Source organism: Cryobacterium sinapicolor (assembly GCF_004403465.1).
In the GTDB taxonomy this organism is placed as follows: Bacteria; Actinomycetota; Actinomycetes; order Actinomycetales; family Microbacteriaceae; genus Cryobacterium; species Cryobacterium sinapicolor.
The window spans coordinates 1-42,497 of record NZ_SOGQ01000046.1 but is presented as its reverse complement, the minus strand read 5'-3'; the positions used below and the strand labels follow the sequence as shown (position 1 = coordinate 42,497).

Genomic DNA, 42,497 nt, shown 5'->3' with positions numbered 1-42,497 from the left:
GGCCGGCTTCGGTGCCGGAGCGGCGGGCTGCGGCGCGGCCGCCTTCGCCTGGGCCGCGGCCTGGGCTGCCGCGGCATCGGCCGCCGCCTGGGCCTCCGCGGCAGCCTGGACTGCAGCGGCAGCGGCAGCGGCAGCAGCCTGCTCCGCGGCGATGCGGTCGGCCTCGGCGGTCGACGCCTTCACCACCTCGGCTTCGGCGTTGACTTGCTCCACGAGATCGAAGACCCGCTCGGGGGTCAAACGCCTGTATTCGCTGAGCGAAGCGACGGTGCTCGAGAGCCCCGTCGCATCCGTCTTCCCCTGGGCCGCCATGATGACACCGTTGGCGCCGGCCAGGGTGGTCCGAGCGCTCGCGGAGGCATGGGCCGGGACCACTCCGGCCAGGCTGCCTGCCTGCTCGGGGTGTGGGCCGGTGGCTCTCGCCAGCACAGCGGTGACGGCGAGGCGCTCTTTTTCTTCGGCCGCGGCGGATTGCGAGGCGGATTGGGCGGAGAACCCGCTCACCACGACGGCGCCGACGGCGATGACGGAGCCGGCCATGAAAAGGCGGCTGCGGCCGCGCCGACGACGCGTTTCCTGATGGCGGGTGTAACCGATGTCGGTGCCGAGCGCGGTTGCCGCACCGCTGGGCGTGGTTTCTGAATCAGAGTGTGAACTGGAAAAGACGTCGGACAGAGGAGAGGACGAGTTTGAGTTGGTCATACCTTCACAGGGCGAATCGCTCGTGCGGCTGCGCTCACGATTCTTGTTCGACGTTCCACGGTCGGGGTCCCGACCGGGCGAAGTTGCCAGAATGCCCTTGTAATCTGGATAAATCCTCATTTATGGCTGGCAAAGTGCTGGCAACAAAGTGTGGCGGGATTGTCCAAATCACGATCTCGTGGATCTGATTCCCGGTGTTCGTGGTGCAATGGTCCGTGATGTCACAACGCACCGCACCCCCGCACCGTTTCGTCTATTCGACCGACGGGGTCAACCTGGCCACCTACGAATTCGGAGATTCGAGCGCTCCGACCGTGCTCGCGGTGCACGGCTTCGCCTCCAGCGCCGTCGCCAACTGGCACGTCACCGGCTGGACGCGCGATCTCATCCGCGCCGGCTTCCACGTGATCGCCATCGACCAGCGTGGGCACGGGCTCAGCGACAAGCCCAGCTCCCCCGCCGACTACACGATGGAGGCACTCGTCGACGACGTGCTGCAGGTGCTCGACGCCTACCTGCTCGACGAGGTCTGCTACGCGGGCTACTCCCTCGGCGCCCGCGTGGGCTGGCAGGCCGCCCGCGAATTAGAGGGCCGCATCTCGCGGGCGGTGCTCGGCGGTATCCCCGACGGCGACCCTCTCAAACGCTTCAAGGTCACGGATGCCCGCGCTCACCTCGAGCACGGCACCGAGGTCGACGACCGCCTCACCGGCGCCTACCTGACCATGGCCCGCGCGCTCCCCGGCAACGATCTCAAGGCCCTCGTGGCCCTCGTCGAGGGCATGCGCGGCGGTCCCCAGCCCGGTGCCGAGAACGCGCCGGCACAGCCCGTGCTCTTCGCCACCGGGAGTAAGGACAGCATCCTCGAGGCCTCGAAGACACTCGCCGCGGCCACTCCGTACGGGGGATTCTTCGAGATCCCCGGGCGCAATCACTTCAACGCGCCGACGTCCCGCGCTTTCCGGGAGGCGGCGATCGAATTCTTTCGCGGCGGGAGCGGGAGCGGCAACGGCACGACGGCCGAGGTGCCACTGCTCTGATAATGTGCGCTCGTGGGTGCAAAAACATTCGATCGCGGCGTCGGAGTCGTCATAGCGCTTCTCGCTGGGGGCGCAGCCGCCCTCCTGTTGTTCGTCGTTGCGGTCGGAGAACCGGCTGCCGGAGACACGCCGTCGCAGGGACTCCTCCTCGGCCTCTGGAGCGTGCTCTACGACTTGGCCGCGCCGACACCGCGAATTATTCTCGGTGCCGTCGCTCTGGCCTTCCTTTTCGCCGCAGGAATTACACTGCTCGAACGAAGAACGTCGAGTAAGGCCCGTCGGTCCTTGAACCCGCGCACGACTCCCCTCTCGGCCGGAATCGTGATGGCGAAAACGCGCGGTGTCTTTGCCGGACCGGTGACCGTGACCGTGCTGGTGCCGGCGTACAACGAAGAGGCATCGATCTCTGCGACCCTGACATCGCTGCTCGCCCAATCGCACCGCCCGGAACGCGTCGTGGTCGTGGCCGATAACTGTACCGATGGAACCGTGGACATCGCCCGGTCCCTGGGGGTGGAGGTCTTCGAGTCTCACGAAAACAGGTTCAAGAAAGCCGGGGCGCTCAATCAGATCTTGAAGATACTGCTCCCCGGCCAGGGCGACAACGACCTCGTCATGGTGCTGGATGCCGACACAACCCTCGACGACGGGTTCCTGGCCGCCGCCGTCCAGAGATTCACCAGCGATCGAGCGCTGATGGCAGTCGGTGGGTTGTTCTACGGCGAGGAAGGTGCCGGAGTGTTGGGCCAGTTCCAGCGCAATGAGTACATTCGCTACTCCCGTGACATCCGGCGGCGCCGGGGCCACGTGTTCGTACTCACCGGCACCGCTTCACTGTTCCGACCAGTCGCCTTGCGCACGGTGGCAGACAGCCGCGGCGACACGATCCCGGGCACCAGCGGGGACGTCTATGACACGGCTGCTCTCACGGAAGACAACGAGCTCACCATCGCCCTGAAATCGCTCGGCGCCCTCATCATCTCTCCCTCGGAATGCACGGTCGTCACCGAGGTAATGCCGACTCTGCGCGCTCTGTGGGTGCAACGTCTGCGTTGGCAGCGGGGTGCGCTGGAGAACATCGGCGCCTACGGCGTCTCACCGTCGACCTTTCGCTACTGGGCCCAGCAGCTGGGCCTGGGCTACAGCGTCATCGCGCTCAGCGCGTTCCTGTTGCTCGTGCTCGTCACGCTCCTGGCAATCGATTCCTGGGTCTGGTTTCCGTTCTGGTTGGGCCTCGGCATCGTTTTCATCGCTGAACGTGTCGTGTCGGTCTGGACAGGCGGGACACGGGCACGCCTGCTGGCGTTTTCGCTCATCCCCGAACTGCTCTTCGATGTCTTCCTCGACCTCGTCTACGTCAAGGGGATCGTCGACATCACCCTGGGCCGGCAGGCTCAATGGGGCGACATAATCCGCTCCTCGCCCAACGACGATCTGCAGAGAGCGGCCTGATCCATTATGAACCACCTGGTTCCGACCGGACTTCTCCTGCCTTCCTCGGTGCTGCAGTCGGACGAATTCGCCATCCTTGCGGCATTCGTCGCGATCAATACGGTCATGTTCGCCGCACTCGCGGTCGCGAAGATCCTCCCGAAGGTGCATCCGATGGATTGGCTAGTCGGGCGTAACCGCCGAGCTGAAACTCGGAGCATCCATCCGGACGGACGCATCTCGCGTCCCACGACTGCTCTCTCAGGCGGCCACAGCAGCGGGACTAGCGAGCACGGCCCGGCGGTCGAGGTGGACCCCGGCGAGCATGCAGCGCACTGAGCCACCGGCAAGCTCGATCGTGGGCACGTCGAGCGGCAGGATCGTGCAGCTCTGCTCGATGACCCGGCGCTGCTGGGCAGACAGGCTGGCGAGGGCGCGACGCGAGAGCGCAAGCACCCGTCCGTTCCGGCCGTGCAGTTCGATGGCGTTGCCGGCATAGTTGCGGATCTGGTCGCGGTCCAGGTCCAGAACCTGTCGATCCTGTGTAGCCAGGCGCTCCACGACGTGGCGGCGCCGGGCGGCCGACTCGATCAGGTCCAACCCGACCAAGGCGAAGTCCGTGGCGATGCACATCATGACGTTGGTGTGGTAGATCGGGGTGCCGTTCTCGTCTGAGGCGTCGAAGACGATGGGCTCGTAGCCGAAGTTGGTGCAGAACCGTTCCAGCGCGATCGGGTCGGCGCGCCTCGACCGTGCCACATAGGCGATGCGCGCCGCATGGTCGAGCACCATCGCGCCGGTTCCCTCGAGGAAGACGTCGTCGAGTTCGAGCCCGGAGTAGTCGACGACGTCCTGCACGCGGTAGCGCTGCTTGAGCATCTCGACGATGTCGCCGCGGCGCTCGGTGCGCCGGTTCGGTGCGTGCATCGGATAGAGCGCCACGTGGCCCCCGGCGTGGGTGGAGATCCAGTTGTTGGGGAACACGCTGTCGGGCCGGCCCGGTCCGTCGTCGTCGAACAGGTGCACCGCTATGCCGTGCGCCTCCAGGGCGCCGGCCACCGCAGTGACCTCGGCGTAGGCGGCCTCGGCCACCAGGGCGGCGTCGTGCCCGGCATCGCGCGACTGGAACGCGTTGTCGTGGGCCGTCTCCGGGTTCGGCGAGAAGAAGTGCGGCCGGATGAGCACCACGGCCGACGGGGCCTGCACGGTCACCAGGGTCAGACGAGAACGGGCGCGCCCGCGGTGACCAGACCGAAGAGGTCCTTCGGGTCATCGGGGTCGGCGACGAGGTCGATGTCGGTGTAGAACGAGGTCTGGTCGACGGCGTCCTGCAGGAAGCGGAGCGCCGAGAAGTCCTCGATGGCGAAGCCCACGGAGTCGAAGACCGTGATCTGCTCGGCCGAGGTGCGGCCGGTCGCCTCGCCCACGAGCACCTGCCAGATCTCGGTGACCGGGAATTCGGGGTGCATCTGCTGGATTTCACCTTCGATCCGGGTCTGCGCGGTGAATTCCACGAAGACGTCGGCGCGGTGCAGGATGCCCATGTCGAGTTCGGTCTTGCCGGGGCAATCGCCGCCGATGGCGTTGATGTGCACGCCGGGGGCGACCATGGCGTCGGTCAGCACGGTGGCATTCGCCTTGTCAGCGGTGCAGGTGGTGATGATGTCGGCGCCGGTGACGACATCCGTCGCCCCGGTGGCCACGACGATCTCGAAACCGAGTGGGGCCAGGTTGCGCACGAACTTGGCGATGGCGTCCGGATCGGTGTCCCAGACGCGCAGCCGGTTGATGCCGAGGAGCCCGCGGAAGGCAAGCGCCTGGAACTCGGACTGGGTTCCCGTGCCGATCATGGCCATGGTGTGGGCGTCGGGGCGGGCCAGCGCCCGGGCGACCATGGCCGAGGTCGCGGCGGTGCGGAAGGCCGTGAGCACGGTCATCTCGGACCAGAACGTGGGGTAGCCGCTCTGAACGTCGGCGAGCACGCCGAACGCGGTCACGGTCTGCAGGCCTCGCGACGGGTTCGACGGATGTCCGTTGACGTACTTGAAGCCGTAGGTGACGCCGTCGCTCGTGGGCATGAGCTCGATCACACCGAGCGGTGAGTGGCTGGCCACCCGCGGCGCCTTGTCGAAGGTGGGCCAGCGGCGGAAGTCCCGTTCGAGGTACTCGACCATGTCGGTAAGGATGCGTTCGACACCCGTCTCGGCGGCCCAGCGATTGATGTTTCCTACGTCTACAAAGCGCACCACGTGCGTCTCCCCTCGATCAGATCTTCAACCCTAGGCATGGGCGATGTGCAGCCGCTATTCGTTTATCGCCGCAATCTGCGCAAAGGTTCGCGCATAATGCTCACCTCGCATTCACACTGTGAGTAATGTATCCCCTCGATGAACTCGACCGCCGCCTACAGTCCGCCCTCCGCGTGAACGGCCGCGAGCCGGTGGCCAGCCTCACCCACGACCTCGGAGTCACGCAGTCCACGATCACCAGCCGGCTCAAGCGGCTGATCGATTCGGGCACCGTCGTGGGCTTCTGCGTGCGGATCCGGGAGGACCGCGACCCGAACTCCATTCGGGCGATCACCCTGATCGAGGTGGAGGGACGAGACGAGCCTGCTGCTCAGCTCGGTGTCGAGCGAGGAACTTCCGGGAACCCGAGGGCTGTCCCAGAACTGAGGATTCCCGCACCTCACCGCCTCACCCGCGCTACATTCATGCCAGCTTCTTGACGACGCGGCATGGGGAGAGTGCAGACAATGGACCCACAAGAGACAACCATCCTGGTCGGGTGGGGCCTGGTGCTGATCGACCTGGTCATCCGGATCACGGCGCTGATCATCATCCCCCGCGATCGCAAGCCGACGGCCGCCATGGCCTGGCTGTTGGCTATCTTCTTCATCCCCTTCGTGGGGATCTTCTTCTTCCTGCTGCTGGGCAGCCCGAAGCTGCCCCGGGCCCGTCGGGAGAAGCAGAGGGAGATCAACCGGATGATCTCCGAAGCAGCCACGGACACGGACCTGGTCTCCGACCGGGACTCCTGGCCGCCGTGGTTCGCCTCGGTGGTCGAGCTCAACCTCCACCTGGGCGCGGTTCCCATCGCGGGCGGCAACAACGCGACCCTGATCGGGGACTACAACGCCTCCATCGAGGCGATGGCCGCCGATATCCACACGGCAACGGAGTTCGTGCACGTGGAGTTCTACATCGTCTCGTTCGACAACACCACGAAGCACTTCTTCGCGGCCATGGAAGCGGCCGTGAAGCGGGGGGTGCGGGTGCGGGTCCTGCTCGACCACATCGCATCCATTCGCACCGTCGGCCACAAGGAGACATTCGCCGAACTCGACCGGATCGGCGCAAAGTGGAGCTTCATGTTGCCCGTGCAGCCGTTCACGGGCAAGTATCAGCGCCCCGATCTGCGCAACCATCGCAAGATCGTCGTCGTCGACGGCCGGGTGGCGTACATGGGGTCCCAGAACTTGATCGACCGCAGCTACCGCGCGGAGAAGAACGTCAGGCGCGGGCTGGCCTGGCAGGAGCTGGTGACCCGGGTGACCGGGCCGGCGGTCAGCGGGATCAACGCGATCTTCCTCTCGGACTGGTACAGCGAAACCGACGAAATCCTGAACGAACGAGTGCCTGCCGACGAGGTCCGGCGGGACAGGTCGACGGATGCGCTGGACTGCCAGGTCGTGCCCAGCGGCCCGGGCTTCGAGGGTGAGAACAACCTGCGGCTCTTCCTCGCGCTGCTGTACTCCGCGCAGGAGCGCATCATCATCACCAGCCCGTACTTCGTGCCGGACGAGGCGATGATGTACGCCATCACATCGGGGCGCCAGCGGGGTCTCGACGTGCAGCTCTTCGTGTCCGAGATCGGCGACCAGGCGTCGGTGTACCACGCCCAGCGCTCGTACTACGGGGCACTTCTGCAGGCGGGAGTGCGGATCTGGCTCTATCCGGCACCGTACATCCTGCACGCCAAGCACTTCTCAATCGACGAGGACGTGGCCGTGATCGGGTCCAGCAATATGGACATCCGCTCATTCGTCCTCAACTACGAGGTCTCCCTGATGGTGCGCGGACGCACGTTCGTCGACCGAATGCGGGAAGTGGAGGCAGGCTACCGGGAGGTCAGCCGAGAGTTGACGCTGGCGGATTGGAACAAGGAGCCCCGCAGCAAGACCGCCCTCGACGGTCTTGCCCGGCTGACCTCGGCCCTGCAGTAGCCTGCCTCCGAGGGTCGAACTAGTCGCGGGTGATCTTCCAGATACCGTCGGCGAGGTCCTTGTCGGGGTGCTGCACCGATGCGAACAGCTCCTTCGGGTTCTTGCCGAAGTAGATCCCGGTGGTCTCGGCGCCCTCGTCCGTCAGGGACGCGAAGAGCTCGACGTTGTCCGAGGCTCCGTCGTGGTCCCGGTCCTTACCGGCCCGGAAGATGTCGCTGAAACTGTTGTCCTCCGTGATCCAGAGGGCGCCGTCGGGGCCCTCTGCGAGGTTGTCCGGGTTGTTGAACCCGCTGACCCCGGCGGCCTTGTCTTCGATCGGCACGTTGACACCCGCCTCGACGAAGCTGCTGACGGTGAGCTTCGAGAGGTCGATCGCGACCACCCTCTCCTCCGAGGTATTGGCCACGTAGAGGGTCTGGCCGATGATCTCGACGTCTTCCGGGCGACCGAACTCAGTGGCGCTGACGTTGTTGGCCGCGACATCCGCGTCAACCCGCACCTGTGCCTGGTCGAGGGCCACCCATTCGAAGGCGCCCACCTTCTCGGCGAAGGTGGCCGGGTTCCACTTCTGCGCGGCATCCGTCAGCCCGGTGATCCTCAGGGCGTGCAGCCGGCCCGCGGAGAGGTCGCCGCGAACGGTCGGCACGAACTTGAAGATCGAGCCGCCGTTGAGTTCGTCGATGACGATGACGGAGCCGTCGGACGCGACGTCGATTCCCTCGTGGCGGAGTGCTCCGAGCTCGGTGCGTTCCTCGATGCGCTCCACCGAGGTCGGGTCGTTCTTCGCTAAGAACAATTCGAAGACCTTGCCGCCGGCTGTCTCCTCCGTGACCAGCAGGCTGCCCCACGGGGTCCAGCGGATGCCGTCAAGACGGTTCCAGTCCGGGCGCTGCGCGATGACGCTGACCGCGCCGGTCTTCAGGTCGGTCACGGAGACGGCACCGTTCGAGCCGACCTCGTAGGTGTTGTAGAGGTAGCGGCCGGCCTGGACGCCGGTCTCGTTCTGGGTGTTCATGTCGTGCAGGTCGTCGACACCGGGATAGACGTCGAGCACGGTCTCGTCGTGCACGAGGGTCTGGGTGAAGCCCTCGGGGACCACGTACGGCTGGGTCCAGTCGGTGCTGCCCTGCTCGTAGGCGGAACCGGCGAGAGGCACGAAATCGAACGGGCCCGTCGCGGCCAGCGCGGCGGGGGCGATGCCGACGACCGCGGTGGCCGTGGCGGTGGCGGTGAGGGCAAAGACAGCGATCTTCTTGCGCAAGGCGATACTCCTTCATGAGGTTGGGAGACAACGACAACGACCCTAGGAGGCGGAATCGACGCGCGGAGGTCGACCGGTTTCCGGGCGATGTCGGCCCGGTGAACACCCGGTGCCCCCGGCACGGCGCGTAACAGAAGCCAGGCCTCGTCGGCCGCTCGGCATTCTGGAGCGCATGAGGCTGACAGCACTGGCCACCCTGACCCTGATGGGAGCGCTGGCACTGGGCGGATGCGCCACCGGCGTTCCCGAGACCGACACCACCCCCTCCGCGTCCACCTCCCCCACCGCTCCGGCCGCTCCGGCCGACGGGACCTGTGCCGGCGTGAGCGTCATCGTCGACTTCGGAGCGCTCGACGCCCCCGAGATCACGGACTGCGTCGACACCGGCGCCGATTCCGGCACCGCGGAAACGATCGCGGCGAGCACGGTCCTGGAGACCGCCGGCGTGACCACCGAGGGCACCGCGGAGTGGGAGTACGCCCAGGAGGGCTTCGGCACCGTCGAGCTGCAGCCGGGCCAGTCCGTCGGACTCGTCTTCACGACCGGCACCGAGACGCCCACCCCCGGACGCTAGTGCTGCGCTTCCGGTCTGCCCCTCTGCGCGCGGCGGTCCGGTCGCACGGCGTCGGAGTGCAGGGCGTCGTTCGCACGGGGTTGGCTCATCGGCCCAGCTCAACCGGCAGGTCTCGGCGCATTCGAAGTGTTACGCACCGGGCCTGCGGGAGGCGTTCGGTCGTGCTCAGGCCTGCGAGCCGCCCGCGATCTCGTAGGACCACAGTTCGCTGCTGAGGCCCACCGGCCGGGCCGGCGCGTCACCCTCGGTGGGGGCGTCGCCACGGTGACCCTGGGCGAAGGAGGGTGAGGTCAGCCACGCCTGGAACGACTCCTCGTCGGCCCAGCGGGTGACGACCAGCCAGGTGCTGCGGTCATCCGTCGGCTTGAGCAGTTCGAAACCCTCGAAACCCGGTCGGCCGTCGACCGCACCGGCGCGGGCGGCGAACCGGCGGGCCAGCTCGTCGCCGTTGTCGCCGGGCACGGTGATGGCGTTGATTTTGATGATCGTCATGGGGTTTCTCCATATCGTGGATGCGCTGTCTGCTTCCTCCATGCTGTCACCCTCGGCTGGGAGGACCTGGCCCTCTGCGGGCTCTCACCGGCCCCGATGCCTATGCTGGGGGACCATGCGACTCTTCCTGATCCGTCACGGCCAGACGCCCGCCAATGTGCTCGGCCAGCTCGACACCGCTCACCCGGGTCCCGGCCTGACCGAGCTCGGATCCCGGCAGGCCTCAGTGATTCCGGATGCCCTTCGCCGCGAGTCCATCGACGCCATTTACGCGTCGACGCTCGTGCGCACCCAGCTCACGGCCGAGCCGCTGGCGGTCGACCGGGGATTGGACGTGCAGGTGGCCACCGGGCTGCACGAGATCGAAGCAGGGGCACTCGAGGGCCGCAGCGACCGGGCATCCGTTCACTCCTACTTTGAGACCGTTCTGGCCTGGGGCACCGGCGACCTCACGGCCAGAATGCCCGAAGGCCTCGACGGGAACAGCTTCTTCACCCGGTTCGACGCCGATATCGCTTCTGCCGCTGCCGGCGCCGACACGGCGGCCGTGTTCAGCCACGGTGCTGCGATCCGCGTGTGGACCGCGGCCCGCGCCGTCAATGTATCGCCCATGTTCGCTGGCACGACCGACCTCGAGAACACGGGGATGGTGGAGTTGTCCGGTTCCCCCGGCGGAGGCTGGACCCTCGTGTCCTGGGCCGGCCTCAGCGTGGGTTCACCGGGTGGACCCCAGCTTCTCGCGCTCTAGGCGTCTTCGGTCGCACCAGGGCATGGCTGTCCCGCAGCAGTTGCTCGACCAGGGCATCGTCGAGGTGCTCGTCCAGCATGATCGTGATCCAGTGCTTCTTGTTGAGGTGGTAGCCCGGTGTGATCTGCTTCGGGAACTCCTCCCGCAGGGCACGGCTTTCGTCCGGGTCGCACTTGAGCGAGACCGTGAAAGGTTCGCCGGCGAGGGCGCTGAGGGCGAAGATCTTGCCGTTGCCGCTGGTCTTGAACACGCTCGTCTCCTCGCCGAAGGGGAACGTCTCGATCGCTTGCGGGAGACTCAGGCAGAAGTCGGCGAGGGCATCCGGTGTCATGCCTTCAGACCCTACTTCGTCGTTGGTGAAAACGGTGTCGCAGCCCCTAACCGGGGATCCGTCACGGCCGATAGTACTCACCACAGCTCAGCTTCCGCTGACGTCTGACTGCCCGGCCGCTCAACGGCATTCACAAAACACGCGAGGACACCGAGTGAAAAATTCCACCTCCCGGCGGCTGCGACCCCGGACGATCGCGTTCGGCGCTTCTGTTCTCCTCATCCTCGGCCTGGGGGCGGTCAGCTCCCTGCCCGCAACGGCGGCAACGGCCGGCGTCGACGTCACGTGGAAGAACACGAACGTCTGGACGACCGGTTTCCAGTCGGAGGTCGGGGTTCGCAACTCGTCCACAACTGCCCTGAAGCCGTGGCAGATCTCCTTCAGCTACGGCAACAGGGTGAACACCCTGTGGAACGGGATTCTGCAGCCGGCCACCGGCGGGTTCTCCGTGAAGGCGCCGAGCTGGGCTCCCGCACTCGCCCCCGGAGCAGCAACCTCATTCGGCCTGACCTCATTCAAGGTGGGCACCTCGCCGCTGTTCCCCACCGCCTGCACGGTGATCGGCCTTCCGGCCGGGGCCGCGTCGATTCCGTGTTCCGTGACTGGCGCGGGGTCGACGACTCCGGCCCCCACACCGACACCGACACCGACACCGACGGCCACTCCCACTCCCACTCCGACTGCGACGGCCACGCCGACTCCGACCGCGACCCCCACACCCACACCCACACCCACACCCACACCCACACCCACACCCACACCCACACCGGCAGGCAGCCTCCTTGTCGCCCCCTATGTGGACATGGGTCTGTGGCCGAGTGCTGACCTCTCCGCATTCGCCGCGGCGACCGGAGTCACGGCCGTCACCGGTGCGTTCATCGTGGCCGACCGCGCCAGCAACTGCAGCCCGACCTGGGCCGGTTACACCGCGTACACGGTGGGTGGAACCCAGGACTTCGCCGGGTCCATCTCGACGTTCCAGAACGGCGGCGGGAAGTTCATCGTCTCGTTCGGCGGGGCCGTCAACAACGAGCTCGCCCGGGTCTGCACCGACCCCGCAGCCCTGCTCGCCGCCTACACGAAGGTCGTCAACCGCTACAACGTGGACCGGATCGACTTCGACATCGAGGGTTCCGACGTCTCCGACCCGTCCGCCAACGCGCGTCGCGTGGTCGCGATCGTCGCACTCCAGAAGCAGCGCGCCGCAGCGGGCCGCCCCCTGCAGGTATCCCTGACTCTCCCCGTGATGCCCTACGGCCTGGTCCCGAGCGGCCAGCGCACGCTCACGGAGTTCGCTGCCGGCGGGGTGACGCTCTCGGCCGTCAACGTGATGGCCATGGACTACGGCGACGGCACGGTCGACATGGGCACGGCGGCGATCTCCGCGGCAACCTCGACTGCGAAGCAGATGGCGGCGATCCCGGCCTACGCCGGCCTGACCAATGCCCAACGTCTGTCCATGATCGGCATCACGCCGATGATCGGGCTGAATGACACGGGAGAGGTCTTCTCGCTCACCGACGCGACCAAGGTCGGCACCTTCGCCAAGGCGAACGCACTGAACTACCTCGGCTGGTGGGAAATGACCCGGGACCAGCCGTGCACCGGCGGAATCCCCGCGTACATGTGCTCCGGGGTGAGCGACCCGCAGTGGTCGTTCTCCCGGGCGTTCGTGGCGGCCACCATCTAACCGCAACGGCGGTGCGGCACCCAGTCGATCAGCGTTCCAGGATCCGGGCCGGGAGCTCTGAGGTTTACCCTCGACCGACTGATCGCGGAGACCGTCGGCAGCCCTCAGGAGAACAGCGGAGCAGGGGGCCCGGCCTTCGACGGACCCTCTGATCCGCTGATCCGCGGGGCCACCGTGATCGCCGCGCGTTCCGTGAACGTCGGATGCAACGGGTCACCGCCGTCAACGACTCCGGAGGCCCAGGAGAGCCTCAGCCCCTCGGGGGTGTCGGCGAGAGTCGCCAGACAGTTGTCGAACCAGGGACCGGTGACGCCCGACCAGCGGAACGGTGGCGGAGCAACCCCCGCCGACCGGGACAGCAGCGCGCTCAGACGCGTGGACACCCCGTAGGAGAGCACGGCGGAGAAGGAGCGCAGCAGGATGGGCAGCGGGTTGCGGATCGGTGAACAGACCGCCTGGATGATGCGGCTCCCGGAGGTCCTCTCCACCTCGGACACGTAGGAGTAATGCACGTCACCCGACAGGAACGTCACGGTCTGCGGGGCCGCTCCCCGTTTGCCGTCGGCGACGTCGGTGGTGATGGCCGCCACGCTCCGGAAACTCCTCTGGAAAGCGGCCCAGTGCTCGAGGTCGAACGCCTGGCGCAGGCGTTCACCCACGCGGGCGGCAGGCCGGCCCCAGGCACCCTCCGAAATCGCCTCATTCCAGGCCTCCAAATGGTGGAGTCCCGTTGGGAGCAGGAACGGCAGTGACGTCGCCACCACCAGATGCCGGAACCCGCCCTGCATCCGTTCGTCGAACCAAGCCGTCTCCTGCTCGTCCACCAGGGCACGCCGCCGGGGATCGAGTTCGCGCGCCGCGCGCGAGTCAAGGACGATCAACCGGTCATCGCCGAAGTCGCGGCAATAGCTCCACCGGTAACTGGTCGGCTCCCGGTCGCACCGCTCGGCGAACCCGTCGAGCAGCGAGGAGAGGTCGAGTTCACCGTCGCCGTCATGCGCCGCGATTGCCTGCCACACCTCGTCGCGGGCACGTGCCTCCGGCGAGAGATTCCCAAGGTGCTGGTACACCCAATACGAGGCCAGCCCGGCCACGATCCGGCCGTGCCACCAGGACGTGGCCTCCATCCGTTGCTTCCAGCTCAGCGAGGCGTTCCAGTCGTCGCGCACGTCGTGGTCGTCGAAGATCATCGCGACGGGCACGGTGGACAACAGCCACCGGTTCGCCTCGTCCGACCAGGCCAGGTTGTAGAGGTGCGCATATTCCTCGAAATCCGCCAACTCCTCGCCGGGCGGCTCTCGGATGTCGCGGCGAGCACGAATGAACTCCTGCATCGCCTCACTGGTCAGGTCGGCGTACACCTGGTCGCCGAGGAACAGCAATAGATCGGGCCAGGAGAGGCCCTCGGCGCCCGCAGCCATCTGCAGCGCATAGGCCCGAAGGGCATCCACTCCGTGCGTGCGGGTGCTCTTCTCGTCGTGGGGCACGCTGGTTCGGCACGATCCGAAGGACAGCCGCATTGAAGCGCCCGGCGTCGACGTCGTGATGACGGAGGCCGGGTAGACCGCGTCAGCGGCGGGCCAGACCTCTGACCCGTCGATGGATACGGTGTAGGGAGTGATTGTTCCCGGTTGCAGGCCGTCGACGGATACCAGGGCGTAGTGGTGGCCGTGAACGGCGAAGGTCCGGGCCGTCCACGAGCGGTTTCCGGCGTTGACCGCGACGGATGCCTCGTCCCGGGTCTCGACCCAGATGCTCGCCGAAATCTCGTCCACGTAGCGCAACATGGGACCCAGCACCAGCGGTGTCATCGTCATGCCACCGTTCTACCGCTTGCCCGGTGCGTCGGCTACACGTGGCCACGTCGACTACACGTGGTCGCGCCAGCTGTGCTTGGGCGCGTAGCCGAGCATCCGTCGAGCCTTGTCGATCGAGAGCAAGGTGTCGTTCTCGCCGACCTCACGGAGTTCGACGCCCGGGAAGACCTCGGCCGCCAGCTTGGCATTGGGCCGGCTCATCACCGTGTCGGCGGCGGCGATGATAAACGCCTCGAAGCCCGGCTTCGCGTTCTGCAACGCCCGCAGCACGGCCTGGGCGCCGTCACGACCGTCGATGTAGCCCCACAGGTTCCACTTGCGCAGGGTCGCGTCGGCGTCGAAGGCGGGGAAGGCCGCGTAGTCCTCCGGGTCCTTGACGTTGGAGAAGCGCAGGGCGGTGATGCTCAGCTCCGGATCCCAGCGGGTGAGCTGGATCGCCATCTGCTCCTCGAGGTGCTTGACCAGCGAGTACGTGCTCTCGGGGCGGGCCGGGTACTCCTCGTCCACGGGAATGTAGGGCGGGTCGATGTCGAACGGCAGCCCGAGCACGGTCTCGCTAGAGGCGTAGACCAGCTTCTTGATGCCCGCACGCCGGGCCGCCTGGAACACGTTATAGGTGGAGAGGATGTTGTTGTGGAACGTGGCCACGTCGGGAACCAGGCCGGGCGCCGGGATCGCACCGAGGTGAACGATGGCGTCGAAGCCGCTGTGCCGGTCATCGACACCGAGGACAGCGTCGACGACCTGGCCGTAATCCGTGAGGTCCACGACCACCAGATCGTGGCTGCGAGCACCGTCGCGGTCGAGGTTCAGCACCTCGTGACCTTCGGCGACGAGGTACTTCACGACGGTCCGGCCGAGCTTTCCGCTTCCACCGGTGACAACGATCTTCATGTGGGACTCCTCTGTGTGGGCGGTGCTGCGGGCGGTGCTGCGGGCGGTGCTGCGGGCGGTGCTGCGGGCGGTGCTGCGGGTTCCGTGCCGGGTCTCGGCGATGAGGGCACCAGGACCAAGCGTACGACTGCGCTCGCGGTACACGGCACGTGCCGGCACGTGCGGGCGTGTGCACTAACCTCCTGACATGGAAACGTGGGACGTCGTCGTGGTCGGTGCGGGCGTGTGCGGGCTGACGATCACCCGGAATCTGCAGGATGCCGGTCGTTCGGCTCTCCTCCTCGACAAGGGCTCGCGCCCGGGCGGGCGCCTGACCGGCCGGCCGCTCGGCGGAGTGCTGCTGAACCCATCCGTTGACACGGTTCGTAGCCACGACCCCGAGGTGACGCAGGAGATCATGCTCCGAACGGGCGCCCGGTTCACGCCTGTGACCGAGGGCTGTGAGGACTGGGCTTTCGACCAGCCCGCGGGTGACATCGCCGAGCGGTGGGCGGGTGGCACCACGCTGCGGCGCACGTTCGTCACCCATCTGGTGGTTCAGGAATCGGGGCTCATCCACGTCGTGCCGCATGGCTCGGGAGAACCGATCGGGGGCCGGGCGGTGGTGCTCACCGCGCCGGTTCCGCAGAGCGTCCAGATCCTGCGCGGCAGCGGGCTCTTCGTGGCTCCCGAGCTGCACGAGGTGACCTACGACGAGCGGGCCGTTCTGCTCTGCGTCGTCGACGGTGTCGCCGCCGGTGTCGAAGCGGGGCACCTCGCGGGCCGGTCGGCTCCCGACGGCATCATCGAGACGATTCGGGTCAGGCACCGGGACGATGCCGGGCGGGTATGGCTCGAGGTTTTCGCGACCCCATTGTGGAGCGAAGCGACCTGGGAGGCGGACGCCACGTTCTCACAGGCGGACCTGCTGGCCGCGCTGATCCGGCTGCTGCCCGGCGCGGGCGTCGTGGACTCGGAGTTGAAGCGCTGGCGGTACGCGAATGCGGTGGGTTCGGGGCCTGGTACCACGTTCTACCGCAGCGCGGACCAGCCCGGCATCCTCGTGGCGGGAGACGGTTGTGGGCTGCTCCACGGGCATCCGTCGGGGGTCGCCCGGGCCGTGCGCTCCGGGCTGGACGTGGCCAAGGCACTCGCCTAGCCCCGATCCGGCCCGGTGCTCGAGCCGGTCGAGACCCGGTGCGCCGGCCTTCGGAGGCTCCCACGCCGGCATCCGTTGTCGCCGCCCGCGCCACCCGCGGAGATTTTCGCGACACGCCGCTCAGACAGGCTGGGGTGACCCGGCATTTCGCGAAAATCTCCTCATCTGCGTAGCGACGGATGCGAGTGGCTGGCCGTGTGACGGATGCTCGAAGCCGGCCCTGCAGCGAGCGGCAGGAGAACCTCGGTCACCACTTCGCCACGATCAAGAAGACGCAGGCATCGATGCACCCGGTGTCGATCACGGCTCGGCACCGGAAATCGGTGCGGGTAATCAGCCTGCAGTGCCGCGACGGGAAACGCACCCTCACCCAGCTGAGAAGAGCAGTGCGCCCCACAGGACCTGCCCGGCCAACAGCGTGGTGCCGAGCGTGACGAGGATGACCTGCACGATCTCCACACGCGCGGCGGCGAGTCCACGCCGGTAGCTGCCGGCGAACGTCGGGGTTACGGCGGCGAGGCGGAGGAGGGCGGAGAAGGCGAGCAGGATGACGACGGCGCCCCGAGGTTCACGGCGGCCAGATCGACGACCCGCGCTTCGGCCTGGGAACCCACCGGCCCACTGGGGAAACCGGCCGTGACCGGCAGCAGCACCGGGGTTGTCCGGGCCAGGACGACCACGGAGACCAGGACCGCCTGTGCGAGCAGGGGGAATGCGGCGGCGAGGTTCACGGCGCAGGCAGGTGAATCGGGCATCCGTCACGGTGTTCTCGGATGCCGTCGTCATGCCCTCAGCGTAACGGCCGGGGTGCGCCGCCGGCCTGTGGAAACGCGAGAATGAAGGGGTGAGTGAGGCCGGGATCTTCGTGGACGCGACGCTGCAGGCCGAGGGGGATCCGTACCGGGCGGCGGCGGAGAAGGAGCGGCTGGGCAGCGATCTGCGGTTCTACGGCGCCTCGGTCGGTGCGGTGCGCGGCACGATCCGGGACGCCGGCCGCCGGCATCCCGGCCTGACGCACGACGAGATCACCGCGTTGAGTTCGGAGCTGTGGGCGATGCCGGTGTTCGAGCGCCGGCTCGCGGCCGTGGTGCTTCTGCAATCGCATGTGCGGGTGCTCGGCAACACCGACCTGACCCGGATCGAGGGCTTCCTGCGGACCGCCGGCCTGCGCGAGCTGGCCGACCCACTCGCCGTCGACGTGGTGCTTCCGCTGACGAAACGGTTGGATGGGCCGGGCCGCGCCCGGGCAGAGGCCGTGCTCGATCGTTGGGCCGGGGACGGCGATCCGTGGTTGCGCCGGGCCGCCCTGCTCGCGACGGGTCGGCTCGAGCAGGACCTCTGACCGGTCTCAGAGCTCCGGCAGAACCTGCTCGCGCACCTGCTTGCGCAGGATCTTGCCCAGCATCGAGCGGGGCATGTCCTCGATCGTCACGATCCGCCGCGGGATCTTGTACGCGGCGAGGTGCTCACGGCAGTGGGCCCGGAGGGCCTCCTCATCGAGCGCCGCCCCGGGCTTCAGCTCGACCGCCGCGACGACCATCTCCCCGCCGCGTTCGAGAGCCTTGCCGAAGACGGCCGCGTCGACGATATCCGTGTGCAGGCGCAGTGCCGTTTCAACCTCCGAGGGCGAGACGTTGAAGCCGCCGGTGATGACGAGTTCCTTGGCTCGGTCCACGATCGTGGTGAACCCGTCGGCGTCGACGGTCACGATGTCGCCCGTGCGCAGCCAGCCTCCGGGCAGGAGGGCCTTCGCGGTCTCCTCCGGGTTGTTCCAGTAGCCCTGGAAGACCTGCGGGCCCTTCAGGAGCAGTTCGCCGGGCTCGCCCTGCGCCACCAGGGTCGTGGGGTCGTCCAGGTCGACGACCTTCATCAGGGTGGAGGGGAAGGGCACGCCGACGGTGCCGGGTCGGCGGGTGGGGTGGAACGGGTTGCCGAGGGCCACCGGTGACGTCTCCGTCATGCCGTAGCCCTCCACCAGCAGCCCGCCCGACACCGACTCCCACAGTTCCACGACGTGGTCGGGCAGGTTCATCGCGCCCGAGATGCAGTACTTGCAGGAGCGCAGCGAGATTCCGCGCTCTTTCGCGACCACCGCGGTGCGCTCGTAGATCGGCGGCACCGCGCAGTACACCGTCGCGGGCGACTTCTTCATGGCATCGAGGATCAGGTTGGGGTCGAATTTGGGGAACAGCACGAGCAGACCCTGCTTGCGGATGCCGTAGGTCAGGTAGAGGGTCATGCCGAACGCGTGGAACATGGGGAGGATCGCGTAGAAGACCTCCTTGCCGTATTCGGCTCCGTGCATCCATGCCTCGCCCTGCAGGGCGTTGGCGTACAGGTTGAAATGGGTGAGCATGGCGCCCTTGGGCTGGCCCGTGGTGCCCGAGGTGTATTGGAGGGCCGCGAGGTCGTCGACCGACGGGCGGGGATGCTCGGGGTCGATCGGGTCGTGGCTCAGCAGTTCCTTCCACGGGATCGTGCCCGGCGCGGCAGCCGTGAGGGCCTCGCGGGTTTCGCGCAGCTTCTTCACCGGCAGGTGCAGGGCGAGGCGCTTGATGGCCGGGAACGCCAGGAGCAGGTTCACGGAGACGATGTGGTCGATCTCGATGTCGTGCGGGAAGGCGCGAACGGATTCCACGGATTTGTCCCAGGCGATCACGATGCGGGCCTGGTGGTCCTCGAATTGGTGGCGGAGTTCCCGCGAGGTGTACAGCGGGTTGTGCTCGACCACCACGGCGCCCAGGCGCAGCACCGCGTAGAAGGCAACCACGTGCTGGGGACAGTTCGGCAGGATGAGGGCCACTCGGTCGCCCGCACGCACCCCGAGGTGCCGTAGCCCCTCCGCAGCCCGGTCGATCTGGTCGCCGAGCTCGGTGTAGGTGGTGCGGCGCCCGAAGAACTCCAGTGCGGGGTGGTCGCCGGCCTCGAATACGGACCGCTCGAGCATCGCCACGAGCGACTCCGTGGGGAGCTCGATTTCGGCCGGGACACCCGGCTGGTAGTTCTTTACCCAGGGCTGCTGCTGCGTAGTCGACATGGTCTTATCCTCGCGCACGAACGGGGGGCTCTCTCCGATGGATTACCGTTGTAGTATGCACACCCCTGACACCACCTCCACGCAGAGCGAGGCAGATACTGCCCGCGACACGAAAACCTTCGCCGACCTCGGGCTCAATGATGCGATGCTCAAGGCGCTGAAGGACGTCGGGTACGAAACTCCCTCCGCCATCCAGGCTGCCACCATCCCCCCTCTTCTCGCCGGGCGTGACGTCGTCGGCCTCGCCCAGACCGGAACCGGTAAGACGGCCGCGTTCGCGCTGCCCATCCTCGCGCGCCTCGACATGGCGCAGAAGTCCCCGCAGGCACTCGTACTCTCCCCCACCCGCGAACTCGCCCTCCAGGTCTGTGAGGCCTTCGAGAAGTACGGCGCCCACATGCGCGGCGTGCACGTTCTGCCCGTCTACGGCGGACAGGGCTACGGCGTCCAGCTTTCCGCCCTGCGCCGCGGCGTGCACATCGTGGTCGGTACCCCCGGTCGCATCATGGACCACCTCGAAAAGGGCACCCTCGACCTGTCCCAGCTGAAGTACCTGGTGCTCGACGAGGCCGACGAGATGCTCAAGATGGGCTTCGCCGAAGACGTCGAGACGATCCTCGCCGACACCCCGGATGACAAGCAGGTCGCCCTGTTCTCGGCGACCATGCCGCCTCAGATTCGACGGATCTCCAAGAAGTACCTGAACGACCCCGAAGAGATCACGATCAAGAACAAGACCACGACCTCCGCGAACACGACCCAGCGCTACCTGATGGTGTCGTACCCGCAGAAGGTCGACGCGCTCACCCGCATCCTCGAGGTCGAAAACTTCGAGGGCATGATCGTCTTCACCCGCACCAAGAACGAGACCGAGCTGCTCGCCGAGAAGCTGCGCGCACGTGGCTACTCCGCCGCCGCCATCAACGGCGATGTGGCCCAGGTGCAGCGCGAGCGCACCGTCAACCAGCTGAAATCCGGCAAGCTGGACATCCTGGTCGCAACGGATGTCGCCGCGCGCGGCCTCGACGTCGACCGCATCAGCCATGTCGTCAACTACGACATCCCAATCGACACCGAATCGTACGTGCACCGCATCGGCCGCACCGGCCGCGCCGGCCGCAGCGGCGCAGCGATCAGCTTCGTCACGCCGCGCGAGCGCCACCTGCTCAACGCCATCGAGCGGGCGACCCGCCAGCCGCTGACGCAGATGCAGCTGCCGAGCTTCGAGGACGTCAACGTCACCCGACTGGCACGCTTCGACGATGCCATCACCGAGGCCCTCGGCCAGGCCGAACGGATCAGCGCCTTCCGCGACATCATCGGTCACTACGTCGAGCACCACGACGTTCCCGAATCGGATGTCGCGGCGGCCTTGGCCGTCGTCGCCCAGGGCGAGACTCCCCTGCTGCTCACCCAGGCGGATGCCCGCGCGCAGCGGCCCGAGCGCGCCGACCGCGGCGACCGTGCCGAACGTGCCCGCGCGGACGCCGGTCGCGGCGACCGCCGTGACGACCGCAGCGAACGCGGCGAACGCGTCGAGCGGGTGGAACGCCGCCCCCGCGACAACAACCGGGCGATGGCCTCGTACCGCATCGAGGTCGGCAAGCGCCACAAGGTGGAGCCACGCCAAATAGTCGGCGCACTCGCCAACGAGGGTGGCCTGAGCCGTGAAGACTTCGGTCACATCCAGATCAACCCGGAATACTCGCTCGTCGAGCTGCCGGCCGACATGCCCGGCGACGTTCTGGGCCGTCTGGAGAACACGCGCATCAGCGGCAAGCTGATCGAGATCCGCGCCGACGGTGGCGGCCCCGTGCGCCGCGAGGGTCGCACCGAGCGCCCGCCGCGCCAGCCACGCAGCTACTAGGACCACACACCGGCACAGCCCGGGGAGCATCCGCTCCCCGGGCTGTGCCATGGGGCTATGCGACTCCGGTGCAGCGTGCAATCGTCGTAGACGAACCGAATGGTTCCTGACGAAGGAGACTGCTATGTTCACCAGTTCCGAGGCCTTCAGCTCGTTCTCCGTGGACGACATCGACGAGGCGAAAAATTTCTACGGCGAGACCCTTGGTCTCGATGTGCAGGACGGCATGATGGGCAATCTGGAGATTCGGCTCGGCAACGGCGTGCGGCTGTTCATTTACGCCAAGCCCGACCACGTGCCCGCGTCGTTCACCGTTCTCAACTTCGTGACGGATGACGTCGAGAAGACGGTCGACGAGCTCAACGCCCGCGGTGTGACCACGAAGATCTACGGCGACGAGGTTCTGGCCGACATGCCGCCCAACGATGCGAAGGGCATCATGCGCGGCGACGAGAACCGGGCCGAAATCGCCTGGTTCAAGGATCCGGCCGCCAATGTGCTCGCCGTAGTCGCGGCATCCGTGTAACGGGGACTCACGGCGGGAGATTGTCATGCAATCTGCAGTTGAGAGTCTGGAGGTCACCTGGGCCGAACACTGGTCCGAGTCCTGGGACGATCTCTTCTCGAGTTGGCTGGCGCCGTTGGGAGCCCTTGCCTGGGCGATCCTCGTGTCGGCGGTGGCGGCTCTCGTTCTGGCCCGGCTCCTGGCGTTCCTGCCGGTGATGTGGAGCGGCGAGCCCAGCCGGCACACGACCGACCGGTTGAGAGGGTGGGGCCTGGGTCTCATCCTCGGCGGATCGGCGGCGATCGTCCTGTTCGCGGGCGGCCCCGGCGCCGTCGGGCTGCTGGCCGTCGCCGGGGCGGTGGTGATCGTCGCCGGGATCGTCGGCCTGTCTCGCGGCCTGGCGACAAGCCGCAGACTTTCCGTTGAGGTGCGTGATGAGGCCGGTCAACCCGCCGCAATGCACACCAGGAATGTCCTGGTCCTCCTGACGACGCTCGCCGGGAGCCGACCTCGGGGACTGCACTTCGCCATCGGGAGTGATGTCGATTCCCTCTCCGATTTCGCGCTCTCCGGCGTTGCTCCGGGCCGACTGGCGTCGGCGCTGCAGGCCGCGGCGAGATTCGTCGCCGGAGGCACTCCCTGGTGCCTGTCCGTGGACGCCACCGACCGGGACAATCTCGCGGTGAGCATATCCCGCCACGGCCGAAAGCTGCACGCGGGGGTGATCAACCGTTCCGACCTGGGATTGACCGCGGCCGGCTCCGGCGACCAGGCCGTCGACCTGGACAAATTCGTGGCGGCCTTTGCACTGATCGCGCTGTCCTCGAGCTATCCGGATGTCGCGGGGCTGGCCGGCACGACATCCTGGCGGTCTCTGGGCCTGCACTTCGTGGCCTCCACGGAACTCCGTGACGATGACGACGATTCTCGGGCCATCGCCATCCTGGGCCATGCCGTCGATCTGGACCCCGGCAATCACCCGGCCGGCCTCATGCTGCAGTACCGCCGGAACCGCTACGTCACCGAGTTCGACGCACTCCGCCGCTACGCGGACTGGCTCAGCGCCGAGGCGGCGCACCTCGAGGCGGAACACTCCCCCACCCGGAATGCAGACTACGCGTTGCACTACCAACGTGTGCTCCTGAACTACGTGGTCACCGTGGTGAACCTCGTCGCCATCGGCGGACACGGACCTGACCCGAGCACCGGCCCGGATGCGAGCCGCGCGCGGGATCGAGCGCTGCAGCTCGTGCGCCTGATCGATGCCCGCACGGGAGAGAAGGAGGGCGAGCGGGCGGGCGGGAGCGGTGAACTCCCTCTGCTGGAGCAAAAGATGCGTCTGGTGGCCGCCACCGGCTACGTCGCGCTGGGCGGGTCAGCGGACCTCCTGGAGGTCGGCAGCCGACTCACCGAGGCAGCCATCTCGGCGTCGCCGTGGGTGCGCTACGATCTGGGCTGCATGCACTACGCCCAGAGCGAGGAGCAGACGAACCCGGAGCGCCGGAAGGAACTGGAGGAGCTCGCTCTGGAGCACCTCGAGTACGCGATGATCGCTCCGCGGCCTCGCTCGTTCGTCTGGAAGGACCCGATGCTCGTCCGGCTGCATGCCGATTCCCGTTTCCAGAAGCTGGCCCGCAGCCCTCGCCCCGATTTCTGGGATCTGGAGCCGCTCCGGCCGTATCGCCGGCAATTCGCCGCCTTGGGGATCACCAGCCCGCTTCGTCTGTCGACCTTCGCCGGAAGCAGGGCGGAACTCGGCGACTACCTGGGGTCCGGCCGGCTACGGACCCTGGCCCTGCTGGGCGTCTCCGAACTGGCGAACCGCACCGAGGTTCTCTCCCTGCTGCCCTGGGCCGAGGAACTGCTCAGCCGGTACAAGGTCGAGCTCGTGTCCGAAATCGTCGAGGAGGGCATTCTCGGCTCCGCGGAACTCGGCAACCTGACTGAGCAGGAGCGTGACCTGCTGAGCACCAAGGTCTTCCGATCACTGGAGCACCGGTACGGGTTTGAGGGGTTCGACTTCCTGCGGGTTGCCGGGTGGGTCGACTCCCTGGTGCCCTGACCGCCCCAGCGGCCCGGGCCCGGCCAGGTGCGCAACTCGGTGAGCATTCCCGAAATGTGAGCATTCCCGAAATTCTCAGGACTCGACCAGCACGATCACGGCCTGCACGGCCACGTAGACCGCGATGATCAGAACGAGAACGGCGAATCCGCGTTTCAGCACCGAGTCGGACAGTCCGCGGGCGAGCCGGCCGGCGATCAGTGACGCCGCCATGGCCGTCGCGGCGAATGCACCGGTCACCGCCCAGTCGATCTGCACGTCACCCAGGTGCGCGGTGAACCCGGCGATCGAGTTGATGACGATGATGACCAGAGAGGTTCCCACGGTCACGCTCATGGGCAGGCCGAGTACGAGGGTGAGCGCGGGCACGATGAGGAAGCCTCCGCCGACGCCGAGCAGCCCGGTCAGGAAACCGACCACCGCGCCGGTGGCGAGCGCGCGGGGCAGGCAGCTGCGCCACCTCACTCCCCCGCCGGGGAGAGCGCAGGGGCCGCCGCCACCCCGGATCGGCATCAGCATGCGGATGCCGGCGATCACCATGATCACGGCGAAGGCCAGGAGCAGAATCCCCGGGTCGAGCAGCCGGTTGACCATGGTGCCGAGGAAGGCGGTCGCCACCCCGGCGGAGCCGACGATCAGGGCCAGCCGCCAGTTGACGCCGCGACGAATCCGCGGGAGCACGGCGACGGCGGAGGCCGCTCCGACCACGATCAGGGAGGTGGGGATCGCCTCCTCCAATGGCAGCCCGACCCCGTAGACGAGGGCCGGCACGGCGATGATCGCCCCGCCGCCGCCGACCATGCCCAGCAGCGACCCGACGACGAGCCCCAGGGCGAGTGCGGCAATGATCACGGTTGGGCAGGCAGAACGGTGGGCAGCCGCTGCGCGGTCCACTCGAGCATGCCGTCGTGAAGCTCGGGGGTTGCCCGAACGTCGACAATCTGAGCCTCGGCCAGGCGGCTGAAGACCTGCTGCGGGGTGAGTTCCATCATGGGTGCCTTTCCAGGGACAGACTAGGGCGGAATCGAGCCCACAGAACCAGGAGGAGTCGGGTCAGCGCCACGGCGCATGCGTAGTTCGCTTCCCCGTCATGGGTTAGTCGGTCAACTCGGCCAGGCTGAGTCCGGCGGTCGCGGCCTCGTCGAGGTACCCGTCGACGTGCCCGACCTCACGGCCGGCGCGCTGCAGCAGGCTCCCCGCCCACGCGCGGGGAGGAGACGCCCGGGGCACCCGGGGCCAGGGCGTGCGGCTCGGTGCCGATGGCGGCATTGGGCGCGCCGGGGCCCTGCGTGTTCGCAGGGGCCGTGTGCGAGTAGTAAGAGCGGGCACGCGGTGAGGTTTGCGATCAGGCAACCTGCGACGCTTGACCCTAATACCCCATGGGGTATATTCTGGACTCATGGCCACCATTGACACCACCGAGAAAACCCTCGACCAGACGATCACCGACAACTCCATCGTGCTGGTGGACTTCTGGGCGGCGTGGTGCGGCCCGTGCCGCATGTTCGCGCCCACCTTCACCGCCGCGTCCGAGAAGCACCCCGACATCGTGTTCGCCAAGGTCGACACCGAAGCCGAGCAGAGCCTGGCCGCGGCCGCGGGCATCCGTTCCATTCCGACGCTGATGGCCTTCCGCGACAAGGTGCTCGTCTTCTCCCAGCCCGGCGCCCTGAACGCCTCCTCCCTGGAAGAGGTCATCACCGCCGTGCGGAGCCTCGATATGGACGAGGTGCACGCCGGCATCGCCGCCCGCCAGGCCGCCCGCCAGGCCGCCGACCAGGCGTCTGCCTAACCGGCCTCGAGCGGCAGCCGGATCGTGCTCACGGCTCCCGCGCCCGGAGCGGATATCGCCTCGATCGTCCCACCGTGGCTGCCGACGATTTCCCGCACCAGGGCCCGGATGCTGCCGCTCCCGTTCTCCATGCACTCTCCACACGCTCCACACGCTCCCAAGGCTGCGGGTGGTGCACGCCAGCGCGGGAGGTGCGGGCATTACGGGGTGGTGACGATTGGGAGACCGGTGGAGACGGTGGCAGCGGACATGGCACCGGCATCCGTCACCGAAGTGAATCCGAGATCGCCCATCCGGGCCACGGCTGCTGCCGACCGACTGCCCGACCGGCAGTACACGACGTAGTCGCCGTCGGTCGGCAATGCGGACACCTGACTGTCGAAGTCGGATGCCTGCACGTCGATGTTCATCGCGCCGTCGAGGTGACCGGCGGCGTACTCCCCCGGGGTGCGCACGTCGATCACGACGGAGTCGGCAGAAACGGACGGCCGCGCCGCCGGGGCCGCCGGCGCGGAGCAGGCGGTGAGGCCGAACAGGGCGGCACCGGCCAGGACGAGTGCTGCGACGAGGTTCTTCATGCCTAGTTGCAGGTGCAGCGCTGAGCGGGCGGAACATCGGCCATGACGCTGTCGACGTGCTCGCCGCAGCCGGTCCAGGTGATCTTGCCGCAGCGGTTACAACGAATGGGACTGCACATGGGTGACTCCTTCTCGGTTCAATGTAGATCCCAATATACCCCCTAGGGTATCAAAAGCGCCAGCGCGGACCTCCTCCGAAACTCTCCTCTCCCGAGGTTCCTCCCCTGGGGTTCCTCCCCTCCCGGGGTCCCTCCTCCCCGTGGTTCCTCCTCCCCGTGGTTCCTCCTCCCCGTGGTTCCTCCTCCCCGGGGTTCCTCCTCCCCGGGGTTCCTCCTCCCCGGGGTTCCTCCTCCCCGGGGTTCCTCCTCCCCGGGCCGGGAGCCCCTGCTCCCACGACCTCTGCTCAGCCGCCGCGGACCAATTCGACGGAGATTTTCCGATTTTCGGCCTGTTTGGGCCCGAAACCGGGCTCCAGAGCCAAAATCTCCGTCGAATTCGTTAGGGGCGGGGGTTCGGACGGGGCACGGGATGGGGAGCGGGAGCGGGGACAGTATGGGGAGCAGGAGCAGGAGCAGCAGCAGCAGCAGCAGCAGCAGCAGCAGCAGCAGGAGCAGCAGCAGGAGCAGCAGGAGGAGGAGGAGGAGCAGCAGCAGGAGCAGCAGGCCGACGGGCAGGCCCGAGCCTGGGGGCCAGTTCGTCGAGGGCGGTGATGGTGTGGTCCGGTGCCACGAAGAAGCTGGGGTAGCTCTCGCCGGTGCGGTTCAGCCACGCGGTCTGGAGGCCCGCCCGGGCGGCGCCGTGGATGTCCCAGGGGTGCACGGCGACCAGGAGCAGGTCAGACGGCTGCACCCCGCAGGCATCCGCGGCGTAGTCGTAGGCGGACCGCACCGGCTTCCACGCCGGGGCGTCTTCCACCGTGAGCAGAGCCTCGAAGTCACCCCGGAAACCCGCCCTGGTTAGCAGGGACTCGGCCACCTGCGCGGATCCGTTGGAGAAGGTCACGAGGCGTAACCCCGCTTGCTTCAGTTTGAGGATGCCGTCGGCAATGTCCGGATGCACGCTCAACGTTTCGAAGCCGTCCATCACATGGCGCACCGCGTCGTCCCGGCTGCGGGTCAGGGAGACATCGCGCAGTACCCCCTGCAGAATCTCGGTGCCGATCGCCGAGAACTTCCCGGTTCCGCCGGCGGCGGCGAGAGCGAAGCCGTCCCGCAGCAGCGAGGCGAACCAGACCTGGGCCAGGTAGGCAGGGGCACCGACCTCCACGAACCGGGCACTCAGCGGGGACATATCGGAGAGGGTCTCGTTGACGTCGAAAACGATCACGGAGGGCGTGCGGGTCATGGCTGGTTCCTTTGGTCGGTGGAGCAGATCGGTGGAGCAGATCGTGGAGCAGGTCGGTGGTGCAGGTCGGGATTTCTTCTCAAACGAAGAAGAATCGCAAAAGTTCTGTCTCGAATCCTTCAGAAGACCACTTGATCTTGCACCAGTCTTCATACAGCAGCCGATACAGGTCCGCTGGAACAGCCGTCCAAGCCTCTGCACAGTCCAAGCCTCTGCACAACTCAAGCTCTGCACAATTCAACGTCGAAGGAATGCACATGACTATCTATCAAGACGATACCCAGGCTGTCGAAGCTCTCAAGAACGCAGCCGGAAGCAGTTGGGACGCGATCAACCCGGAGTCGGTCGCCCGCATGCGCGCACAGAACCGCTTCAAGACCGGCCTCGAAATCGCGCAGTACACCGCCGACATCATGCGCAAGGACATGGCGGAGTACGACGCTGACTCCTCCGTCTACACGCAGTCCCTCGGGGTCTGGCACGGGTTCATCGGCCAGCAGAAGATGATCTCCATCAAGAAGCACCTGAAGACCACGAACAAACGCTACCTGTACCTGTCCGGTTGGATGGTCGCCGCCCTGCGGAGCGACTTCGGCCCGCTCCCCGACCAGTCCATGCACGAGAAGACGGCCGTTCCCGCGCTGGTCGAGGAGCTCTACACCTTCCTCCGCCAGGCCGACGCCCGCGAGCTCGACCTGCTGTTCACGGCCCTGGACGGTGCCCGCACCGCCGGAAACGACGCCAAGGCAGCGGACATCCAGAACCAGATCGACAACTACGAGACCCACGTCGTGCCGATCATCGCGGACATCGACGCCGGGTTCGGCAACCCCGAGGCGACATACCTCCTGGCCAAGAAGATGATCGAGGCCGGTGCCTGCGCCATCCAGATCGAAAACCAGGTCTCGGACGAGAAGCAGTGCGGTCACCAGGACGGCAAGGTCACCGTCCCCCACGAAGACTTCATCGCGAAGATCAACGCCGTGCGGTACGCGTTCCTCGAGCTCGGGATCGACAACGGCATCATCGTCTCGCGCACCGACTCGCTCGGTGCCGGCCTGACGCAGAAGCTCGCCGTGACCTACCAGCCCGGAGACCTCGGCGACCAGTACAACGCCTTCCTCGACGTCGACGAGATCACCGAAGCCGAGCTCGGCAACGGAGACGTCGTCATCAAGCGCGACGGCAAGCTGCTGCGCCCCAAGCGCCTCGCGAGCAACCTGTTCCAGTTCCGTCAGGGCACCGGTGAGGCCCGCTGCGTGCTCGACAGCATCACCTCGCTGCAGAACGGCGCGGACCTGCTCTGGATCGAGACGGAGAAGCCGCACGTCGCCCAGATCGCCGGGATGATGCACGAGGTACGCAAGGTCATCCCGAACGCCAAGCTGGTCTACAACAACAGCCCGTCGTTCAACTGGACCCTCAACTTCCGTCAGCAGGCGTACGACAACATGCTCGCGGAGGGCAAGGACGTGTCGGCCTACGACCGAGCCAAGCTCATGAGCGTCACCTATGACGAGACCGAGCTCGCCCAGATCGCCGACGAGAGCATCCGCACCTTCCAGCGCGACGGCTCGGCTGAGGCCGGCATCTTCCACCACCTCATCACCCTGCCGACGTACCACACGGCCGCGCTGTCCACCGATGACCTGGCCAAGGGCTACTTCGCCGACCAGGGCATGCTCGCCTATGTGAAGGGCGTGCAGCGGCGCGAGATTCGCGAGGGGATCGCCACGGTCAAGCACCAGAACATGTCCGGCTCCGACATCGGTGACAACCACAAGGAGTATTTCGCCGGCGAGGCGGCACTGAAGGCCGGCGGCACCAACAACACGATGAACCAGTTCGAGGAACCGGCGCTGAGCCACTAGGCACTGAGCCACTAGGCACTGAGGCACTAGGCACTAGGCACTAGGCACTAGGCACTGAGCCACTCTGCACTGAGCCACTCTGCACTGAGCCACTGATCCGAGTTCTGCAGAGGTCGTAGCGACGAAGCCCCAGTCGAAGGACTGGGGCTTCGTCGTCGTTGCGATGAACGGATGCCCGCGCCGGCCCGGTTGCGCCTCCCGTCGGATCCCAGCAGGCTCTGGGCATGACCCTCCACCGTGACCGTCAGGCAGAGATCGTGCACATCCTCTCCCGCAGCGGATTCCACTTGCTCGCCGCCCATTCGGACCTGACGAGGCGCCTGCCGCTGCCGGGTTTCCTCGACCCGCTCACACGGGAGCGCTGCACGTCAAAGAGGTCCTCAACTCCCCCGAGATCATTCGGCGCGCGCTTCAGGAACTCGGCCCGACCTTCGTCAAGCTCGACCAGATCCTGTCCTGGGCTCGTTCATCGCCATCGACGCGCGACTGGCCCAGGTGCGGCTGAACCTGATTCGGTGACATCGCGGCCGGCTTCCTGATGAACGTTCGCCCGGTCGGTGAGGTCCACTTCAGGTTGCCGGCCGGCCGGTGCACGTAGATGAGGAGATTTTCGGGACATGCCGGTTCTGACGCCTGGGGTGACCCAGTGTTTCCGGACAGTCCTCCTGAATTCAGGATTGGATAGACAAATGGAACACGAGAAACACAAGCACTTCAGCCCGGAGTTTCGGGCTGCCGCGGTGGCCCGCGTCGCCATCGTGGGCATGAACGGGGCCAGCACGAAGATACACACCCGGCCGGCCGGGAACCTCGGCGGGGAGCAATTGTGGCGCACCGTCTCGGCTCACCAGGCCCCTGCGGAACAGGCCCGACCCCTGCGGGACAGGCCGGACCCCTGCGGGACCTGACTACTGGCGACGCAGCAGGTCCAGGAACTCGTCCGCCATGTTCAGCTGTTCCTGCAGCTTTTCCCGCCGTTCGACGGCCTGACCGATGAACCGGCCCAGTTCGTCACGCACCTCCGGGTTGTCCGAGCCTGATTCCCCGCCCTGGAGCGTGTCGATGACCTTCAACAGGTCGATCATCGCGTCGAGCGAGAACCCGAGCGGTTTCATCCGGCGAATCAGGATCAGCCGCGAGAGATCCTCCTGCGTGTACAGCCGGAACCCGCCTTCGGTGCGACCGGACGCCTTGAGCAGGCCGATTTCGTCGTAGTGACGAATCGTGCGCAATGACAATCCGGTCTTCTCGGCCAGCTCGCCAATGTGCATCGTGCCCGTCGCAGCATCCACGGTTATCCCCGATCCTTCTTTCGTCGACTAACACCCAACCCTAACGTTAGGGTAGTGTTTCGGGTGGCGGCTGACATCAGACTGTGAGCCCACCCCCATTGTCGTCTGTGGCAGTGCCGGCGTGCGCATCGCGGCGCCCCTCCCCACTCTCCTTTCCCATCCCGGTTTCTCGTTGAGACCCCCTCGTTGGAGGCCCCATGGCTATTCTGCAAAAAACACCCGTGCCCGATCGTTATCAGGCCGAACCGACGGTGATGACCGCGTTGCGCACACCGCGCATCCTCACCCGGGAAGTGCTGGCCGGCCTCGTCGTGGCGATAGCACTCATCCCCGAGGCCATCGCGTTTTCCATCATCGCCGGCGTCGACCCGCGCGTCGGCCTCTTCTCGTCGTTCGTCATGGCCGTGTCCATCTCATTCCTGGGCGGTCGACCCGCGATGATCACCGCCGCCACCGGCGCCATCGCTCTCGTCATCGCCCCGGTCGCCCGTGATTACGGCATGGACTACTTCATCGCCACGGTCATCCTCGCCGGCCTCTTCCAGATCATCCTGGCCGTGATCGGCGTGGCCAAGATCATGCGGTTCATCCCGCGCAGCGTCATGGTCGGATTCGTGAATGCCCTGGCCATCCTGATCTTCACGGCCCAGCTGCCGCAGCTGCTCGACGTGCCGTTCATGGTCTACCCGATCGTCGCGGCCGGCCTCATCATCATGATCGTGATGCCGCGCATCACGAAGGTCGTTCCCGCACCACTGGTGGCGATCGTCGTGCTCACCATCGCCACCGTCGTCATCGCGATCAACGTGCCGACCATCGGCGATCAGGGTGACCTGCCCCAGAGCCTGCCCGAACTGTTTGTCCCGAACGTGCCGCTGACCTGGGAGACCTTCACGATCATCGCGCCGTTCTCGCTCGGCATGGCCATGGTCGGCATTCTCGAGTCGTTGATGGCCGCAAAGATCGTCGATGAAGTCACCGACACCCACTCGCACAAGACCCGCGAGACCTGGGGCCAGGGGGTCTCGAACATGCTCTCCGGGTTCTTCGGCGGCATGGGCGGATGCGCCATGATCGGCCAGACCATGATTAACGTGAAGGCCTCCGGCGCCCGCACCCGCATCTCCACGTTCCTGGCCGGCATCTTCCTGCTGGTCCTGGTCCTGGGGCTCGGCGACCTGCTGGCCGTCGTTCCGATGGCAGCCCTGGTGTCGGTCATGATCATCGTGTCCTACCTCACCTTCGACTGGCACAGCATCCGTTGGAGCACCCTCAAGCGCATGCCGAAGAGCGAAACGACCGTCATGGTCTCGACCGTGATCGTGATCGTGTTAACCCATAACCTGGCCATCGGCGTTCTCGTGGGTGTCATCGTCGCCATGGTCGCCTTCGCCCGCCGCGTCGCCCACTTCGTGAATGTGGAGCGTACCCTCCCCGAGGACGAACACGTGCCCACCGTCTGCTACACCGTCACCGGGGCCCTGTTCTTCGCCTCCAGCAACGATCTCACCACCCAGTTCGAGTATGCGGACGACCCGGACCGCGTCGTGATCGACGTGTCGAACTCGCACATCTGGGATGCCTCGACCGTGGCCACACTCGACACGATCACCAACAAGTACGAGCGCCACGGCAAGCGCGTCGTCATCGTGGGCATGAACGAGGCCAGCTCGATGATGCACACCCGCCTGGCCGGGAATCTCGGCGGCGCTCACTAGCAGCTGAGCTCCCCCGCCCGGCGCCCTACAATCCTGCGGTGAGCCCCACGGCGAGCGGAGCCGTCGGCTTGCCGGTGAGGCGAGCGAGGTCGCGGGCGGTGGCCACGATGCCGGCGGGAGCGCCGCATTGCTTCCCCCTTACCCATCCCCCCGCCCACAAACGGATGGCGCGGCAACCCCTGGGGGCGCCGCGCCATCCATTGATGTGACCTTCTAGCGCTTGAAAACGTCCTTGACGTTCTCGCCGGCCTTCTTGGCGCTGGCGGACTTCTGCTCGGCCCGGCCCTCGGCGACCTTGGAGTCGTCGTTGGTCGCCTTGCCTACCGTCTCGGTGGCCTTGCCCTTGAGGTCTTCAGCGGCGTTCTGGATCTTGTCGGATGCACTCATTGGACTCTCGATTCTCGTCGATGTTGTGGAAGCGGCAATCGCACGTGGGTTTGCGGGTCGCCGTAGGACTTACACCCCTTAGACGCACGCTTGACCGAGTTCGTCACGCGTGCACGCGAAATCGCGTGACCCGAATCAGCACGGTGCAGGATCGTGTTCAGTCTGCGTCCGAGCGGAGCACGACCCCGGTCTCCGATTCAGAGTCCTCCCCAGCTCGCCCGACTATGCTGATCGCGGCGGCAGCGGGTGGCCAATGTGGAAGTGGCGGTGGCGGTGAAGGCTTCGGGATTCGACCTGGATGCCCGGTTGCGGCGCTATCCCTGGGTCTCGCGGGCCTTGAACGCGGAGGCCGTGTACGGCACCGTGCTGACGGCGGGTCTCATTTCCGCATTCTCCCTGTACAACCCCGGTCTCCCGGCCCTCATCGCCCGCACCGTGGGAACCGTCCTGGTGTTCTGGGGCGCGCATGTGTACGCCGAGATCGTCGGCAACCGGGAGATGAGCTGGCGGGAGGCGGTCCGTGAGGCACTGCAACGCTCAGGCGGGTTGCTATGGGCGCTTATCGTGCCGGTAGCCTGCCTGATCGTCGCCGCATTCCTCGGATGGTCGATGAATGCGGCCGTGGACCTCTCACTGTGGGCTGCTGTCGTCACTCTCGCGGTGCTGGGGTGGTGGGCTGCCCGCCAACGGCAGGCCGGTGTACTCGCAAAGCTCGCCACCGCGGCCGGCACGGCGGGCATGGGCCTGGCCCTGATCGCGCTGAAGACGCTGGTGCACTGAGCGCGGCGCGCCGGTCAAACGCTGTCGTCCTCGGCGAGCATGGTGTCGATCTGCCCCATGGCATCACGCATGCCCTCCTCCATGCCCATCTCGGCCATCTGCTCCATCTGCTCTCGACTTTGAAACGTCGACTCCGTGGTCATTCGGGTGCGGCCCTCGACGTCCTCCAGGGTCATGACGGCCAGAATCGAGCCCATTTCGGGAATCGGGTCGCCGTGCTCGTCGGCGAAGCCGTCCTCGAACTCTAACCGGCGCGGCGGCTGGATCAGCGTGGTCACCCACCAGCCGGGCCCCTTCTCCCCCTCCGGGCCGGTCATGTAGTAGTTGGACCGGCCGCCGGGCACGAAATCGTGCCGTTCGAAGGTGGCCGGCCAGGTCGGCGGGCCCCACCAGCGCTCGAGCTGGCGCGGGTCGGCCCAGACCTGCCACACGCGCTCCGGGCTCGCGTTGAAATCGGCCACGAATGTGAGGGTGAGGGCTTCTCTGTCGGTGTTCGCAGTGATGACGGTCATGGTTTCTCCTTCGTGCTCTTCGTTTCCTGGTCTCAGAACAGGATGTCGCTGATTCCCTCCGTGGTGAATACCCCCCTGTGTATAAAAGTAGGGTCAGGGCGAAGGCCGTCTCCCTCCGCTTCTACCTGAGGGCCGCAGCTGGTACAACCGCGCGGGCGTGGTGCGGGTGATGGACTTCTGCACGCCGGACCAGACCGAGCACTTCCTGCGGATGACGCCGCTGGTCGAGCAGGCGATGGTCGACTCCGGAATCATCCTGATCAAGTACTGGCCCGAGGTCGGCGAGGACGAGCAGACCCGGCGGCTCGAAAATCGGATCAACGATCCGCGCAAGATGTGGAAGCTCTCGCCGATGGACCTCGAGTCCTACGGCCGCTGGTATGACTACGCGCGGGCCAGGGACGCCATGTTCGCCGCGACCGACACCGCCTGGGCGCCCTGGTACGTCGCCCACACCGACGACAAGAAGCGGGGCCGCCTCAACATCATCCGCCACCTGCTCAGCCAGGTTCCCTCTGAGCCGTTCGCCGGAATCGACGTCAAACTCCCCGAACGTCAGAAGCGCGAGAACTATCGCGAGCCGAAGCTGACGGTGCGCCAGATTCCGACCCCGTTCTGACAACCGGAGCACACAGTGCACGGAAGACCCGGTCCTGAATGCGTCTGCCCCTGTGCCGGCCGCCGCCTGAACTAGCCTTGGGGTGCACGGTCCAACGGCGGGTGGGGGTAGAAGTGACATTTCTCGAGGGTGCGATCATCCTGATCGCCGGGCTGGCCGCGGGGGTCATCAACGTGGTCGCCGGCGCCGGAACACTCATCACCTTTCCCATTCTCTTGGCGCTGGGCGTGCCACCGATCACGGCGAACGTGTCCAATACCGTGGGTCTGATCCCTGCCTCCGTCGCCGGCGCTTACGGGTACCGACGCGAGTTGCGGACCCAGTGGCGCCCCGTGGCCACGATGGCGCTCTTCTCCGCCGTGGGCGGAATCGTCGGCGGCCTGCTCCTGCTCACCCTGCCCGAAGAGGCGTTCGCCGGCGTCGTTCCCTTTCTGCTGCTGCTGGCCGCGCTGCTCTCGGCGATCCAGCCCAAGGTGGCCGGCTTCGTGCGGCGTAAGGCACCGGCTGCTCCCGCCGGCGCGCTGCTGACCCGAACGGATACGCGTCCCCTGACCCTCGGGCTCAGCCTCGGGGTGCTCGCCACGGGCGTGTACGGCGGGTATTTCGGGGCCGCCCAGGGGGTCGTGCTTCTTGCGCTGCTGGGCATCCTCTGGTCCACGGACATGCACCGGGCCAACGGAGCGAAGAACGTGCTGGCCGGGGTCGCGAACATCGTCTCGGCGGTCATCTTCATCTCCAGCGGAACCGTGGACTGGAGAATCGCGCTCCTGATCGGTATCGGCTCAGCGGCGGGAGGCTGGCTGGGCGCCCGCGTCGGCCGGAAGCTCTCCGCACCGGTCCTGCGCACCATCCTGGTCGTGGTCGCTGTGACCGCCGCCGGGGTGCTCTTCCTGGGCTAGCAGGCGGGTGGCGCGCCACCGTCCGGGACAGTGGCGCGCCAGCGCATGCTACGTGAGAGCGCATGCTACGTGAGAACGCGTGCTATTTGAGAATGCGGATGAGCTTCTTGTTGGCGAACTCGGCGATGCCGAAGCGACCCAGTTCGCGCCCGAAACCGGACCGCTTCACTCCACCGAAGGGAAGCTCGGCACCGTCGAGGAGCGAGCCGTTGATGAACACCATCCCGGCTTCGATCTGGTCCGCAACCCGCAGGGCCTGCTCCGGGTCGGTGGTGAAGAGGTAGGAACCCAGACCGTACGGGATGTCGTTGGCGATCTGCACGGCCTCGGCCTCATCCGCCACGCGATAGATGGCGGCGACGGGGCCGAAGAACTCCTCCCGGTAGGCGTCGCTCTGCGGGGACACGTCGGTGAGGACCGTCGGCGAGAAGAATGCTCCCTTGCGTTGCCCGCGGGCGTGGACGGTCGCACCCTGGGCCTCGGCGCGCTGGAGCTGTTCTTCGAGCCCCTCGGCGGCGCCGAGGGAGGACAGCGGGCCCAGCGTGGTGTCCGGCGACAGCGGGTCTCCCGGAACGTTGCCGGTGATCTTCGCCGTGAAGCTCTCCACGAAGGCGTCGTACAGCTCTTCGATCACGATGAAGCGCTTGGCCGCGTTGCAGGACTGGCCAGAGTTGTCCAGACGGGCATCCACGGCCGCGTCGACGGCCTCGTCCATGTTGTCCGTGCTGAGAACGATGAACGGGTCGGATCCGCCGAGTTCGAGCACGACCTTCTTGAGGTTGCGTCCGGCGACCTCGGCGACCGCCGCACCCGCACCTTCAGAACCGGTCAGTGAGACGCCGCAGACCCGCGGGTCCGGAATGATGATGTCGGCGATCTGAGCGCTGGAGGCGTAGAGGTTGCGGTACGCGCCCACGGGGAAACCGGCATCCGTGAAGATCTGCTCGATGGCGGCGGAGGACTCGGGGCACTGCGAGGCGTGCTTGAGCAGGATCGTGTTGCCGAGCACCAGGTTCGGGCCGGCGAAGCGGGCGACCTGGTAGTAGGGGAAGTTCCACGGCATGACCCCGAGGAGCACTCCGAGCGAGGCGTTGCGGATGAACGCCGAGCCTTCCCCGGCGAGCAGTTCGATCGGTTCGTCGGCGAGGAAGGCCTCGCCGTGCGTCGCGTAATACGCGTAGATGTCGGCGGCGAAGTCGACCTCGCCGAGGGCCTGCTCGACGGGCTTGCCCATCTCGCGCACGATCAGCTCGGCCAGGTGCTCGCGCCGCTCGGTGTGCAGGTCCGCGACGCGCTGCATGAGGGCAGCGCGTTCGGCCACCGACGTGCGGCGGGTGAACTCGCTGTGGGCACGGTCTGCGGCTCCGATCGCGTCGTTCACCTCGGCATCCGTTGTCAGACCGAAGCTCGGTCCGCTGGCCCCGGTGGCCGGGTTCGTGACTACGTACTTGCTCATTGTTTCTCCCAAGCTTTTCTTCGCTGATGCGGATCGAGAAGCGACCGCTTCGAAACGGGCGGTCGCACTCGTGTCGTTATAGTCTGCCGCTGTCAGGAGTTTTGGGAAGCCAATCGCCTGTTTTTTCTCGGACCTGCCCGGCGTCTGGCGCCGGTTCTCGGTCAACTGTCGGGCTGCACGACCCGGTCCGCGTCCCAGGGCGTGGCCCAGTGCAGCTCCTCGAACATTCGCGACAGCACGATGGCCGTGAACCCCCAGACCAGCTTGCCGTCGACCGTGAACGCGGGCGCCCGGAAGGTATGGTTGCCGAACGAGTGCGCCGTGCTCACCCGGTTGGCCGGGTCGAGCAAATCGGCCACGGGCATCCGGAACACCTCGAGGGTTTCGTCGTGATCGATGGCGGCCACCTGGGACGGGCGCGTCCACCAGGCCGGCACGGGCGTGACGAGGTGATTGCTCACGGGCACCGCCAGCGACGGCAGCGTGCCGAGCGGTTCGAGCCCGGCCGGGTCGAGCCCGGTCTCCTCGACGGCCTCGCGCAGCGCCGCCGCGATCGGGCCGGCGTCGCCGTCCTCGAGCCGGCCGCCCGGGAAGGCGATCTGCCCTGGATGACTGCCGAGCGTCGCGGCCCGGCGCAGCAGGAGCACATCCAGGTCCCGGCTCACGTGCCCGCTCCCGAGTTGTGGAGTGTGAGCCGTCGCCTGAGCCGGCGCGACAACCCGGGCAGGCGCGGCGTCGAGAACGCCGAAGAGCACGAGCACGGCGGCACGGCGGGCGCGGGGCGAGTCCGGCAGCACCCGGGACAGGTCGGTGTGCCAGTCGAGGCCGCGCGCGCAGAGCGCCGCGATTTCGTCGCGAGGGTGCTCAAGACGAGAGTGATCAGGCACGCCGTGCACGTTACCAGCCGCCCTGCAGCACCTCGTCGAGCCGGTCCACGAAGAAGTCCGCGCTCTCCCGGCTCAGGCACAGGGGCGGCTTGATCTTCAGCACGTTCTGCCGCTCCGAGGCGGGCTGCACGATCACGCCCAGTTCCAGCATCCGTTCGCAGATGGCGGCGGTCTCGCTGGTCGCCGGCTCCCGGGTGTCCCGGTCGCGCACGAGTTCGACCCCCTGGTAGAGGCCCATGCCGTGCACCTTGCCGATCATCGGATGCCGCGCCGCGAGTTCCGCGAGCCGGCCCGCCAGGTGTCGGCCGACGGCATCCGCATTCTGCTGCAGCGCTTCGTCCCGGATCACGTCGAGCACGGCCAGGCCCGCGACGCAGCTGACCGGGCTGCCGCCGGCCGAGGAGAAGAAGTTGCCCTCGCGGGCCAGAGATTCGGCGATGTCCCGGCGGGTGAGCACCGCACCGAGCGGGTAGCCGTTACCCATGGCCTTGGCCACGGTGATGATATCGGGCACGACCCCCTGCTGCGCCGAACCCCAGAAATGGCTGCCCAGACGCCCGTAGCCGACCTGAACCTCGTCCGCGATGCACAGACCGCCGCGGGCGCGGATGTGCTCGTAGACCCGGGAGAGGTAGCCTGCCGGGGGCACGATGCCGCCAGCATTGCCCAGCACGGGTTCAGAGATGAAGGCGGCCAGGTCGACCCCCGGGCCGCTCGGATCGTCCAGCAGCCGGGCCAGATCGGCCGCGTATTCCGCCGCCGCCCCGGCGCCTCGGTGCGTGCCGCGATACGCGTTGGGGACATCCGCGATGTGCACCCAGCCGGGCCGGGAGGCCGCCGCGTAGGGGTTGTCGAAGGCCGAGGTCGACACCGCGTCGGAGGCCATGGTCCAGCCGTGGTAACCCTCGCGCAGAGCGACGACGTTGCCGCGGCCGGTGTGGATCCGGGCCAGGCGCAGGGCCAGGTCCACGGCCTCGCTGCCGCTGTTGACCAGCAGCACGGTGTCGAGGGACGGGTCAGGCGATTTCTCGACGATGCGTTCGCAGAGGTCGGCGAGCGCCGAGTAGAGGAACCGGGAGTTCGTGTTCAGCAGCGCCAGCTGGTCGCTCACGGCCCGGGTGAACCGGGGGTGGCTGTGCCCGATCACCGCGACGTTGTTGACCATGTCAACGTAGGAACGCCCCCGGGTGTCGATCAAAAGGTCCCGCCAACCGCGTTCGATCTGCGGCGGCCGTTCGTAGTACTTCTCCTGCGCCGCGGCCATCACGGCGCCGCGCCGGGTCAGTTCGGTTGCCGGATCGGCGACGGATGCCTGCGGCGCCAATCCGAGCAATCGCGCCGGGTCCGGGGCCATTGCCGCCCACGCGACGGCCAGAGAGCCCCGGGTGAAGTGCGGGGGAAGCAGCCCCGGGCGGGCCACCTCCTGCACGGTCACGCGGGCGACCGGCGTGTCACTGGTCGGCGTGTTTCTGTCCGGCGTGCCAGTGCTCGGCGTGATTCTGTTCTGCGTGTCGCTCTTCTGCGTGTCGCTGTTCTGCGTGTCGCTGTTATGCGTGTCGAGGATCGGTCTCGCGACCCCGAGGAGCACCCCCGCGGCGACCGATATCCCCGGCGAGAGGCTCGACGTGATCCCGCCGATGCGTAGCTCGCCGGCGGCCAGGGTCAGGACCAGGCTGTCCGGGCCGACCTCGGCGACCACGGCGTGCGCGGGCGCGACGATCTCCGACTCGGCAGCCAGGAAGACCTCGGTGAACAGGGCGAAGGTGTCGGGTTCCCGACGTGCGAGCGGCTCGGTCCGGGTCAGCCGGAACTGGCCGTACGGGGCGACGGCGGCGCTGCGCCGAGCGAGAGCGGCACTCGTCAGCTGCAGCTCGGCATCCGTTTGCTGCCACAGACCGTCGGCCAGAGCCGGGCTGGTCACGGAGAAGTCGAGCATCTCGTAGTCGCCGCCCATCAGTGCGGGGATCATCGGCACGATCGCCTCGGCCGGCACGTTCCTATCAGGCGCACCCCGGTCAGGCGCATCCCGGCCGAGCGCATCCCGGCCCAGCGCACCCCGGCCGAGCGCCTGCCGGATGGCCGCCTCCGCTTCCTCCCAGCCGATCGCGCTGGCCGCGGCGAACACCCGCCACTCCGCGTCCATCCGGTGCCGGGCGTAGTCGTTGTGCGCGTCAATCTGCACCTGCTGCTCACCGCTGGCCACCAGCACCGCCCCGCGCAGCACGATCAGCGGCCAGAGCGCGACGATCTCGTCATCGGTCAGAGGAACGACCTCGTCGAAGGCGACGATGGCCCCGAGCGCCGCCAGCGGGTTGTCCGGCAGATGGTGCAGAACGGAGGCCACCGTGACCGCCAGTTCCGCCACCAACCATCCGGTGCCCAGGTCGCCGAAGTCGATCACTCCCTCGGGCAGGTGGTGGCCGTTCGACAGCACCCGGCAGATCACGTTGTCGTCAGTGATGTCGCCGTGGATCGTCTGCAGTCGAAGCGTGGGTATGACGGTCGCGAGGCGCGCGGCGGCGCTGTCGGCGATGGCCCTCAGCTGCTCCCGGGTCTCTTCTGCCGGCACCCAGTGCACGAGCAGGTCGATCACGGCCTTCGCGTTGCGCAGGTCCCACTGCAGAGTGCGGTCGAGGCCCTCCGCCGCGAAGTCATGCAGGTGCAGCGCGGTGGTGCCCGAGAGCCGGCCGAGCGCCCGGACCACGGGCGGGGCCAGGTAGCCCTGCGCCTCGAGCGACGGGCCCTCGAGGAAGGTGAGCAGCCGAACGGGGAGGCGGGCGGCATCCGTTGCCTGCCACTGCTGGCGGCTCGCACCGTTCAGCCCGCGCACCGGCTTCGGCACCTGCATGCCGCGCTCGGCCAGAAACTCCATCACGGCGTCCTGTGCGGCCAGCTCCGTGGCGGAGAAGGCCGGATTGTCGACCTTGAGCACGTAACGCTGCGCGCTGCTCCCCGCGGGGTGATCGGTGCCGGCCTCGGCGCCGGCGCCGGAACGGGTGCTGATCAAGAAGTTGCGGTCCTGCTGGCTACCGAGCTCGCGGGCCGTGCCCTCAAGGCCGAAGAGGGAGGCCGCCATCGACTCCGCATCCGCCGCGGTGATATCCGGGCGCACGAGCCCCTGGCCACTGAAGAAGTCAAAACCAGGCACGTCGACGCTCCTCGCAGATGATGCAATGAATCCTGCCAGTTTGGCACCAGGGTCGCTTGTTCTGTGCGCCCAGCGCTCACTTCACGCGCAACTCGGAGCCCGGCGAGCAGGGGTGACATCATCAAGGGAGACAGCGTGGTCGTCTCAGCCCGAGGGACGCGAACAATCACTCTCGCTTCCCGGGAACGAACAACGACCGAAAGCCGCGGTAGTGGACCACCCAGCAGAGCCCTCCGACATCCGTCTCATCGTCTCAGACATGGATGGCACACTTCTCGATGACGACGGCAAGGTGCCCGCCGCGTTCTGGCCCCTTCTCGGTGACCTCCACCGGGCCGGGATCCTGTTCGTGCCCGCCAGCGGGCGCCAGTACCAGACTCTGCACGGCATCTTCGGCGAGCACGACGGACTCATCTACATCGCGGAGAACGGCACCAACGTCGTTCAGGACGGCGTCAGCATCGACCTCGAACCCGTGGAGCCCACGATCATCGCCCCCATCGTGGACTGGGTGCGCACGACGGCCGCGGCGGGCGCCGACCTGGGGCTCGTCGTGTGCGGCGCCCGGAGCGCCTACATTGAGCGCGGCGATGCGCACTTCGTCAGCCAGGTTCGCCAGTACTACGCAGCGGTCGAGGTCGTTGCGGATGTGCAAGCGGCCGCCCTCGACGACGTCATCTTGAAACTGGCGATCTACGACCCGGCCTTCGCCGAAACGCGCAGCGGGCCGGCGCTGCGCGGCCTCGGGCTTCCGTCGGAGATCGTGGTCTCGGGCCAGAACTGGGTCGATGTGATGCGCCAGGGAGCGAACAAGGGCCGGGCGCTGGAACGACTGCAGCAGCAGCTCGGAATCAGCCGGGCTCAGACGATGGCATTCGGCGACTACCTCAACGACGCCGAGATGCTCGATGCCGCCGGGCACTCCTATGCCATGGCCAACGGCCACCCGAGCATTCTGGCGCGCGCCATGAACATCGCGCCGCCCTGCTCGGAGGCTGGCGTGGTCCGCAGCATCCGCGCCGCCCTGCCGCACCTGCAGGGCGAACCGGTGAGCGTCTGACCGCCTGACCCGTCTGACCGCCGGCGACTCCCCCGACTGGCTGCCTCGCTAGTCGGCTGGCTAGCTCGCTGGCTAGTTGGCTGGAACGCTGGAACGTTGGAACGCTGGAACGCTGGAACGCTGGAACGGTCCGAACGAATTCGACGGAGATTTTGCCGAAAACGAGCCCAAATCGGCCGGGCGAGCGCTCTCTCTTCAAAATCTCCGTCGAATTGGTTCGAACTGGCGCGGCACCCTCTGCGTCAAGCTGCTTGTGAGTCACTTCACAAGCAGTAGGAGGCAAGGGAATGTCGATCAGCCCGGGGTTCAACGCGGCGGAGATCCGCGAGTTCGTCCATGA

Annotated in this window: 41 protein-coding genes and 1 pseudogene; 20 read left to right on the top strand and 22 right to left on the bottom strand. The window is 67.1% G+C overall.

What is annotated here, in order from left to right; genetic code table 11:
• Window positions 1-540 (bottom strand): hypothetical protein (locus E3T28_RS09235; RefSeq protein ID WP_206750458.1); only part of this gene is annotated, 540 nt, incomplete at its 3' end.
• 380 nt (window positions 541-920) lie between these two features.
• Here E3T28_RS09235 and E3T28_RS09230 point away from each other — a divergent pair.
• Window positions 921-1,742 (top strand): alpha/beta fold hydrolase, encoded by an 822-nt coding sequence (locus tag E3T28_RS09230; RefSeq protein ID WP_134430057.1) that lies wholly within the window; start codon window positions 921-923, stop codon window positions 1,740-1,742.
• A 12-nt stretch (window positions 1,743-1,754) separates the two neighbouring features.
• Window positions 1,755-3,194, top strand: coding sequence for a glycosyltransferase family 2 protein (locus E3T28_RS09225; protein WP_134430054.1), 1,440 nt, complete (start codon window positions 1,755-1,757; stop codon window positions 3,192-3,194).
• 240 nt (window positions 3,195-3,434) lie between these two features.
• Here E3T28_RS09225 and ctlX read toward each other — a convergent pair whose 3' ends face one another.
• Together ctlX and E3T28_RS09210 are read right to left on the bottom strand one after the other, a co-directional pair.
• Window positions 3,435-4,385, bottom strand: coding sequence for a citrulline utilization hydrolase CtlX (gene ctlX / locus E3T28_RS09215; protein ID WP_198417180.1), 951 nt, complete (start codon window positions 4,383-4,385; stop codon window positions 3,435-3,437).
• 5 nt (window positions 4,386-4,390) lie between these two features.
• Window positions 4,391-5,422 (bottom strand): ornithine cyclodeaminase, encoded by a 1,032-nt coding sequence (locus E3T28_RS09210; RefSeq protein WP_134430048.1) that lies wholly within the window; start codon window positions 5,420-5,422, stop codon window positions 4,391-4,393.
• A 125-nt stretch (window positions 5,423-5,547) separates the two neighbouring features.
• Here E3T28_RS09210 and E3T28_RS09205 point away from each other — a divergent pair, with 125 nt between their 5' ends.
• Together E3T28_RS09205 and cls are read left to right on the top strand one after the other, a co-directional pair.
• Window positions 5,548-5,901, top strand: a complete 354-nt coding sequence (locus tag E3T28_RS09205; protein ID WP_134430045.1) for an Lrp/AsnC family transcriptional regulator — start codon at window positions 5,548-5,550, stop codon at window positions 5,899-5,901.
• A 27-nt stretch (window positions 5,902-5,928) separates the two neighbouring features.
• Window positions 5,929-7,398, top strand: coding sequence for a cardiolipin synthase (gene cls, locus E3T28_RS09200; RefSeq protein WP_134430043.1), 1,470 nt, complete (start codon window positions 5,929-5,931; stop codon window positions 7,396-7,398).
• A gap of 19 nt (window positions 7,399-7,417) precedes the next feature.
• Here cls and E3T28_RS09195 read toward each other — a convergent pair whose 3' ends face one another.
• On the bottom strand, window positions 7,418-8,659 hold the full coding sequence (locus tag E3T28_RS09195) for an alkaline phosphatase PhoX (RefSeq protein WP_134430040.1): 1,242 nt from the start codon (window positions 8,657-8,659) through the stop codon (window positions 7,418-7,420).
• Between the two features lie 172 nt (window positions 8,660-8,831).
• Here E3T28_RS09195 and E3T28_RS09190 point away from each other — a divergent pair, with 172 nt between their 5' ends.
• Window positions 8,832-9,233, top strand: a complete 402-nt coding sequence (locus tag E3T28_RS09190) for a hypothetical protein (RefSeq protein WP_134430038.1) — start codon at window positions 8,832-8,834, stop codon at window positions 9,231-9,233.
• Window positions 9,234-9,398: 165 nt separating this feature from the next.
• Here the strand turns inward: E3T28_RS09190 and E3T28_RS09185 are convergent, their stop codons facing one another.
• The gene (locus tag E3T28_RS09185; RefSeq protein WP_134430035.1) at window positions 9,399-9,725 is read right to left on the bottom strand and encodes an antibiotic biosynthesis monooxygenase family protein; all 327 of its coding nucleotides are present in this window, start codon (window positions 9,723-9,725) and stop codon (window positions 9,399-9,401) included.
• 115 nt (window positions 9,726-9,840) lie between these two features.
• Here E3T28_RS09185 and E3T28_RS09180 point away from each other — a divergent pair, with 115 nt between their 5' ends.
• Window positions 9,841-10,473: a histidine phosphatase family protein gene (locus E3T28_RS09180; protein ID WP_134430032.1), complete on the top strand. Its 633-nt coding sequence runs from the start codon at window positions 9,841-9,843 to the stop codon at window positions 10,471-10,473.
• Here E3T28_RS09180 and E3T28_RS09175 read toward each other — a convergent pair.
• Window positions 10,430-10,804, bottom strand: a complete 375-nt coding sequence (locus tag E3T28_RS09175) for an MmcQ/YjbR family DNA-binding protein (protein ID WP_134430029.1) — start codon at window positions 10,802-10,804, stop codon at window positions 10,430-10,432. The two genes, E3T28_RS09180 and E3T28_RS09175, sit on opposite strands and share 44 nt — an antisense overlap.
• Window positions 10,805-10,958: 154 nt before the next feature.
• On the opposite strand from E3T28_RS09175, the gene E3T28_RS09170 reads away from it, so the two are divergent.
• Entirely contained in the window at window positions 10,959-12,494 is a 1,536-nt protein-coding gene (locus E3T28_RS09170; RefSeq protein WP_166786975.1) for a cellulose binding domain-containing protein, read from the top strand.
• Between the two features lie 104 nt (window positions 12,495-12,598).
• Here the strand turns inward: E3T28_RS09170 and E3T28_RS09165 are convergent, their stop codons facing one another.
• Together E3T28_RS09165 and E3T28_RS09160 are read right to left on the bottom strand one after the other, a co-directional pair.
• A complete protein-coding gene (locus E3T28_RS09165; RefSeq protein WP_134430023.1) occupies window positions 12,599-14,311 on the bottom strand; it encodes an alkaline phosphatase D family protein in 1,713 nt (570 codons plus the stop codon).
• A 51-nt stretch (window positions 14,312-14,362) separates the two neighbouring features.
• Window positions 14,363-15,205: an NAD-dependent epimerase/dehydratase family protein gene (locus E3T28_RS09160; RefSeq protein WP_134430020.1), complete on the bottom strand. Its 843-nt coding sequence runs from the start codon at window positions 15,203-15,205 to the stop codon at window positions 14,363-14,365.
• A gap of 187 nt (window positions 15,206-15,392) precedes the next feature.
• Here E3T28_RS09160 and E3T28_RS09150 point away from each other — a divergent pair, with 187 nt between their 5' ends.
• A complete protein-coding gene (locus tag E3T28_RS09150) occupies window positions 15,393-16,343 on the top strand; it encodes an FAD-dependent oxidoreductase (protein ID WP_134430014.1) in 951 nt (316 codons plus the stop codon).
• A gap of 506 nt (window positions 16,344-16,849) precedes the next feature.
• Here the strand turns inward: E3T28_RS09150 and E3T28_RS09145 are convergent.
• Window positions 16,850-17,098 (bottom strand): hypothetical protein, encoded by a 249-nt coding sequence (locus tag E3T28_RS09145; protein WP_134430011.1) that lies wholly within the window; start codon window positions 17,096-17,098, stop codon window positions 16,850-16,852.
• Between the two features lie 89 nt (window positions 17,099-17,187).
• Between E3T28_RS09145 and E3T28_RS09140 the strand changes: the two genes are divergently transcribed.
• Window positions 17,188-17,685, top strand: a complete 498-nt coding sequence (locus E3T28_RS09140; RefSeq protein ID WP_134430009.1) for a DNA alkylation repair protein — start codon at window positions 17,188-17,190, stop codon at window positions 17,683-17,685.
• A gap of 6 nt (window positions 17,686-17,691) precedes the next feature.
• On the opposite strand, the gene E3T28_RS09135 is transcribed toward E3T28_RS09140, so the two are convergent.
• Window positions 17,692-19,380, bottom strand: coding sequence for a long-chain-fatty-acid--CoA ligase (locus tag E3T28_RS09135; protein ID WP_134430006.1), 1,689 nt, complete (start codon window positions 19,378-19,380; stop codon window positions 17,692-17,694).
• Between the two features lie 55 nt (window positions 19,381-19,435).
• Between E3T28_RS09135 and E3T28_RS09130 the strand changes: the two genes are divergently transcribed.
• The 3 genes from E3T28_RS09130 (at window position 19,436) to E3T28_RS09120 (ending at window position 23,814) form a co-directional block, all read left to right on the top strand.
• A complete protein-coding gene (locus E3T28_RS09130; RefSeq protein ID WP_134430003.1) occupies window positions 19,436-21,247 on the top strand; it encodes a DEAD/DEAH box helicase in 1,812 nt (603 codons plus the stop codon).
• A gap of 124 nt (window positions 21,248-21,371) precedes the next feature.
• Window positions 21,372-21,773 (top strand): VOC family protein, encoded by a 402-nt coding sequence (locus tag E3T28_RS09125; RefSeq protein ID WP_134430000.1) that lies wholly within the window; start codon window positions 21,372-21,374, stop codon window positions 21,771-21,773.
• A gap of 25 nt (window positions 21,774-21,798) precedes the next feature.
• Window positions 21,799-23,814, top strand: coding sequence for a hypothetical protein (locus E3T28_RS09120; protein ID WP_134429997.1), 2,016 nt, complete (start codon window positions 21,799-21,801; stop codon window positions 23,812-23,814).
• Between the two features lie 75 nt (window positions 23,815-23,889).
• On the opposite strand, the gene E3T28_RS09115 is transcribed toward E3T28_RS09120, so the two are convergent.
• From E3T28_RS09115 to E3T28_RS16850, 3 genes are all read right to left on the bottom strand, one after another.
• Window positions 23,890-24,666 carry a sulfite exporter TauE/SafE family protein gene (locus E3T28_RS09115; protein WP_134429994.1) on the bottom strand — a complete coding sequence of 259 codons (777 nt, stop codon included), beginning with the start codon at window positions 24,664-24,666 and terminating at the stop codon, window positions 23,890-23,892.
• Window positions 24,663-24,806: a hypothetical protein gene (locus E3T28_RS16855; protein WP_166786974.1), complete on the bottom strand. Its 144-nt coding sequence runs from the start codon at window positions 24,804-24,806 to the stop codon at window positions 24,663-24,665. Before E3T28_RS16855 ends, E3T28_RS09115 begins: the two co-directional genes overlap by 4 nt.
• Before the next feature lie 103 nt (window positions 24,807-24,909).
• Entirely contained in the window at window positions 24,910-25,083 is a 174-nt protein-coding gene (locus tag E3T28_RS16850; protein ID WP_166786973.1) for a hypothetical protein, read from the bottom strand.
• 130 nt (window positions 25,084-25,213) lie between these two features.
• Between E3T28_RS16850 and trxA the strand changes: the two genes are divergently transcribed.
• The gene (trxA, locus tag E3T28_RS09110) at window positions 25,214-25,606 is read left to right on the top strand and encodes a thioredoxin (RefSeq protein WP_134429991.1); all 393 of its coding nucleotides are present in this window, start codon (window positions 25,214-25,216) and stop codon (window positions 25,604-25,606) included.
• On the opposite strand, the gene E3T28_RS17560 is transcribed toward trxA, so the two are convergent.
• From E3T28_RS17560 to E3T28_RS09100, 3 genes are all read right to left on the bottom strand, one after another.
• Window positions 25,603-25,737, bottom strand: a complete 135-nt coding sequence (locus tag E3T28_RS17560) for a hypothetical protein (protein ID WP_277613364.1) — start codon at window positions 25,735-25,737, stop codon at window positions 25,603-25,605. The genes trxA and E3T28_RS17560 overlap by 4 nt on opposite strands.
• A gap of 69 nt (window positions 25,738-25,806) precedes the next feature.
• Entirely contained in the window at window positions 25,807-26,184 is a 378-nt protein-coding gene (locus E3T28_RS09105) for a rhodanese-like domain-containing protein (RefSeq protein WP_134429989.1), read from the bottom strand.
• A 498-nt stretch (window positions 26,185-26,682) separates the two neighbouring features.
• Window positions 26,683-27,528 carry a haloacid dehalogenase type II gene (locus E3T28_RS09100; protein WP_134429986.1) on the bottom strand — a complete coding sequence of 282 codons (846 nt, stop codon included), beginning with the start codon at window positions 27,526-27,528 and terminating at the stop codon, window positions 26,683-26,685.
• Window positions 27,529-27,785: 257 nt separating this feature from the next.
• Between E3T28_RS09100 and E3T28_RS09095 the strand changes: the two genes are divergently transcribed.
• Together E3T28_RS09095 and E3T28_RS09090 are read left to right on the top strand one after the other, a co-directional pair.
• A complete protein-coding gene (locus E3T28_RS09095; RefSeq protein ID WP_134429983.1) occupies window positions 27,786-29,399 on the top strand; it encodes an isocitrate lyase in 1,614 nt (537 codons plus the stop codon).
• A gap of 689 nt (window positions 29,400-30,088) precedes the next feature.
• Window positions 30,089-30,307 carry a hypothetical protein gene (locus E3T28_RS09090; RefSeq protein WP_134429981.1) on the top strand — a complete coding sequence of 73 codons (219 nt, stop codon included), beginning with the start codon at window positions 30,089-30,091 and terminating at the stop codon, window positions 30,305-30,307.
• Here E3T28_RS09090 and E3T28_RS09085 read toward each other — a convergent pair whose 3' ends face one another.
• The gene (locus E3T28_RS09085; protein ID WP_134430060.1) at window positions 30,308-30,670 is read right to left on the bottom strand and encodes a MerR family transcriptional regulator; all 363 of its coding nucleotides are present in this window, start codon (window positions 30,668-30,670) and stop codon (window positions 30,308-30,310) included.
• A gap of 218 nt (window positions 30,671-30,888) precedes the next feature.
• On the opposite strand from E3T28_RS09085, the gene E3T28_RS09080 reads away from it, so the two are divergent.
• Window positions 30,889-32,409, top strand: coding sequence for a SulP family inorganic anion transporter (locus E3T28_RS09080; RefSeq protein ID WP_134429978.1), 1,521 nt, complete (start codon window positions 30,889-30,891; stop codon window positions 32,407-32,409).
• A 213-nt stretch (window positions 32,410-32,622) separates the two neighbouring features.
• Here E3T28_RS09080 and E3T28_RS09075 read toward each other — a convergent pair whose 3' ends face one another.
• Window positions 32,623-32,796, bottom strand: a complete 174-nt coding sequence (locus E3T28_RS09075; protein WP_134429975.1) for a CsbD family protein — start codon at window positions 32,794-32,796, stop codon at window positions 32,623-32,625.
• Between the two features lie 246 nt (window positions 32,797-33,042).
• On the opposite strand from E3T28_RS09075, the gene E3T28_RS09070 reads away from it, so the two are divergent.
• Window positions 33,043-33,576 carry a hypothetical protein gene (locus E3T28_RS09070; RefSeq protein ID WP_134429972.1) on the top strand — a complete coding sequence of 178 codons (534 nt, stop codon included), beginning with the start codon at window positions 33,043-33,045 and terminating at the stop codon, window positions 33,574-33,576.
• Window positions 33,577-33,590: 14 nt separating this feature from the next.
• Here the strand turns inward: E3T28_RS09070 and E3T28_RS09065 are convergent, their stop codons facing one another.
• Window positions 33,591-34,088: an SRPBCC family protein gene (locus E3T28_RS09065; RefSeq protein ID WP_134429969.1), complete on the bottom strand. Its 498-nt coding sequence runs from the start codon at window positions 34,086-34,088 to the stop codon at window positions 33,591-33,593.
• Window positions 34,089-34,233: 145 nt separating this feature from the next.
• Here E3T28_RS09065 and E3T28_RS09060 point away from each other — a divergent pair.
• Window positions 34,234-34,707: pseudogene (locus tag E3T28_RS09060) on the top strand (polyphosphate kinase 2 family protein); the annotation flags it as partial.
• 113 nt (window positions 34,708-34,820) lie between these two features.
• The gene (locus tag E3T28_RS09055; protein ID WP_198417179.1) at window positions 34,821-35,606 is read left to right on the top strand and encodes a sulfite exporter TauE/SafE family protein; all 786 of its coding nucleotides are present in this window, start codon (window positions 34,821-34,823) and stop codon (window positions 35,604-35,606) included.
• An 82-nt stretch (window positions 35,607-35,688) separates the two neighbouring features.
• Here E3T28_RS09055 and E3T28_RS09050 read toward each other — a convergent pair whose 3' ends face one another.
• The 3 genes from E3T28_RS09050 to E3T28_RS09040 all read right to left on the bottom strand — a co-directional run bounded on the left by E3T28_RS09050 (window position 35,689) and on the right by E3T28_RS09040 (window position 41,097).
• Window positions 35,689-37,062, bottom strand: a complete 1,374-nt coding sequence (locus tag E3T28_RS09050; protein ID WP_134429961.1) for an NAD-dependent succinate-semialdehyde dehydrogenase — start codon at window positions 37,060-37,062, stop codon at window positions 35,689-35,691.
• Between the two features lie 161 nt (window positions 37,063-37,223).
• A complete protein-coding gene (locus E3T28_RS09045) occupies window positions 37,224-37,949 on the bottom strand; it encodes an NUDIX hydrolase (RefSeq protein WP_134429958.1) in 726 nt (241 codons plus the stop codon).
• Between the two features lie 10 nt (window positions 37,950-37,959).
• Window positions 37,960-41,097: an aminotransferase class III-fold pyridoxal phosphate-dependent enzyme gene (locus E3T28_RS09040; RefSeq protein WP_134429955.1), complete on the bottom strand. Its 3,138-nt coding sequence runs from the start codon at window positions 41,095-41,097 to the stop codon at window positions 37,960-37,962.
• A gap of 211 nt (window positions 41,098-41,308) precedes the next feature.
• Between E3T28_RS09040 and E3T28_RS09035 the strand changes: the two genes are divergently transcribed.
• Entirely contained in the window at window positions 41,309-42,157 is an 849-nt protein-coding gene (locus tag E3T28_RS09035) for a Cof-type HAD-IIB family hydrolase (RefSeq protein ID WP_241979254.1), read from the top strand.
• The last annotated feature ends 340 nt before the right edge of the window (window positions 42,158-42,497 follow it).

Bases quoted from the DNA above. Each gene is read 5' to 3' on its own strand.
- E3T28_RS09230 (WP_134430057.1), top strand. From the start codon at position 921: ATGTCACAACGCACCGCACCCCCGCACCGTTTCGTCTATTCGACCGAC.
- E3T28_RS09205 (WP_134430045.1), top strand. From the start codon at position 5,548: ATGTATCCCCTCGATGAACTCGACCGCCGCCTACAGTCCGCCCTCCGC.
- cls (WP_134430043.1), top strand. From the start codon at position 5,929: ATGGACCCACAAGAGACAACCATCCTGGTCGGGTGGGGCCTGGTGCTG.
- E3T28_RS09190 (WP_134430038.1), top strand. From the start codon at position 8,832: ATGAGGCTGACAGCACTGGCCACCCTGACCCTGATGGGAGCGCTGGCA.
- E3T28_RS09185 (WP_134430035.1), bottom strand. From the start codon at position 9,725: ATGACGATCATCAAAATCAACGCCATCACCGTGCCCGGCGACAACGGC.
- E3T28_RS09180 (WP_134430032.1), top strand. From the start codon at position 9,841: ATGCGACTCTTCCTGATCCGTCACGGCCAGACGCCCGCCAATGTGCTC.
- E3T28_RS09175 (WP_134430029.1), bottom strand. From the start codon at position 10,804: ATGACACCGGATGCCCTCGCCGACTTCTGCCTGAGTCTCCCGCAAGCG.
- E3T28_RS09165 (WP_134430023.1), bottom strand. From the start codon at position 14,311: ATGACGATGACACCGCTGGTGCTGGGTCCCATGTTGCGCTACGTGGAC.
- E3T28_RS09160 (WP_134430020.1), bottom strand. From the start codon at position 15,205: ATGAAGATCGTTGTCACCGGTGGAAGCGGAAAGCTCGGCCGGACCGTC.
- E3T28_RS09150 (WP_134430014.1), top strand. From the start codon at position 15,393: ATGGAAACGTGGGACGTCGTCGTGGTCGGTGCGGGCGTGTGCGGGCTG.
- E3T28_RS09145 (WP_134430011.1), bottom strand. From the start codon at position 17,098: ATGCCCGATTCACCTGCCTGCGCCGTGAACCTCGCCGCCGCATTCCCC.
- E3T28_RS09135 (WP_134430006.1), bottom strand. From the start codon at position 19,380: ATGTCGACTACGCAGCAGCAGCCCTGGGTAAAGAACTACCAGCCGGGT.
- E3T28_RS09130 (WP_134430003.1), top strand. From the start codon at position 19,436: ATGCACACCCCTGACACCACCTCCACGCAGAGCGAGGCAGATACTGCC.
- E3T28_RS09125 (WP_134430000.1), top strand. From the start codon at position 21,372: ATGTTCACCAGTTCCGAGGCCTTCAGCTCGTTCTCCGTGGACGACATC.
- E3T28_RS09120 (WP_134429997.1), top strand. From the start codon at position 21,799: ATGCAATCTGCAGTTGAGAGTCTGGAGGTCACCTGGGCCGAACACTGG.
- E3T28_RS16855 (WP_166786974.1), bottom strand. From the start codon at position 24,806: ATGATGGAACTCACCCCGCAGCAGGTCTTCAGCCGCCTGGCCGAGGCT.
- E3T28_RS16850 (WP_166786973.1), bottom strand. From the start codon at position 25,083: ATGCCGCCATCGGCACCGAGCCGCACGCCCTGGCCCCGGGTGCCCCGG.
- trxA (WP_134429991.1), top strand. From the start codon at position 25,214: ATGGCCACCATTGACACCACCGAGAAAACCCTCGACCAGACGATCACC.
- E3T28_RS17560 (WP_277613364.1), bottom strand. From the start codon at position 25,737: ATGGAGAACGGGAGCGGCAGCATCCGGGCCCTGGTGCGGGAAATCGTC.
- E3T28_RS09105 (WP_134429989.1), bottom strand. From the start codon at position 26,184: ATGAAGAACCTCGTCGCAGCACTCGTCCTGGCCGGTGCCGCCCTGTTC.
- E3T28_RS09100 (WP_134429986.1), bottom strand. From the start codon at position 27,528: ATGACCCGCACGCCCTCCGTGATCGTTTTCGACGTCAACGAGACCCTC.
- E3T28_RS09095 (WP_134429983.1), top strand. From the start codon at position 27,786: ATGACTATCTATCAAGACGATACCCAGGCTGTCGAAGCTCTCAAGAAC.
- E3T28_RS09090 (WP_134429981.1), top strand. From the start codon at position 30,089: ATGGAACACGAGAAACACAAGCACTTCAGCCCGGAGTTTCGGGCTGCC.
- E3T28_RS09085 (WP_134430060.1), bottom strand. From the start codon at position 30,670: ATGCACATTGGCGAGCTGGCCGAGAAGACCGGATTGTCATTGCGCACG.
- E3T28_RS09080 (WP_134429978.1), top strand. From the start codon at position 30,889: ATGGCTATTCTGCAAAAAACACCCGTGCCCGATCGTTATCAGGCCGAA.
- E3T28_RS09075 (WP_134429975.1), bottom strand. From the start codon at position 32,796: ATGAGTGCATCCGACAAGATCCAGAACGCCGCTGAAGACCTCAAGGGC.
- E3T28_RS09065 (WP_134429969.1), bottom strand. From the start codon at position 34,088: ATGACCGTCATCACTGCGAACACCGACAGAGAAGCCCTCACCCTCACA.
- E3T28_RS09050 (WP_134429961.1), bottom strand. From the start codon at position 37,062: ATGAGCAAGTACGTAGTCACGAACCCGGCCACCGGGGCCAGCGGACCG.